Below are 57,671 nucleotides of genomic sequence, written 5' to 3'. Positions count from 1 at the left end.
ACACCCAAAATGGTGAGACCGTTTGCGATGACTTGGCGCACCGCCACGGAAAGCGTAATGCGTGCATTGCGCAGTGCTTCATCGTCAATCAGCATCTTATGGCCGTTATAGTAGGTGTGGTAATCCGAAGCGAGGTCTCGCAGGTAGTTAGCCAGTTGGTGTGGCTCGAAGTTGGCTGCCGCGAGTTTAACCGTCTCTGGGTATTTGCCCAGTGCGGTGACAAGGTCACGCTCCGCTTCGCTATCCAAACGCTCCAGTGATGCTAAGCCCATCGCTTGATCCCAAGCCATACCTTCACTCTCTAATTTGCGCAGTACCGAGCAGATTCGAGCGTGAGCGTACTGGATGTAGTAGACCGGGTTATCCTTAGATTCTGACTTGGCAAGGTCTAGGTCAAAGTCCATGTGCTGATCGGCTTTGCGAGTGACATAGAAGAATCGACATGCGTCATTGCCTACCTCGTCGCGAAGCTCACGCAGTGTGACGAATGAACCTGAACGAGTCGACATCTGAACGCGTTCGCTGCCACGGTAAAGTATGGCGAACTGAACCAGTTTCACCACCAGACGCTCTGGATCGTATCCAAGTGCCTGAATGGCCGCTTTGACTCGAGTAATGTAGCCGTGGTGATCGGCACCCCAGACGTTGATAACTGTTTGGAAACCGCGCTCAAATTTGTTCATGTGGTAGGCGATGTCAGAGGCAAAGTAGGTGGTCTGGCCGTTGGCACGTTTAACCACACGATCTTTATCATCTCCGAAATCGGTCGATTTGAACCAGATATTGCCATCCTCTTCGTAGAGATAGCCCTTATCATCAAGGCGTTTCAGTGCCTCATCAACATCACCGCTGGAAGTCAGTGAGCGCTCACTAAACCAGCACTGGTAGTTCACGCCGAACTCACCTAAGTCTTCGCGAATATCGCCTAGGATTGAGTCCAGGCCAGCATCGAATAGCGTTCTGTATTGTGCGCCAAGGATGTTTTGAGCGCGATCGATAAGCCCATCGATGTGAAGCTCTTTATCGCCGCCTGCCGGTTCATCAGCAGGGACATCGAGATAGAGATCATCGAGTGAACACTGCAGTGCATCACCCTGAGTGGCTTTTAAGCTAGCTGCGATGTCACGAATGTACTCACCCTGGTAGCCGTTGGCTGGGAAGGTGATGGTATCGCCAAGCAACTCGAGGTAGCGAAGAAAGACGCTGACCGCCAGAATGTTCATTTGGCGACCCGCATCGTTGACGTAGTACTCACGCTCAACGTTCATACCACCGGCTTCCAGTAGGTCGGCCAGTGTTGCACCGTAAGCGGCACCGCGGCCATGACCTACGTGCAATGGTCCTGTTGGGTTAGCAGAGACAAACTCTACCTGTACACGATCATCGCTGGTTGGTTTACTGCGGCCAAACTGGTCAGTCTGCTCCAGTACATCGGCAACTACTGAGTAGATTGCAGCATCGTTGACAAAGAAGTTGATGAAGCCAGGACCAGCGATCTCAGCTTTATCAACGACCGTTGAAGCTGGAAGAGCTTGCAAAATCATCTCTGCAATAGCGCGTGGGTTTTGGCGAGCCGGTTTGGCCAGTGTCATCGCAAGGTTGGTCGCAAGATCACCGTGCGCCTTGTCACGTGTGTTTTCAACTTGGATGTTTGGCTCAAGATCAGCAGGGAGTTTGCCCTCTGCTTTCAGTGCTTCAATGGCGCCGTTTAACAGGAGCGCTATCTGTTCTTTCATGTCTTTACTCAGTGAAATAGATCGATGGTGTAGTCTGTCACTACAAAGTTGGCTGCATTATATCGTTTTGCAGCCCTTAAAAGCTATCGACAGGGTCAATGTCTATGTTCCAGCGAACGCGACTCGACTCTTTGTCTTGCTCCAACCAATTTTGTGCCGCTTTCAGAGTGCCTTGGATCGACGTGCGAGAGTCTCCAGTGAACATCAATTGTGCTCTAAACATGCCAGCGCGCTTCTCCATGAAGGAGGGGAAGGGGCCGCTGATCATCGGAAGCTGCTCTCTTGGGTAGGTAGCCTCTAGGGATCTCCTTAAACGCATAAGGTGTGCTTCGGCCCAGCCCTGTTTTTTCGCTTCAGCACGGATAATCGCTTGGAAAGCAAAAGGGGGGAGTTGAGCCTGTTTGCGACTCATCAACTCCTGTTCTGCAAAGGTGAGATAGCCAGAGGTTACCAAGGTGTTTAGTAGAGGGTGATCAACCTGGTGGGTTTGTAACACCACTTCGCCCGGACGTTCCGCTCGCCCCGCTCGGCCGGCAACCTGCATAATAAGTTGCGCGGTACGCTCCATGCCACGAACATCGGCACTGAATAGGCCTGCGTCGGTATTGACGATGACGACCAGTGTGACGTTCGGAAAGTGATGGCCTTTGGCCAGCATTTGAGTACCGACCAAGATGCATGGATCGCCACTGTTAACTTCGTTCATCAAGGACTCAAAGGCTTGGCGAGAGTGGGTTGAATCACGATCCACACGTTTGATGCTGGTATGGGTGAATAGCTCTGACAATCTCTGTTCGATTCTCTCCGTACCGCTACCGGCCGGTCTTAGTTGATCACTGCCACAGTGCTGACAGTGGCGCGGGATAGGGGTTTGTCGATCACAGTGATGGCAGTGCAGCTTTGGTGGTTTGCGGTGCAGCGTCATGCGTGCATCACAGCGTGTACAGTCAACGGTTGATCCGCAATCCTGACAGGTCAGTGTTGGTGCAAAGCCGCGACGGTTGATAAATACCAGGACTTGGTTGCCAAGGGTAATGTGATCGTTAATGCGACTGATAATCTCTGGAGCGAGGCCAGTATCTAACTCAACACCTTTCGTATCAAACAGCTCAAAGGTTGGCGCCGCTGCTCGACCCGCACGCTGTGTTAGTTGCAACTCTTTATAGCGGCCCTGTTGAACGTTAAGTAGCGATTCCAGTGCCGGTGTCGCACTGCCCATGATGACCGGTATATCAAGCTGTTTTGCACGCACCAGAGCAAGGTCTCGTGCGTGATAGCGGAAGCCCTCTTGCTGTTTAAACGACGGATCGTGTTCTTCATCAATGACGATCATCCCAAGATTAGCAAAAGGAATGAAGATCGCTGAGCGTGTGCCAATAACAATGCGTGTCTCCCCGGACTGGATCGACTGCCAAGCATCAAAGCGCATTCGATCCGTAAGGCCAGAGTGCAGCGAAGCAATGTTCGTGTTGAAGCGAGCAGTAAAGCGCTCAACCAGTTGTGGGGTTAAGCCAATCTCGGGCACCAAAATTAGCACTTGCCTGCCGTCGGCCAGCGCTTGCTCGATTGATTGTAGATAGACTTCGGTTTTTCCCGAGCCGGTCACGCCGACTAATAGGATGGGGCTAAAACCCTCGCTCTGTTTGATCTGATCAACCGCTCGTTGTTGCTCAGCATTCAGTGCCAAGCCCGCAACGCTAGGTAGGACAGTATTGACCTGCTGTGCACCGATTAAAGGCGCTTCACAGGGTTCGATCTGCTCCGATTCAATCAGTGCCTTTTGCACTTGTGACGTGAATTCAGCCTCTCTAATTGCGGATGTGCTGATTGGCTGTCGGTTTTTAATGAGCGTAAACAGGGCGCGCTGTCTGACGGCCCGTTTGGGCAGCGATTCAATATCGGCGTGCTCGGTTAAACGCCAGTAATCGGGGGCTGAGAAGGGGTGCTGCTCTTTGCGTGCTAAGTTGGGTAGAAGGTGAATTAAGGCATCGCCCAGTGGGTACTTATAATAGCTTGCCGCCCACTCACCGAGTTGTATCTGCTCATCATCGACAAGGGGCTCCTGATCGAGTAACGCTTCGAAAGGTTTCAGCTTATTTAGTGGCACCTCGGTCTGCTCGCTAAGACTATGAATCATCCCTATCAAGCTGCGCTGCCCGAATTTGACCAGCACACGAGCTCCGACAGCGGGCGCCGTCACTCCTTGCGGAATGGCGTAGTCAAACAGACGGTTTAGGGGTACCGGTAGTGCAACACGTACGATCATGGTCAAAATTTCTAATAAGCGAAGGGCAAGTCTAGCACCCATCTGGTCTTTGGAAATAGCTGCTTCAAGGTATTGGGTGATCAGTGGTTGTTATTCGTACAGCGCCTGCGTATAATTGCGCGCCTTGACATTTCCCGGCGAATTTTTCGTCAGTCGTGCGGTGCTTAAGCAGCATAATATATGCATCAAGCGTTAAGTGGCGGCACATAAAACATAGAGGTTTAATACTATGAAAGCTGGTATCCACCCAGAGTACAACGAAGTTACCTTCAACTGTTCTTGCGGTAACGTAATGACAACTCGCTCTACTATGAAAGAGAGCACAATGGCTGTCGACGTTTGCAGTCAGTGTCACCCTTTCTACACTGGTAAGCAGAAAGAAGCTCAGACCGGTGGTCGAGTGGATCGCTTCAACAAGCGCTTCGGTGCTCGCAGCCTCAAGAAGTAACTTGGGTCTCTGCATGCAGAACATTAAAAAGGCACTCATCGCGAGTGCCTTTTTTATTGTCTGTCAGTCAGCGCAAGCGAGTAGTTGTACCCCACAAGGTGCATCTGAATCGGTACGGGTAGCCAAAGTGGTCGATGGCGATACCGTTCATCTAACCGATGGGCGAAAGGTGCGCTTGATAGGCGTTAATACCCCTGAGCTCTACTCAAAGCCAAGGGCTGAAGAGGGGGCCCTGCAGGCTAAACGCCAATTGCAATCTTGGGTAAACGAGTCAGAATCTTTGCAGCTCTATTTCGGACGTGAGCCTAAAGATCGTTACGGTCGTGTATTGGGCTACTTGTTCGATGGATCGAAAACGCTCTCGCAACGTTTGATCCACGAGGGTTTGGGTTGGGCGATCAGTGTTCCCCCTAATGATCGACTAGCGGATTGTCTCTTCTCATCCGAAAAGAGACCAAGAACTCTAGGAAAAGGAGTATGGTCAAAATCCATTGCTGCCGCTAAAGAGATTGAACAGGGTGGTTTCAATTTGGTGTCGGGACGCATTACCAAGATTGATCAGGCTAAAAAGTACCTCTACGTCGAACTGGATGATCGATTGGCGGTTCGCATACCGAAAGAGTGGAACAGGAGTCTCTCCTTTACATTGGGCAACTCACTGGAGGTGCGAGGCTGGATTTTGGATCGCCGTGACTCTTTAAAGCCGGGCTCGCGATTTAAACCCTTTTTGCTGCCGGTTTTAGATAAACGGCATATCAAAATGTGAAACGGTTATAAGCCCAATTGCTTAGACAGTTTCCAAGAATAGACCTTTCTACCGAGAGGTTATTTTTATATCATCCCACAACGACCTTTAACTAGAACATAACTTAGCCTATCTGCATTATGCCTATGGGCCTATAACCATTCAGGATTCTACAATGTCTCAAGACTTTAAACAGGCAGCACTGGATTACCATGAGTTTCCAATGCCAGGTAAAATCAGCGTAGAACTATCTACACCTGCTGAAACTTCACGCGACCTATCTCTTGCATACTCTCCAGGTGTTGCTGAGCCAGTGCGTGAGATCGCTAAAGATCCTGAAAATGCTTACCGTTACACAGCCAAAGGCAACCTGGTTGCCGTTATCTCAAACGGCTCTGCTATTTTGGGTCTTGGCGACCTAGGTCCATTGGCTTCTAAGCCAGTCATGGAAGGTAAAGCGCTTCTATTCAAACGTTTTGCAAACATCGACTCTATCGACATCGAAGTGGATGCTGAGAGCCCACAGGCGTTTATCGATACTGTCGCTCGCATCGCTGATACCTTCGGTGGTATCAACCTAGAAGACATCAAAGCACCAGAGTGTTTTGAAATCGAACGCACGTTGATCGAGCGTTGTAACATCCCAGTCTTCCACGATGACCAGCACGGTACTGCGATTGTTACCGCTGCCGGTATGATCAACGCACTTGAGCTTGCTGGTAAGAAGCTAGAAGAGGCATCGATTGTATGTCTTGGTGCTGGCGCTGCAGCAAGTGCTTGTATGAAGCTGTTGATCAACATGGGTGCTCGCAACGAGAACATCTACATGATCGACCGTAAGGGTGTTATCCACTCGGGTCGTGATGATCTAACTCCCGAGAAAGCGATCTTCGCAACTGAAACGGATAAACGTTCACTTGAAGATGCTATCGATGGCGCTGACGTATTCCTTGGTCTATCAGGTCCTGATCTGCTTTCAGCAGAGAACCTAGCTAAGATGGCAACTAATCCTGTTGTCTTCGCTTGTGCAAACCCTGATCCAGAGATCAAGCCAGAACTTGCTCGCGCGACTCGTGAAGATGTCATCATGGCAACAGGTCGTTCAGACTACCCTAACCAGGTAAACAACGTGCTAGGTTTCCCATTCATCTTCCGTGGCGCTCTAGATGTTCGTGCAACAGCGATCAACGAAGAGATGAAAGCCGCAGCCGTTATCGCACTAGCAGAACTTGCTAAGCAACCTGTTACACAAGAAGTACTGGATGCTTACGGCCTAGAGAGCCTAGAGTTCGGTCGTGAATACATTCTGCCGAAAGCGACAGATTCACGTCTTTTGGGCGCGGTATCTTACGCAGTGGCTAAAGCAGCGATCGATTCAGGTGTTGCCGTTAAAGGCATGCCAGAGAACTACCCACTGAGCTAATCACTCTGAGGTAAATAAGAAGGGAAGCCACTGGCTTCCCTTTTTTTGTGTTAAACACATTACAGAACTTAACGGATTATCGGAACAGCTCTTCAGAAGTAGGAGGAGCTACTTCACTGCCCGGTTTAGGAGCGACCTCAGTCGGTACCTGCTCCTCTTTGAAAATCTCGTTGTAAGCGTTTTTCTGTCCTTCGTAAGCTAGTAGTCCTGTCGCAGGATCAATCAGAGCCGTCGCAATACCTGCCGGTTCAGGCAGGTAACTTTCAGGGATGTTACGAAGAGCATCTCCCATGAAGTCGATCCACATAGGCAGTGCAGCCGTGCTACCCCATTCGCGCTTACCTAGATGAGACGGTTGGTCAAAGCCGACCCAAGCCGTTGCGCTCAATTTAGGGGTAAAACCGCTGAACCAAGAGTCTTTTTGATCATTGGTTGTTCCCGTTTTGCCAGCTAGGTCACCACGTTTCAGAGCCAGTGCTCGACGACCAGTACCCTTTTTAATGACGTCGCGCATCATGTCGTGAATGATGTAAGCGGTGCGTTCATCTAGCAGACGTTCAGCGAGAGGTTGTCCCGTTAACGTCACTAGTTGCGGGTCACTCTCGGTGCTGGCTTGCGCCTCAGAAGCTGTATCATTGGAAGCCATGTCGGCGAGCTCTTGAGCGATTAACTCTGCTTGCTGGCGTTCAGGACAACTACCGCAGGCAATACTCGGATTGGCAGCAAACAGAGGTAGTCCTTCACGGTCTAGCACCGACTCAATGATGTAAGGATTGATTTTGAATCCACCATTGGCAATCGAGGCATATCCTGTTGCAACCTGAAGCGGTGTGGCATCAGCACTGCCTAGCGAGAGTGATAAGTTTTTAGGAAGCTTATCCTCTTCAAAACCAAAACCGAGTATGAAGTTTCGCGTCTCTTCGATACCTAAAGCTCGCATCAGACGAATGGATATTAGGTTACGTGACCGGTATAGCGCCTCACGAAGTCGAGTCGGACCGCCAAACTTGCCATTATCGTTCTCAGGCCGCCAGTTACCCTCTAGGCTGACGTCATGGAAAACAACGGGAGCGTCATTGATTACTGACCCCGGAGTGTAGCCATTGCTCAGAGCGGCACTGTATAGAAAAGGTTTAATATTAGAACCCGGCTGACGGTACGCTTGAGTGGCTCGGTTGAACTTGTTTAGATAGAAACTAAATCCGCCGGTTAGGGATTGAATTGCGCCATTCTCAGGATTGATGGCAATGAACGCACCTTGCACTTCGGGCAGTTGCGAGAGACGCCAGCCTTCAGCGGTTTGGCGAATTCGAATCATATCGCCAACAGCCAGCACTTCGGATGCTTTTTTCGGTTCAGAGCCGGTTGAGTTAACCCCTTTATATGCTCGAGCCCAGCTGATACCTGACCAGCGCAGCGTCGTTTCGCTGCCATCACCAAGTAGTAGCGTCGCTTCAGAATCATCCACCGCTTTCACCAGAGCCGCCTCAAGTCCGCCATAGGCTGGTGTCGCTTTAAGTTTTTTCTGCAGTGCAGAGGGTTCAATCTCTGTTAGATCAAAATGCTGCTCTGGACCACGGTAGCCGTGGCGTTCCGTGTAAGCCAGCAGCGCCGTTCTGAGCGCTTGATTGGCGCTGCGCTGCATGGTGCTGTCAATGGTCGTGTAGGCTTTCATACCCTCGGTGTAGATCCTTTCACCGTAGGTTTCATAGAGCTCCGCACGAACCATCTCTGCAACGTAAGGCGCAGGGATTTCAATATCAGCACCGTGGTAGCTAGCCGTAACCGGTTGATTGACCGCGTCGGAGTAGTCAGTCGTTGTAATGAAGCCTAGCTCCTGCATTCGACCAAGAATCCAGTTACGACGTTCGAGGGCTCGTTGCGGGTTAGTAATGGGGTTATAGGCTGATGGCGCTTTAGGTAAACCTGCGATCATTGCCAGTTGAGCGATGTTGAGCTGATCAATGGTTTTGCCATAGTAGACCTGTGCGGCGGCTTGTATGCCATACGATCGGTGGCCTAGATAGATTTTGTTGATGTAGAGCTCAAGGATCTCTTGTTTAGAGAGTGATTGTTCAATGCTGAGTGCTAACAGAATCTCAACAAATTTACGCTCAAAGGTACGCTCGCGCGTTAGGAAGAAGTTCTTAGCCACCTGCATGGTGATGGTCGAGCCGCCACTCTGAATTTTGCCAGAAGTTGCTAGCTGAAAGGCTGCACGAAAAAGCCCGCGAAGATCGATCCCTTGGTGTTCAAAAAATCGTGCATCCTCTGCGGCTTGAAGAGCATGGATAAAGTGTTGCGGGATATCGGCATAGCTGATTGGCGTTCGGCGCATTTCTCCAAACTCAGCAATCAACTTTTCATCTGCACTGTATACGCGCAGAGGGGTTTGAAACTCAACCTCACGCAGGGTCTCAGCGTCAGGCAATTGTGGGCTAAAGTAGTAGTAGATTCCGCCGGCTGCCAAAACGGCTCCCAGCAATCCAATTGCAGCCAGTGCCATCAACCATTTAATAATTTTTTTAATTATGCGCATTAATCTGCAAATTTCTTAAATTGAGCTAGGATTATAACGAGAACTTGATTTAGGTCCATAATGTCACTTGTAACTTTTGTGACCTAGTCTAGAGTGAAGTTAGATAATATCCACTAATTATTAGGTATTTTTGTGTTCAAACTCTTTGGTGGTAACAAACAAAGTGTTTTGGGAGTTGATATCGGGAACTCCTCTCTTAAGCTTGTTGCTTTAAGCTTTCGTGGAAAGACGCCTGTGCTGGACGGCTTTGGCGTCATCTCTCTGCCAGAAAAATCCTTTGTAGATGGCAGTATTGAGAAACCTGAAGAGGTTGCCGATGCCATTGTCAAAGCACAACGTCTGGCGGGTGTGAAAGCCACGCGAGCCATCACATCCGTAGCCGCCTCTGACGTGATCACAAAAGAGATTCAAATTTCTGAACTGTTCTACGGCTTTGACCTTGAAGAGCAAGTTAAAATTGAAGCCGATCAATTTATCCCCTATCCAATAGAGGATGTTGCACTGGATTTCGAGGTGCTAGGGCCTGTGCAAGGTAATCCGGCATTTAATCGAATTGGGATTGTCGCTTGTCGTCGCGACGGCGTCTCTGCTCGAGAGGATTGCCTAGATTTGGCTGGGCTCCAATGCGATGTGGTTGATGTAGATACCTATGTCTATGAACGCGCACTCCCACCAGAAGAGTTGGTGCCTGGAAGAGCCTGTGCGATTGTCGATTTTGGCGCTCATAATCTTACCTTTTACGCTTTTAAGGATGGCTTGATTAGCTACCATCGTGAGCATACCTTTGGGGGCGAGGAACTACTGCAGCAACTGCAACTCTACACAGAGCTGCCGCATGATGAATTGGCTGCACAGCTGCGACACGGTGAACTAGATCCCTCGCTTATCAGTCTCATGGAGAGCTTTGCTGATTCAGCGGTTCAGCAGGTCTCTAGAGCTTTGCAGTTCTATTCAGCTTCGGGGTCCCAAGAGCAGTTATCGACACTGTATATCACGGGCGGTCTAGCCTCTCTACCTGGTATCAAAGATAAATTGAGCAGTGAGTTGGGTATTAAGGTTCATGGTTTAGATCCGTTTGAGAGAATAGAAATTTCGTCCCAGATCAATATAGATCGTTTGAATGCTGAAAAGAACGCTTTGACTAAAGCACTCTCTTTGGCCTTGCGTGGTGTCGGGGGGCAATATGAGAACCATTAACCTGAGACCTTGGCGTGAAGAGCGAAATGCTTTCCTGCAAAAACGTTTCTATACACAACTTATCGTCACCGCTCTGTTGGCCGCTTCGATTATCGGAGCGAGTTACTACTACCTAACGGTTATGTTGAATAGGCAGCAGGATCGAAACGCTTATCTAACCAGCGAAATTTCGCGCCTAGATGTTAAATTGAAAGAGATACAAGAGCTTAAAAACAAGCGTGAACGCCTGCTAGAGCGACTGACTGCAATACAAGAGCTGCAGGGTACACGTCCTATTATCGTTCGCACCTTTGATGAGTTGGTAGAAGTTATGCCTGATGGCATTCACTACCAGTCACTGAACCGCTCTGGCCAAGAGATGTCGATCAATGGCCTTGCGGTTGCTAACGAGGATGTCTCTTCGTTGATGCGCACATTAAATGACTCTATCTGGTTTGGTGAGCCCTCGTTGTCGAAAGTCGCGACACAGAATGGTTTGAAGAGTTTTAATTTGCGAGTGCCGCTTGAGCGCCCCAATGTTGAGGAGGCTGCACAATGAGCTCAGTTTCCCTAAAACAGAAGTTTGAACGCGCGTTTCGCGGTTTTGACATCAATAACTTAGATCTGTCCGAAGCTTGGAGCTGGCCTTATGGCGTAAAAGCGATCGCGTTTGCTCTTTTGTTCATCGTTATTAATGGTGTCGGCTTTAACTTCTTAGTGATGGATCAAAAAGAGTCGCTCGACAGAGAGATTGGTAAAGAGCAGACACTCAAAACTCAGTTTGAAGCGAAGTCCTACCAAGTGGCCTCACTGGATGCACTGAGACGTCAAATGGCGGACGTTGAGTTGCGCTTTGCTGAGATGCTGGCGCAACTGCCAACAGAGAAAGAGGTACCGGGTCTGCTCGAGGATATCAGTGCGACAGGTCGAAACGCGGGACTTGAAATAGACTCCATCGCGCTGCAGCCAGAACGCAAAGCCTCATTCTATGTCGAGCTACCGATCGCCATTCAGGTTAAAGGTACCTACCATCAGATGGGTCAGTTCGTGTCGGGTGTTGCCAGCGTTAAGCGCATCGTAACCCTACATGATTTCAACCTTAGCCCAGCCAATGGTGATCTTTTGACCATGAGCATCAGCGCTAAAACTTACCGCTATGATGATGAGGAGTGATGTGATGAATAGAACAATCAAACATCTCTCTCTCATCGCGCTATTGGCATCTCTTTTGCAGGGTTGTATCTGGGTAGATGATTCGTCGGACCTTAAACTCTTTGTTCGTGAGAAGCTGGCGGCGCCTGGAGGTGGCATTGAACCGCTGCCTGAGCTGATCGCCTACGAAGCCTTTGTTTATGAAGGACCTTGGCAGCGTGATCCCTTTGTACCGCTATTGCCACAACAGTTTCTCGATGACGATGAGGTCGTGGTTGCACCAACAATCATGCCTGATTTCAATCGTATTAAAGAGTACTTGGAAGAGTTTCCGGTTGAGCAGTTGCAGATGGTAGGAACAATTACCTCGCCAATGGATGGTCAATTGATCGCCCTAGTCAGAGACAGTAACTCTGAAGTGCATCAGATTAAAATGGGTGCTCGCATGGGCATCGATTATGGTGTTGTAGTGAATATTGATGAACGCGGTATTGAGTTGAAAGAGATTGTATCGAACGGCCGCGGCGGCTGGATGAGCAGACCCAGAGTCGTCAAACTGCCGGGATTGGAGTAAGCCATGAATATGAAGAGATGGAAATTAAATATGTCGGTTCAGCGTTTAGTTACTCTGGTCACTTTGATGCTTATGTCGACGATGGCGTCGGCGCAAACGTTAAATGCTGTGGTTGCGACTGCGCTGCCGGGCAATCAGACAGAGTTGAGGTTTGACTTCACGGATCAACCGGCCGAACCAAAAATTTACGCAGTGGATACACCTGCGAGGTTGGTGGTTGATTTGTGGGGTGTTGATAAATCTGAGCAGTTGGATCGTTCAATCAGTGTTGGCTCTGGTCCCGTATCAAAACTGCTTTTTGCAGAAACCAACGATCGCCTTCGTGTCGTTGTCGAGCTGACGGAATCGGTTGGCTACCAAACCTCAGTGCAGGGTAATCAATTGATCCTCTCAATGGGTAACTCAACTCAAGCTTCAGCCGCTACTGCAGCAACGGCATCTAAAGCAGCTCCTGCTCAAAAAACCACTGTAGATGACACAACACGAGTAGTGGGTGTCGATTTTGAGCGTCTAGAAGGCAATCAAGGTCGGGTGACGATCTCTCTGAGTGACGATCGTGCTGGATTGGATATTATCGAAGAGGGTAACGGCGTCATTGTTAATCTGGTCGGGGCAACCTTGGCACCCGGGCTGTCTCAAAAGCTTGATGTCAAAGCCTTTGCGACACCGATTAACTTTATCGACTCGATGAATGCTGATGGCAGTGCGGCAATTTTGATTCTGCCCTCTAGCGACCCTTACGATTACCTCGCGTACCAATCCAACAACCAACTAGTGCTGGATTTCAAACCGATCTCGTTGAGTGCTCAAGCGGATCTTCAGAAAGATCTGTTCCCGTTTACCGGTGAAGAGATCGATCTAAACTTCCAAAATGTAGAGGTGCGCTCTGTACTCCAAATCATTGCAGAAGTGGCAGAGAAGAACCTAGTGGTAGGCGATGAAGTGAGCGGTAATACCACGCTTCGTCTGAAGAATGTCCCTTGGGATCAGGCGCTGGATATTATTTTGAAGACCAACGGGCTGGATAAGCGTGTCGTGGGTAACGTCATGCTAGTGGGCGATGCAACACAAATCGCCGATCGTGAACGTCAAGAGCTTGAAAACCAGCAACAGGTTAAAGAGCTGGCGCCGCTGGTAACCGAATACATCCAGATCGACTACCGCCGTGCCTCTGAGATGAAAGAGTATCTTTCGGCGGCCAATCTGATCAGTGAGCGTGGTTTTGTATTGGCTGATGACCAAACCAACGTCCTAATGGTGCGTGAGACTAACGCAGCCATCGAAGATATCCGCCGTACTCTGAAGCGCTTTGATGTTGAAGTCGCTCAGATCATGGTGGAAGCAAGAATTGTGACAGCTAACACGTCATTTAGTGAGAATATCGGTGTTAAATGGGGAATGTTTAAAACCTTAGAGACAAATGGAAATACTATCCAGCTTGGAGGTAAAACAGATTTTGGTGATTCTGCATTAGCTATACCTGGTTCGTTGGGAGTTGACTTTGGAACAGCAACAGGCCCTGCTTTTGCGGTTGGGTTTTTGAGCAATTCTCTTTTGTTACAAGCTGAGTTAGCTGCCCTAGAAAGCTCAGGTGATGGTGAAGTGATTTCACAGCCGCGAGTTATAACTATGAACGGTAAAGTAGGTAAAATTTCATCTGGTACCGCGCGTGAAGTTATTACCCAAGATGAGAACGGAAATTCAATTTCTGACTTTGTCGATATTCTTCTTACTCTAGAAGTTACACCTCAGTTAAATCCTGGTGGAAGAATTGCGATGGATTTGAATATTAACCAAGAAACACCAATCCCAACTTCTACAGACGTTGAGAAAAATACACTGAATACTTCTGTAGTTGTTAGAGACGGTGATACTATTGTTCTTGGTGGAGTATTCAAGACGGATTCTCGAACAGGTAGAGAAAAAGTCCCATTTTTTGGGGACTTACCAGTTGTCGGAAATGCATTCAAATATAGGTCAACATCAGAGTTTAAAGATGAGTTGTTGATCTTCATTACCCCGAAACTGATTCGTGAGTCACTGAACGTGCGGTAGTGTAAGGCTGTTTTTTGAAAATATTTTTAATTGGCCCTATGGGATCTGGAAAGAGCACCATAGGGCGTTTGCTTTCTAACGAGCTGAAATTGGAGTTTATTGACTCCGATAAAGTGATTGTTGACCGTGCTGGCGCCGATATTCCTTGGATCTTCGATGTTGAGGGTGAAGAGGGCTTTCGCGATCGCGAGCAGACGGTTATCGATCTAATCACTCAGCAAGATGACATCGTCTTAGCGACGGGCGGTGGTGCTGTGATGCGCCCAGCCAACCGAGAATTCCTCCGCAGCCGTGGTTTCGTTATCTACCTAGAAACCAGTATTGATCAGCAGATTGAGCGCACCGCGCGTGATCGCAACCGTCCTCTGCTGCAAACCCAAGATCCTCGCAAGACACTAGAGACCCTTTTAGAAAAACGAGATCCACTCTACCGCGACACCGCCGATATGATACTGCGCACTGATCGCAGACATCCGCGTATGGTCATCAGTGAGATCGTCAAAGCCCTTAAAAAACATCGCGTTCTGAAAAGCGCGTAGTCAGGATTCATCGCATGCAAGAGTTAAAAGTCGACTTAGGTGACCGTAGCTACCCTATCTACGTAGGCGACCATCTTTTTCAGAAAGTAGATATTGCGGGTGCGGTTCGGGGTAAGCAGGTAATGATCGTCACCAATGAGACGATTGCTCCACTCTACTTGAGCGCGCTGCGTGACCAGCTTCCTGGCCTTCAAGTGGACGAAGTGATTCTGCCAGACGGTGAGTCATTCAAAACTTTAGATACTCTTAACCTTATTTTCGATGCCTTGTTGCAGATGCGCCACAACCGCACGACCACACTGATCGCTCTAGGTGGTGGAGTTATCGGAGATATGACTGGTTTCGCAGCGGCCTCCTATCAGCGTGGTGTCGATTTCATTCAGATACCGACAACCTTGCTCTCCCAGGTAGACTCATCGGTGGGGGGGAAAACGGGCGTTAACCATCCATTGGGTAAGAATATGATCGGTGCCTTTTATCAGCCCAAAGCGGTATTGGCCGATACCGATGTCTTGAAGACACTCCCAGAGCGTGAGTTGGCCGCGGGTCTTGCTGAAGTGATCAAGTACGGTTTGATCTACGATGTTGAATTTCTTGCTTGGCTGGAGAAGAACATCGATGGACTTAACGACTGTGATCCTGAGTTGATGGAATATGCCATTAAACGTTCTTGTGAAATCAAAGCAGAGGTCGTTGCACAAGATGAGCGTGAAGGCGGTATTCGTGCCATTTTGAATCTTGGTCACACCTTTGGCCATGCCATTGAGACCGATCAGGGCTACGGAAATTGGCTGCATGGTGAAGCGGTGGGAGCAGGTATGTGGATGGCTGCAGATCTTTCGATGCGTCTCGGTTGGTTAGAGCCTGCTGATTTAGCACGTGTTGAAACACTCTTGCGTCGAGCGAAGTTGCCGATAGCACCTCCAGCAGATATGACGCCGGATCGGTTTATTGAGTTGATGTCGGTTGATAAGAAGGTTTTAGACGGTCAGATTCGACTCGTCTTGCTGCAACAGCTAGGTCAGGCAGTCGTTACCAGCGAGGTCGACCCCGAAGCCCTAAAATCGACACTAAAGCAGCACTACAGCGGCGAATAAAAAAATTCCGACTTACAAAACGCGCCAACTTGGCGCGTTTTTTGTTTTTTCTTGGTCGATTTGTAGCCAGAGCCGTAGAAGTGTAGAATTACGGTCCCATTTTGCCTCTGTGTCATTTCTCTAGAGGTGTATTCAGGTTTTAAGTGCCTGATTTTATTTAAGTTTTTAGGTAGGAATAGCGTATGAGCAACGGTCTGTATCGCGCGGATGAATTTAAAGATAACTGCGGTTTTGGTCTAATGGCCCACATGCAGGGCGAAGCAAGTCATAAGGTACTTGATAACGCCATTGAAGCATTGGCCTGCATGACTCACCGTGGTGGTATTGCAGCGGATGGTAAGACGGGTGATGGCTGTGGTCTGTTGATGCAGATGCCACGCGATTTCATGCGTGCAGCCGCTAAGAATGAGTTGAATGTCGACCTAACTGACACCTTTGCTGTTGGCATGGTATTCCTATCTAAGGATGCCGCGGCGGCTGACAATGCTCGTACTGTCATGAATCGCGAACTTGAAGCGCAGGGCCTTACCGTTGCTGGCTGGCGTGTAGTTCCGACGGATGACAGCTGCCTTGGTCCTATCGCGAAAGAGACGCTTCCACAGATCGAACAAGTTCTGATCAATGTGTCAGACATGGATGCAAAAGCGCTTGAAGTTGCGCTGTTTGTGGCTCGCCGTAAAGTTGAGATCGCTCTGTCTGATGATGCAGATTTCTACATCTGTACCCTATCTGAGCGCGTGATCAGCTACAAAGGCTTGATGATGCCGGTCGATCTTCCTGTGTTCTATAAAGACCTTGCAGATCCTGAGTTGAAGACAGCGGTGTGTACCTACCACCAGCGCTTCTCAACGAACACAGCACCGCGCTGGCCTCTTGCACAGCCATTCCGTTTCCTTGCTCACAATGGCGAGATCAACACGGTAGAAGGTAACCGCAACTGGGCTCGTGCACGTGCCTCTAAATTTGCTACTCCATTGATTCCAAATCTTGATGAGCTGCAGCCAATCGTTAACACCACCGGCTCTGACTCGTCATCAATGGATAACATGATCGAATTCCTACTGGTCGGTGGTATCGATATCTACCGCGCGGTTCGTATGATCATTCCACCTGCGTGGCAGAACGTTGACACCATGGACACTGAGCTACGTGCATTCTACGAGTACAACTCAATGCACATGGAAGCTTGGGATGGTCCTGCTGGCATGGTTATGACTGATGGTCGTTACGCGGTCTGTCTTCTAGACCGTAACGGTCTTCGCCCATCTCGATGGGTAATGACCAAAGACGGCATGATCTGTACCGCTTCTGAGATCGGTGTATTCAGCTACGAACCAAGCGATATCGTGGCTCAAGGCCGTGTTGGACCGGGTCAGATTCTGGCAATCGATACAGAGACAGGTGATGTACTGCACACTGATGATGTCGATAATCGTCTTAAAAAGGCACAGCCATACAAGCAGTGGTTGAAAGAGAACACACTGCGTCTAGAGAACACGATGAATCTATCCGTTGAAGCGGAAGCTCTCAGTGATATGTCTCCAGAAGAGACCAAGACTTACATGAAAATGTTCAATGTAAGCTTTGAAGAGCGTGACCAGGTACTTCGTCCGTTGGGCGAAAGTGGCATGGAAGCGGTCGGCTCAATGGGTGATGACAAGCCAATGGCCGTGTTGTCAGAGAAGATTCGTTCGCCATACGACTACTTCCGTCAGCAGTTTGCACAGGTGACCAACCCACCAATCGACCCACTACGTGAAGCGATCGTGATGTCACTAGAGACCTGCCTAGGTCGTGAGCAAAATGTATTTGAAGAGACTGCGGATCACGCTCGTCGTGTTGTATTGACGATGCCAGTACTCTCTGCAAGCAAGTTCTACCGTATTCGTGACAACGACGAAAAAGGGTTTGAGGTTGCTGTTATCGATCTTAATTACAACCCAGAAGAGTTATCGCTTGATAAAGCGATCGTTGCTGTCTGTGATAAGGCTGAAGCTGAGGTTCGTGCTGGAAAATCGATCATCATCCTATCGGATGCCAACATTGAGAAAGGTAAGTTACCTATCCATGCAGCGATGGCGACGGGTGCCGTTCACCACCGTCTAATCGATACAGGTATCCGTACTGATGCCAACATCATTGTAGAGACTGGTACGGCTCGTGACCCACACCATTTCGCAGTTCTATTCGGTTTTGGTGCTACCGCGGTCTACCCATACTTGGCTTACCGTGTGCTGACTGATCTTTGTCGTACTGGCGAGATGCTACAAGATGCTCTACAAAGCCACGAGAACTACCGTAAAGGTATTGATAAAGGCCTGTTCAAGATCCTATCTAAGATGGGTATCTCAACCATCGCGTCGTACCGTGGTGCTCAGTTGTTTGAAGCGATCGGCCTTAGCGATGAAGTGGTTGATCTCTGTTTCAAAGGGGTTACTAGCCGTATTCAGGGCTCTAAATTTGCTCACTTTGAAGAGGACCAAGCGGCGTTGGCTAAAACTGCCTTCATCGCGCGTAAGCCAATCACTGATGGCGGTCTACTGAAGTACAAGTTTGGTGGTGAGTACCATGCTTACAACCCAGACGTGGTACAAGCAATCCACGAAGCGGTTAAGTCGGGTGATCAGAAGCACTACGACCGTTACGCTAAACTGGTTAACGAACGTGGCATCGCGACGATTCGTGACATGCTTAAGCTTAAAGATGTCACTCCGATTAGTATTGATGAAGTAGAACCCGCTGAAGCGATTTACCCACGTTTTGATACAGCGGCAATGTCGCTCGGTGCACTCTCTCCAGAGGCGCATGAAGCTCTAGCTGTTGCTATGAACGAACTGGGCGGTCGCTCTAACTCAGGTGAGGGTGGTGAAGACCCTGTCCGTCACGGCACCATTAAGCGCTCTAAGATCAAGCAGATCGCATCGGGCCGTTTTGGTGTGACACCGGAATACCTGGTGAATGCTGATGTTATGCAGATTAAAGTGGCTCAGGGCGCGAAACCAGGTGAAGGTGGTCAGCTACCAGGTGGTAAGGTTAACAGCCTAATCGCGCGCCTACGTTACTCGGTGCCAGGTGTGACATTGATCTCGCCTCCACCGCATCACGATATCTACTCGATCGAGGATTTGGCGCAGCTTATTTTCGACCTTAAGCAGGTGAACCCTGAAGGTCTGGTCTCTGTGAAGCTCGTCTCTCGTCCAGGTGTCGGTACCATTGCCTGTGGTGTTGCTAAAGCCTACGCAGATTTGATCACAATTTCTGGTTACGACGGTGGTACTGCGGCATCACCTCTAACATCGATTCACTACGCAGGTTCGCCTTGGGAACTTGGTCTAGCCGATACTCACCAGTCACTGCGCGGTAACCATCTGCGTGGTGCGATTCGTCTGCAGACAGACGGTGGTTTGAAAACGGGTCTAGACGTTGTTAAAGGCGCGCTACTGGGTGCAGAGAGCTTCGGTTTCGGTACCATGCCAATGGTTGCATTGGGTTGTAAGTACCTACGTATCTGTCACTTGAACAACTGTGCGACCGGTGTTGCGACGCAGAATGATCGTCTACGTAGCGATCACTTCCGCGGTACTGTAGAGATGGTTAAGAACTACTTCCGCTTTGTGGCAGAAGAGGTTCGTCAGATCATGGCTCAGCTGGGTCTGCGCACTGTCGAAGAGATGGTTGGCCGTGTTGATCTACTAGAGATCATCGAAGGCAAAACTGATCGTCAGAAATCACTGGATCTTTCGCCGCTCATCAGTGATGCCGGTGTACCAGCAGATCGTCCACAGACGGTTCAGCAAGAGCGCAACGTTCCGTTTGATGAAGGCCGTCTAAACACTGACATGTTAGCGATGGCGCAAGCTGCAATCGATTCAGCAGCCGGCGGTGAGTTTGAACTGACAATCACTAACTGTGACCGTTCAGTGGGCGCACGCACCTCGGGTGCTATCGCTAAGAAACACGGCAACTTGGGCATGGAAAACAACCCAATTACCTTTAAGTTCCGTGGCCACGCAGGTCAATCATTCGGTGTCTGGAACGCCGGTGGTCAGAACCTTCTTCTAGAGGGTGATGCGAACGACTACGTTGGTAAAGGCATGGCGGGCGGTAAGATCGTCATCAAACCATTCTCAGAAGTGACTTACGCCTCACAAGAGACTGCGATTATCGGTAACACCTGTCTATACGGTGCAACAGGCGGTAAGTTGTTCGCAGCGGGCTGTGCAGGTGAACGTTTCGGTGTTCGTAACTCAGGTGTACACGCCGTGGTTGAAGGCGCCGGTGATCACTGTTGTGAGTACATGACAGGCGGTTTGGTAACGGTTCTGGGTGATACAGGTTACAACTTTGGTGCAGGTATGACGGGCGGTTTCGCTTATGTACTGGATAAAGATCGTAGCTTCGTGGATAAGTACAACCACGAATTGGTTGATATTCACCGTATCCACACCGAGCACATGGAGCAGTACAAAAACCACCTACGCTCAGTGATCATCGAATTCGTTCGTGAAACGGGCAGTGCGTGGGGTCAGGAAATTCTTGATAACTACGAAGATTTCCTCGGCAGTTTCTGGCTGGTTAAGCCAAAAGCGGCGAGCCTAGATGTTCTGCTAAACAGCATGACACACGCTCCAGAGTAAGATTTAGGTTTATTAGATTATCGCCCAGATGCGTCTGGGCTTAGACAAGAGGTGGGACTATGACTACCCGTCTTCACAACAATTTTCAGTTTGTTGAAGTAGGCCGTAAGGGCCCAGAAAAGATCGAAGCAGAAGTACGCCGTGGCGAGTTTGCTGAGATCTATCAGCCGTTTGAACAAGAGGACGTTAATGCACAGGCACACCGTTGTCTTGAGTGTGGTAACCCATACTGTTCATGGAAGTGTCCGGTACACAACCACATCCCTAACTGGTTGAAACTGGTATCAGAGGGTAACTTGTTTGAAGCGGCTACTCTGTCGCACCAGACAAACTCACTGCCAGAAGTGTGTGGCCGTGTCTGCCCACAAGATCGCCTCTGTGAAGGTGCTTGTACACTCAACGAAGAGTTTGGTGCAGTGACCATCGGTTCGGTAGAAAAGTACATCACGGATACCGCTTTTGCTATGGGCTGGCGTCCAGACATGTCCAATGTAACCTGGACTGATAAGAAGGTTGCTGTCATCGGTGCAGGCCCTGCAGGTCTTGGTTGTGCCGACATCCTTGCGCGTAACGGCGTTAAGCCAGTGGTATTCGATCGTAACCCAGAGATCGGCGGTCTACTGACCTTCGGTATTCCTGAGTTTAAGCTTGAGAAAGATGTCATGGTTCAGCGTCGTGAGATCTTCGAAGCGATGGGTGTTGAGTTCAAACTGAACACTGAAGTGGGTAAAGACATCACGATGCAGGAACTGGTTGATCAGTTCGATGCAGTTTTCCTTGGCATGGGTACTTACACCTACATGAAGGGTGGTTTCCCAGGTGAAGACCTTGACGGTGTTTACGATGCACTGCCTTTCTTGATCTCTAACGTAAACCACTGCCGTGGCTACGAGAAAGATGCTTCTGAATACATCAGCATGGAAGGTAAGAGAGTTGTTGTGCTTGGTGGTGGTGACACTGCGATGGACTGTAACCGTACCTCGATCCGTCAAAAAGCGGCGAGCGTAACCTGTGCTTACCGCCGTGACGAAGAGAATATGCCAGGCTCTAAGCGCGAAGTCGAAAACGCGCGTGAAGAGGGCGTCAACTTCATGTTTAACCGTCAGCCCGTTGAAGTGGTTGGTGAGAACGGCAAAGTAACCGGTATCAAAGTGGTTACCACTCAGATGGGTGAGCCCGATGAGAACGGTCGTCGTCGCGCAGAAGTGGTCGAAGGTTCAGAAGAGATCCTACCTGCTGATGCGGTATTGGTTGCATTCGGTTTCCGTCCTAGCCCAGCGCCTTGGATGGCTGATTTCGGTATCAACCTTCACCAAGACGGTCGTGTCGATGCTGCACTAGAGGGTGATCGCCTGCCGTTCCAGACGTCAAACCCTAAAGTGTTTGCCGGTGGTGATATGGTGCGTGGCTCTGACCTGGTCGTTACCGCGATTTACGAAGGCCGTAACGCAGCTGAAGGTATTCTTGATTACCTAGAGGTTTAATCCTCGCTGATCTACATCAAAAGCCGCTGACCCCAGCGGCTTTTTATTAACTGCTTAACAGGCTCAAAGCAGGTACAATCTGCGCAGTTATTTTTAGGAATTTGCGAACATGTCTGAATTGAAAAATGATCGTTTTCTTCGTGCTCTATTGAAAGAGCCAGTCGATTACACGCCAGTATGGATGATGCGCCAGGCGGGTCGTTACCTTCCTGAGTACAAAGCAACACGCGCCCAGGCGGGTGACTTCATGTCACTCTGCATGAACAAAGATCTAGCCTGTGAGGTGACCATTCAACCTCTAGAGCGTTTCGATCTGGATGCGGCAATTCTATTCTCTGACATTCTGACTATTCCAGATGCGATGGGTCTTGGTCTCTACTTTGAAGCGGGTGAAGGCCCACGCTTTAAGAAAGAGGTACGCACAGAGGCAGACGTTGACGCGATTCCGGTTCCAGACCCAGTCAAAGATCTTGGCTACGTGATGGATGCGGTGAAGACCATTCGTTCCGAGTTGAACGGCCGTGTTCCTCTAATCGGCTTCTCTGGTAGCCCATGGACACTGGCGACTTACATGATCGAAGGGGGCTCTTCTAAAGACTTCCGCCACATCAAAGCGATGATGTATTCACAACCAGAAGTGCTCCACAAATTGATGGATAAGCTTGCTGAGTCAGTTACGCTCTACCTAAATGAGCAGATTCGCAGCGGTGCTCAAGCGGTTCAGATCTTTGATACTTGGGGTGGCGCTCTGAGCGGACCTATGTACCAAGCCTTCTCACTCGACTACATGAAGAAGATCGCCGATGGCCTGATTCGTGAATACGATGGTCGCAAAGTACCTGTGATCATGTTCACTAAGAACGGCGGTCAGTGGCTTGAGTCGATGGCTGATGCGGGTGCGGATGCACTGGGTCTTGATTGGACAACAGACATTGCAGATGCGCGTCGTCGTGTCGGTGATAAAGTGGCCCTGCAGGGCAACATGGATCCATCGGTACTTTATGCGCCGGCTGATACTATTCGCGCTGAAGTGAGCCGTATTCTTGAAGGTTACGGGTCTGGTACGGGTCACGTATTCAACCTTGGCCACGGTATTCACCAGTTTGTGAACCCAGATCATGCCAAAATCTTTGTTGATGCGGTGCATGAGCTGAGTGCCCCTTACCATAAATAAGAAGCGCTACAAATAAGAAGCACCACGATTAAACTGAGACTGCGGTAGACGAGAGACGATGAAAAAACTGAGCGGGCTGTTTGAAAAAAACCGAGGCTGGTCGGAAAAGATTCACCAGGCTAATCCCGAGTTTTTCGCAACCTTGGCAGCACAGCAAGCACCGGAGTACCTCTGGATAGGCTGTGCTGACAGTCGCGTCCCTGCCAATGAGATCGTGGATCTCATGCCGGGCGAGCTGTTCGTTCACCGCAATGTCTCGAATCTTGTCGTGCACTCAGACATGAACTGTCTGTCGGTGATTCAATACGCAGTCGATGTATTGAAAGTCAAAGACATTATGGTCGTGGGTCACTACGGATGCGGTGGTGTCGTTGCCTCTATGGAAGATGAGCGTCACGGCCTAATCGATAACTGGCTAAGCCACATTCGTGATGTCTACTACAACCATCGCAAGTTCCTCGGTCAGTGGGAAGCGAAACCCTACCAGGTTGATCGTCTTTGTGAGTTAAACGTCGTCGAGCAGGCGCTCAATGTTTGTAACACCACTACCGTTACCGATGCTTGGGCGCGGGGGCAAGAGCTTAATGTGCACGGTTGGATCTACGGTCTCGGTGATGGCCTATTGCGTGATCTTGGCTTCACAGTCAGCAGTAAAGAGTCAATCCGACCTACCTTTATCGACGCGGTCAATCTGATCGAAGCGAAAGGCAAGCAGGTTGAAGGTCATACTTGCAGTACCTTCTGCGATCACGATTAGATCGAGCCCGAACAGTTAATAAATATTAAAAAGCCCGCATCAGCGGGCTTTTTGTTGGCTCTTCTTCGTATTAGACGCTTGCTAATGCCTGATCCAGATCGGCAATCAGGTCGTCAACGTGCTCAATACCGATCGATAGGCGCACCATATCCTCAGTAACACCGGCAGAGGCTAACTCTTCGGCATTCAACTGACGGTGAGTCGTTTCGGCGGGGATAGAGGCGAGTGACTTACAGTCACCGATGTTCACTAGGCGCAGGAAGATCTGCAGAGCATCGTAGAATTTACGCGTTGCTTCACGTCCACCTTTGACACCAAAGCTCATGACACCAGACGCATTACCGTCCATGTACTTCTTAGCCAGTGCGTTATCTTGGTGCGAGGCAAGGCCTGCGTATTTCACCCAAGTTACCTGATCGTGATTCTCAAGGAACTCAGCGATTTTCTGTGCGTTTGAGCAGATGCGCTCCATACGCAGTGGCAAGGTCTCAATGCCCTGTAGCAACAAGAAGACGTTCATTGGAGAGATCGCTGCGCCGGTATTACGCAGAGGCACTACGCGACAGCGACCGATGAATGCAGCCGGACCAAAGGCTTCTGTGTAGACAACACCGTGGTAAGAGATGTCTGGTGTGTTAAGTAGTGGGAAGCGGTCCGCGTGCTCAGCCCATGGGAAGTTGCCGGAATCGACAATCACACCACCAATGGAGTTGCCGTGGCCGCCGATGTATTTAGTGGCAGCAGTCACAATGATATCTGCACCCTGTTCAATTGGACGCCAAAGCGCAGGGCTTGGAACCGTGTTGTCACAGATCAGCGGGATGCCGTGACGGTGTGCAACCTCTGCCAGTGCTTCGATGTCCGCAACACGACCCGATGGGTTGCCAACCGATTCGCAGTAGAGTGCTTTGGTACGCGCATCAATCTTAGATTCGATAGCGGCAATGTCATTGCTGGCAACAAAACGCACCTCAATGCCTTGGCGAGGCAGTGTGTGTGCAAATAGGTTGTAAGTTCCGCCGTATAGATCGCTTGCAGAGATGATGTTGTCACCGACTTCAGCAATGGTCTGAATCGCATAAGTGATCGCTGCCATACCTGAAGCGACGGCAAGACCGGCAATGCCACCTTCTAGCGCTGCGACACGCTGCTCTAAAACGTCAGTCGTTGGGTTCATGATGCGCGTATAGATGTTGCCGACTACTTTAAGGTCGAATAGGTCAGCGCCATGCTGTGCGTCGTCAAAAGCGTAAGAGGTTGTCTGGTAGATAGGTACCGCAACCGACTTGGTGGTTGGATCGATTTGGTAGCCCGCGTGTACCGCTTGTGTTTCCAATTTCATTTATCTTTCCTTCTCTTCTTATTGATCTACGCTTAATGCAAAATAGATAGACATTTTGTACGCGTAATCCAAACCTTACGCAACTTCTATGGAGTAATAACCTTATATGGCAAAGGCAAAGTTAGCCTACGTCTGCGACGAGTGCGGAGCTGATTACAGTAAATGGCAAGGGCAATGTACTGCCTGTAAAGCTTGGAACTCATTGAAAGAGGTGCGTCTTGGCTCGGCACCGGCAGGTGGTGCTCAGGCCGCGGTGCGTCGTCAGGGTTATGCTGGTGAAGCGGGTCAGTCGAAAGTGGTGAATCTCTCTGAGGTGGAGCTGAAAGCGACCGATCGTATCAGCAGTAAGATCGGTGAATTGGACCGAGTCTTAGGGGGCGGCTTAGTACCTGGATCTGCCGTGTTGATCGGCGGGCATCCCGGCGCCGGTAAATCGACTCTGTTGTTACAAACCATGGCCGCACTGGTGGCCGATATGCCAGCGCTCTATGTGACCGGTGAGGAGTCACTGCAACAGGTCGCCATGCGTGCTAAACGCTTAGGCCTAGCGGTTGGGGATCTGAAGATGCTCTCTGAGACCTCTGTCGAGACCATCTGTGATGTGGCGGATCAGCTCAAGCCTAGGGTGTTAGTCATCGACTCAATTCAGGTGATGCACGTATCCGATGTGCAATCGGCGCCGGGCTCAGTATCTCAGGTTCGTGAAAGTGCGGCCTATTTAACGCGTTACGCCAAACAGACGGGTACGGTGATCTTTCTGGTAGGCCACGTGACCAAAGATGGCTCATTGGCTGGCCCCAAAGTACTTGAGCATATGATCGACTGTTCACTGCAACTAGAAGGCGAGAGCGACAGCCGATTCCGCACACTGCGCAGCCATAAAAACCGTTTTGGCGCTGTCAACGAGCTGGGTGTGTTTGCCATGCTGGAGACAGGGTTAAAAGAGGTTAAGAACCCCAGTTCTATCTTTCTAAGTCGTGATGATAATGCAAGGCCAGGCAGCGTCGTGATGGTGGTCTGGGAGGGCACCCGTCCGATGCTGGTTGAGCTTCAAGCCCTAGTCGATACATCGCACCACTCCAACCCCAAACGTGTGGCTGTCGGAATGGATCAAAATCGACTTGCGATGCTGCTAGCGGTATTGAACCGTCATGGTGGATTAATGACCGGCGATCAAGATGTCTTTATCAACGTGGTTGGCGGTATACGAGTCATGGAGACCAGCGCGGATTTGGCGCTACTAACGGCGATTGTCTCCAGTTTTCGTGATAAGTCACTGCCAACCGACTTGATCGTCTTTGGTGAGGTTGGCTTGTCCGGTGAGATTCGCCCTGTGCCAAACGGGCAGGAGCGAATCAAAGAGGCGGCTAAACACGGCTTTACTCGTGCGATTGTGCCCAAAGGGAACAGGCCAAAAGAGAGCGTTCCGGGTATGAAGATCATCGCCGTTGATCGCCTCTCAGAAGCGCTGGACTCTATCTAATCTGAGTAAGCAGTAATGATTTCACAACAGGTACAACATCTACTCTCATGGTTAACCAATTATCATCAGCTTGGCACACGGGTTGTCATCGCTGTGGTTGGCCCGCCCGGTGCCGGTAAGTCGACGCTCTCTGAGGAGCTGGTCGACACTATCAATGACACTAAAGGGGATGGACAGGCCGCTGTTATCCCAATGGATGGATTTCATCTAACCAATGAGGTCCTGGTCGAACGAGGTCGTTTAGATCGAAAGGGTGCTCCAGACACCTTCGATGTAGAGGGATTGATCAGCCTGGTACGACGTATTAAACAAGCGGATGCTGATGTACGTTACCCAATTTTTGATCGCTCAATTGAGGCGAGTCATATCGATGCGGGTCTTCTGCCTAAAGGGTGTGAAGTGGTCGTAGTAGAGGGTAACTACCTTTTACTAGACGAAGCGCCTTGGTCAGAGTTGGCCCCCTATTTTGATCTGACAGTGTTTACATCACCCACATTTGAAGAGCTGGAACGTCGGCTGATTCAGCGTTGGTTAGATCATGGCTACACACAACAGCAGGCTGAGCAAAAAGCTTGGAACAACGACCTTCCGAACGCTAAAACGGTGGTAGAACGAAGCCGAAAGGCAGATTTGGTTTTTGATCAGGATTGAGAGATAAAAAAAGCCGCTGAGAAGCGGCTTTTTTGATGGTGATAGGAGCTTAGCTCATGCGGCGATACTTGATGCGCTCTGGCTGGTGATCCTTGCCGAAGCGTTTCTTGTAGTCTTCCGCGTACTCAGTGTAGTTACCTTCAAAGAAGGTCACCTGTGAGTCACCTTCGTAGGCGATCATGTGAGTACAGATACGGTCAAGGAACCAACGGTCGTGGGAAATCACTACCGCAGAACCTGGGAAGGCTAGAATTGCCTCCTCAAGTGCACGTAGCGTTTCGATATCCAGGTCGTTGGTTGGCTCATCGAGAAGCAGTACGTTGCCACCCTCTTTAAGCAATTTCGCCATATGCAGGCGGTTACGCTCACCACCTGACAGATCTTTGACAAACTTCTGCTGATCGGAGCCGCGGAAATTGAAACGACCACAGTAGGCGCGTGAAGGGGTGGTGTAGTTGCCTACCGTGATCATATCAGAACCGTCAGAGATCTCTTCGAAGACCGTCTTGTTGCCATCTAATTCACGAGACTGGTTGACGTAGGCAAGCTGTACCGTTGAACCAAGCTCGACAGAGCCTGAATCTGGCTGCTCTTCACCGGCAATCATGCGGAACAGAGTCGATTTACCGGCCCCGTTAGGGCCGATGATGCCGACGATTGCACCCGGTGGGATGGAGAAGTTTAGGTTCTCGAATAGCAACTTGTCGCCGTAGCTCTTAGTCACGTTATTCAGTTCGATCACCTTGTCACCTAGGCGTGGGCCAGGTGGAATGTAGATCTCTTGTGTCTCGTTACGAGTCTGAAACTCTTTAGAGTTCATCTCTTCGAACTGCTTCAAACGCGCTTTCGATTTCGATTGACGACCTTTAGCGCCTTGGCGAACCCACTCAAGTTCCGCTTTGATCGCTTTCTGGTGAGCCGCTTCTTGTTTCGCTTCTTGCTCTAGACGTGCATCTTTCTGCTCTAGCCAAGAGCTGTAGTTGCCTTCCCATGGAATACCATGGCCACGGTCCAGTTCCAGAATCCAACCAGCCGCGTTATCAAGGAAGTAACGGTCGTGGGTAATCGCAACCACGGTACCTGGGTACTCCTGAAGGAAGCGTTCGATCCAAGCGATCGACTCAGCATCCAAGTGGTTGGTCGGCTCGTCGAGTAGCAGCATGTCTGGGTGATCAAGCAGCAAACGACACAGAGCAACACGACGGCGCTCACCACCAGATAGGTGTTTTACCTCAGCATCCCAAGGCGGTAGACGCATCGCATCGGCCGCACGCTCTAATGCTGTATCAAGGTTGTGACCATCTTTGGCGGTGATCAGGTTCTCTAATTCGCCTTGGCGTTTAGCTAGGGCATCAAAATCAGCATCTGGGTCAGCGTATGCTGCGTAGACTTCGTCCAGCTCAGCCATAGCGCCTTTAACATCGGCCACCGCCTCTTCGATCACTTCACGAACGGTTTTTGTCTCATCCAGCTCAGGCTCCTGCGGTAGGTAACCGACGTTAATGCCGGGCATTGGGCGCGCTTCACCGATGTAATCCTGATCAACGCCTGCCATGATTTTTAGCAGCGTTGATTTACCTGCACCGTTAAGACCGAGGACACCGATCTTCGCGCCAGGGAAAAAGGATAGAGAGATATCTTTAAGAATTTCGCGTTTAGGTGGGACCACCTTACCAACGCGGTTCATTGAGTAGACAAACTGTGCCATGTGTTGATTCCTAGCAAAATATCTGGGCTACAACGCCGTTGCATGACCCATTTAAAAAGGTTGCGCAGAGTATACCAGATAGGGGGCGGTCAAATCACAGGGCGGCACACTTAAACTTGAGAACAATTGCAGGTTGACCTGATCGCTTTTCAAGTGATTTTTCTACCCGTTTTGCCTTATAATGCGCGCCATCAAAATCTTTCGAGCTGACCAGGCTTCTCGATTGCAGCCAAAGTCGTCAGATCGTTGAACCAATACAGGGGATCTCCATGTTTAGTAAGGATATGAACATCGCTAGCTACGATGCAGAACTTTGGGCAGCAATGCAGTCTGAAGAGACGCGTCAAGAAGAGCACATCGAGCTCATTGCGTCAGAGAACTACACCAGTCCACGTGTTATGGAAGCGCAGGGTTCAGTTCTTACTAACAAGTACGCGGAAGGTTACCCAGGCAAACGTTACTACGGCGGTTGTGAGTACGTTGATAAAGCAGAAACGCTTGCGATTGAGCGTGCTAAAGAGCTTTTCGGTGCAACGTTTGCAAACGTTCAGCCACACTCAGGTTCACAAGCTAACGCGGCTGTATTTATGGCGCTTTGTAAAGCCGGCGATACTATTTTGGGTATGAGCCTTGCACACGGTGGTCACTTGACTCACGGTGCTGCAGTCTCTTTCTCAGGCCGTATCTACAATGCCTTCCAGTACGGTCTTGATGAGAACGGTGACCTAGACTACGCGGAAGTTGAGCGTCTTGCTCTAGAAAATAAACCGAAAATGATCATTGCCGGTTTCTCTGCTTACTCGCGTGTCGTTGATTGGGCTAAGTTCCGTGAAATCGCTGACAAAGTGGGTGCATACCTATTTGTCGATATGGCACACATTGCAGGCCTAGTGGCTGCTGGCGTTTACCCAAGCCCACTGCCATACGCTGACGTCGTGACAACAACGACTCACAAAACACTGGGCGGACCACGTGGTGGTTTGATTCTATCTGCGCGCGCTGATGAAGAGCTGCAGAAGAAACTGAACTTTGCGGTATTCCCAGAGTCTCAGGGCGGTCCATTGATGCACGTTATCGCGGCTAAGGCTGTCTGCTTCAAAGAGGCGATGGAGCCAGAGTGGAAAGCGTACCAAGCACAGGTTGTTAAGAATGCACAGGCGATGGCTGAAGTATTCCAGCAGCGTGGCTTTGATGTCGTTTCTGGCGGTACTGATGACCACCTATTCCTACTGAGCCTAATTGGCAAAGAGTACAGCGGTAAAGATGCTGATGCGGCACTAGGTCGTGCTAACATCACTGTGAACAAGAACTCGGTTCCAAACGACCCACGTTCACCGTTCGTCACTTCAGGTCTACGTATCGGTACTCCAGCCGTTACTCGTCGTGGCTTCAAAGAGGCTGAAGTGGCTGAGCTAACTAACTGGATCTGTGACGTGCTTGAGAACATCGACAATGATGATGTGATCAACCGCGTGAAAGAGCAGGTTAAAGCGATCTGCGCGAAGTACCCAGTTTACGCTTAATTGTGGATTTGAGAGTTCGCTCTCAACCACATAGAATACCGAGGGCAGCATTGAGCTGCCCTTTTTCGCTCTTTTAACAGCACTGAGAGGCCAATATGCATTGTCCCTACTGTGGCGCATCGGACACCAAAGTGAACGACTCAAGACTGATCTCAGAAGGTCAGCAGGTTCGTCGTCGTCGCGAATGCGTGAGCTGTCATGAGCGATTCACCACCTTTGAAGCGGCTGAACTGTTAATGCCGCGTCTGATTAAGAATGATGGCAGTCGCCAGCCGTTCGACGAAGAGAAACTCCGTTCAGGTATTACACGTTCCCTAGAGAAGCGCCCGGTCAGTATTGAACAGATTGAAGCCTGTTTGAACCGTGTAAAGCAGCGTTTGCGTGCACCGGGAGAGCGTGAAATTGAGTCAAAACTGGTCGGCGAAGCGGTCATGGCTGAACTGCGTAAGCTTGATCAGGTCGCTTACGTTCGTTTTGCTTCGGTCTACCGTGACTTCCAAGACATCAATGAGTTTAAACTTGAAATTGAGCGTCTAGCTGAGCCCGAAGTAGTTGAGACTAAAAGTGCCTCGAAATCGGCACTGACGGCTAACGCCCAACCAGAACCTAAATCGAAACCGAGTCGTAAATCTCGTCAGAAAAAACCGGAGCCACAGGTTCCAGATAGTCCAGATCTGTTTGGAGACGAGCTACTTTGAGTTTTACGATCGAAGATCGCCAGTACATGGCAAGAGCCATACAGCTGGCGGCTAAAGGCACCTACACCACAGACCCTAACCCCAGAGTCGGCTGTGTATTGGTGCGCGATGGTGTGATTATCGGCGAGGGTTACCACCAGCGCGCCGGTGAGGGCCATGCAGAAGTCAACGCGTTAAAAGCGGCCGGTGATGCAACCGGTGCGACTGCCTATGTCACTCTGGAACCCTGCAGCCACTTTGGTCGGACGCCACCCTGCTCTCAAGGACTCATCGACGCCGGAGTGACGCGTGTCGTTGCGGCCATGGTTGATCCAAACCCTGAAGTCGCCGGAAAAGGCATTGCAATGTTGAAAGCGGCGGGAATCGATGCGGCTGCCGGGTTACTTGAGAGTGAAGCGCGGGCACTGAATCCTGGGTTTCTTTCCAGAATGGAGCGCGGCCGTCCTTTTGTTAGATTGAAGCTTGCCACCAGTATTGATGGCCGAACGGCCATGGCATCGGGTGAGTCGCAGTGGATTACTGGGCCTGAAGCGCGTGCCGATGTGCAACGATTGCGTGCCCGCAGTAGTGCAGTGATTACCGGGGTCGGATCGGTACTACAAGATGACTCTGCTTTGACGGTTCGAGAAGCTCAGTTGCCTGCATCCGTTGTGCCTCTGACTGAAGGTCGTCAGCCGTTGCGCGTGGTACTGGATTCTCAGGGAAGACTGCCAGCCTCAGCCCAGATGCTGGCGCTGCCTGGCAGAACCTTGCAGGTTGTCGCTGCAAACGACTGCAACCTACTTGAGGGTGCTGAACAGGTTCAACTAGCGAACGAGGCAGGGCGTATCGATCTGCCGCAGTTGCTTAGCTATTTGGCGGAAAAAGAGTCCTGTAATGAAGTGTTGGTTGAGTGTGGCGCCCAGTTAGCCGGTGCCATGCTAGCAGCAGGGCTAGTGGATGAGTTGGTTCACTATATGGCACCTAAATTGATGGGGTCTGATGCACGCCCGCTAGCTGAGCTTCCATTAACTGAGATGTCTGAAGCGATCGAGATGAAACTGAAAGATGTCCGACAGTTTGGTCATGATCTTCGTATGACCTGGACGGTTTAGGAGCAGAAGGTGTTTACCGGAATTATAGAAGCGATCGGTACCGTCGCTGCCAAACAAGAGGTTGGTGGCGACCTTCGATTGACCTTAGCAACGGGTCAATTGGATATGTCTGATGTGGCATTAGGTGACAGTATTGCCACCAACGGGGTCTGTCTCACCGTCATTGAGTATGATCAGCAACATTTCACGGCCGATGTTTCGCAAGAGAGTCTGGCACATACTCGATTGATGGATCTGCAACCCGGTGAAGCGGTCAATCTTGAAAAAGCACTGCTGCCAACAACCCGTCTAGGCGGGCACTTAGTCTCTGGACATGTCGATGGTGTGGGTAGCATCGCTTCCATTGAGCGCGATGCCCGCTCAGTGCGCATCGCCGTCGACATGCCAAGCTCGTTAGCTCGCTATATCGCGCCGAAGGGATCGGTTACAATAGACGGCGTAAGTTTGACGGTGAACAGTGTTGATGCAGACAGTTTTCACCTCAACATTGTGCCTCATACGGCAGATACGACGATCATTAGTCAGTATGAAGTGGGGCATGGTGTTCATATCGAAGTGGATATGATCGCTCGCTACTTAGAGCGTTTGCTTCAAACGAAGCAGGAATCTGAATCGTCCAGTGAAGGGATTTCATTGGAGATGTTGGCCTCTGCAGGCTTTATGCACAGGCGTTAATTTAGGAGTGGATATGCAATTAAACAGCGTCGAAGAGCTACTCGACGACATTCGCCAAGGTAAGATGGTTATCTTGATGGATGATGAAGATCGTGAGAATGAAGGTGATCTAGTGATTGCGGCCGAAATGGTGCGTCCAGATGACATCAACTTCATGGCGAAGAATGCCCGCGGTCTAATCTGTCTTACCCTGACGCGTGAACACTGTGAACGTCTGAACCTACCGCTGATGGTGCAGAGCAACGGTGCAGCCTACTCCACCAACTTCACGGTCTCTATTGAAGCTGCTGAAGGTGTGACCACGGGTATATCAGCCGCTGATCGTGCCCATACTGTGCGTACAGCCGTGCGGGGTGATGCTAAACCTGAGGACATCGTTCAGCCGGGTCACATCTTCCCATTGATGGCGCAACCAGGTGGTGTTCTAAGCCGTGCCGGTCATACAGAAGCGGGTTGTGATCTAGCTCGTATGGCAGGCATGAGCGCAGCGTCTGTGATCGTCGAAGTGATGAACGAAGATGGCACCATGGCGCGTCGTCCCGATCTTGAGATCTTTGCTAAAGAGCACGGTTTGAAGATCGGTACCATTGCGGATCTAATCCACTACCGTACGACTAATGAACAGACAGTGACGGTGGCAGACACCGGTTCACTGGAGACAGATTACGGTCAATTTAATTACACGACCTATAACGATGAGATCCTCGGTTGTACCCACCTTGCACTTCACAAAGGTGATATCAGTGCTGATGAGCCGACTATGGTTCGTGTACACAACCGCTCTGAAGTTCTGCGTGACGTGGTTGGCGTAGCTGAGGAGAGTGAAGCTAAGTGGACACTGCGTCGCGCACTAGAGCGTATCGCTGCAGAAGGTAAGGGTGTTGCCCTGCTTCTGGATAGTGGTAATCGCATCGATCTTGGCGACTCTATCAGCCAGATCACCAGTGGTTCTAAACCGTCTAAAGTGAATGTCAGCGCGTCCGGCGCTTACCTGACAGTAGGTACAGGTTCACAGATTCTACGTGATCTTGGGGTAGGTAAAATGCGCCTGCTCAGTTCACCAATGAAATTTAATGCAATCTCAGGCTTTGATCTTGAGATTGATGAATACATCCCTTTTGCAGAGTAAAAGATCATGAGTGTAAAAGTAGTTGAAGGCGATTTTGTCGCTGCAAATGGTCGCTACACAATCGTTGTTGGCCGTTTCAATTCATTTGTCGTAGAGAGCCTATTAGAAGGTGCTATCGACGTTCTTAAACGCCACGGCGTTTCTGAAGATAATATCCGCATCGTTCGTGTACCGGGTGCGTTTGAGATTCCATTGGCGGTTAAGCGCGTCGCTCAACAGAAACAAGATGATGCAATCATCGCACTGGGTGCGGTAATTCGTGGTGGTACGCCACACTTTGAGTACGTCTCTAACGAAGCGTCTAAAGGTGTAGCCCAGGTATCTCTCGACTTTGATATCCCAGTTGCAAACGGCGTTCTGACAGTGAACTCTATCGAGCAGGCAATCGAGCGCTCTGGCACGAAAGCAGGTAACAAAGGCGCTGAAGCCGCGCTATCAGCTGTTGAGATGGTGAGTCTTCTTCGCCAACTTGAGGTTTAAGATGAGCGAAGAACAGGCTCCTAAGCGCAAAAAAGTCTCTAATACAGAGAAGCGTCGCAACGCTCGCAGCTTTGTGCTGCAGGCACTCTACTCTCAAGAGCTGACAAAAAACCCAACGAATGAGGTAGAGGCTCATTTTCGTGTCGACAACGACATGAGTGAAACCGATGTACCGCTCTTCTCTGAACTGTTGCAAGGCGTGAATGCGCAAAAAGCAGAGCTTGATCAAGCGTTTAACATCTATCTGGATCGTAACGTCGAAGAGTTAGATCCGGTGGAAGTGAGCGTACTTCGTATCGGTGCTTATGAGCTGATCAATCGTATCGAAGTCCCTTATAAAGTCGCTATCAACGAGAGCGTTGAGTTGGCGAAAATTTTTGGGGCAACCGAGAGCCACAAGTACGTTAATGGCGTCCTCGATAAGCTGGCGCAAAAAGTCCGCGCTGTCGAGATCAAAGCCAACCGCGGTAAGTAATGCCAGGCGAATTCGATCTGATTCGCCGCTATTTTGACTCCATCAGTGGCGATCATCCCAGTGTTCAACTCGGCATTGGTGATGATTGCGCTCTGTTAACGTCCAGTCCCCATACCGAACTCGCTATCTCTGTCGATACGCTGGTTGAAGGTGTTCATTTTCTACCGGACATCGATCCAGAAGATTTGGCGTGGCGATTAGTTGCCAGTAGTGTCAGCGACTTGGCGGCAATGGGGGCATTCCCCAAATGGCTGACACTTGCCTGTACACTGAATGGGCCTACGCGAGAGTGGTTAGCAGCCTTCTCAAAAGGTTTAGCAGAGGCCTGTCATCACTACTCACTGATATTGGTCGGCGGGGATACCACCTCAGGGCAACAACAAGTGTTTACGGCTCAGGTGCATGGAGAGGTTCCGTTAGGCATGGCGCTTAAACGTAGCGGTGCTAAAGCTGGCGATGCCATTGTGGTCAGCGGCACTCTAGGCGATTCCCGAGCCGGATTAGCGCTATTAACTGCTGAGTGTGAAAGTGGGTCTGATTACCTACTTGAACGCTACTATCGCCCAACCGCGCGACTTGCGCTGGGTGAGGCGCTGCGTGGAATTGCGAATTCAGCCGTGGATGTGTCGGATGGTCTATTAGCGGATCTTGGGCATCTATTAACCGCTTCGGGTGTTGGGGCAGAGATCCATACTGAGTCACTACCTCTATCAGCCGACATTAAAGATCTTGCCCCAGATTTGGCAGAGAGATGGGCGCTTTCAGGCGGTGAGGATTTTGAACTCTGCTTTACACTTCCACAGGATAGAGTGCCTGAACTTCAACAAATCAGTGAACGTCTAGCACTACCCCTGACTCTAGTAGGCAAGATCACACAACAAACAGGGATCACACTGTTGAAATCGGGCGAACCTGTGCCTCTGCCTGCCTCATTGGGTTTCAACCATTTTGGAAACGAACATGAATAGAGCGCCTGCCAGTATCTGGCGAAACCCCATTCACTTTTTAGCCTTTGGTTTGGGCAGTGGTGCCGCGCCAAAAGCACCCGGCACCGTCGGTACGCTTGCGGCCATTCCTATTTGGTACCTATTCAACGATTGGGCACTGATACCCTATCTTTTATTAATGTTGGTGACCTTTTTATTGGGTTGCTGGTTGTGTGGCAAAACCTCAGACGATCTGGGTGTTCATGATCATGGCGGCATTGTCTGGGATGAGTTTGTTGGCCTATGGATTACCTTTATTGCGCTTCCGACGGGCTGGGAGTGGGTCGTGTTCGGGTTTGTGATGTTCCGTCTATTCGATATCTGGAAGCCCTGGCCGATAGGCTGGGCAGACCGACGCGTCTCGGGTGGCCTAGGCATTATGTTGGATGATCTATTGGCTGGATTGATGGCGCTAGGGGTCGTGCAAGCGGTAAACTATGCTGTATAGCAATCTGCTTTAGTGATCTGGTCGTAATACCTTTCACTAATTCAGAGGTAAAGATGCAAGGATGCATCGAATTGAGGATAAGATTTTGGATATTAAACTGATAGCGGAATGTAAATTGCCAATGCCTATGGGTGTATTCCGTATGGTTGGTTTCGAAGAGGTCGAGAGCGGTAAAGAGCACATCGCGCTGGTATACGGTGATGTTGCAGGTGACGAACCCGTTCTAGCCCGCATGCACTCAGAGTGTCTAACAGGTGATGCCTTGTTCAGCTTGCGCTGTGACTGTGGCTTTCAACTGCAAGAGGCCCTAAAGCGCATTACCGAAGAGGGCAAAGGCGTTCTGCTCTACCTACGCCAAGAGGGCCGTGGTATCGGTCTTTTGAATAAGGTCAAAGCCTACAACCTGCAAGACTCTGGCTGTGACACGGTAGAGGCCAATGAGCGCTTAGGCTTTGCCGCTGATATGCGTAACTACTCAATGTGTCAGCCAATGTTGGATGCGATCGGTGTTAAGAGCGTTAACTTAATGACCAACAACCCGCGTAAAGTCGCTGCACTCGAAGAGTATGGTGTGAATGTCTCGTCGCGTGTGCCACTGCAAGTCGGTAAGAACCGCTACAACGAGCACTACCTAGAGACGAAAATGGGTAAACTCGGTCATATGATGAGCGAAGTGCATTTCAAACCGGATGCTTAATGGCATAGGTTGGTACTGATTTGGTGCATTGATAAACCTCAGCAGCAGTGCTGGGGTTTTTTTAGGTCTGTAGAAAGTGCTCTATCTGCTCTCGAATTGAGTCAGCATCTAAGCCGGCATCTTGTAACTGTTCATCCCGAGTCGCATGCTCAATCCAACGATCGGGAATGCCAAGGTTAAGACAACGTAAGTTCTGGCCATTATGAGTCAGCCACTCATTCACAGCACTGCCCGCTCCGCCCGCAATAGCCCCATCTTCCAGGGTGATAAAGTGAGAGTAAGTATTCACTAGCTCTTCAAGCATAGCTTCATCGAGTGGTTTGACGAAGCGCATATCGATTAAGCCAAGATCCAACTGATCAGCGACCTGCTCGGCTGCTGGTAAAAGAGGGCCAAAGTTGAGTATGACGCCACCTTTACCAACTCTTACCAACCGGCTTTGACCCATGGCTAAGGACGCTAATGGAGTTCTGCTCTTAACGCCTTCGCCTCGAGGGTAGCGGACCACAGCACAGCCATTGTATTGGTAGCCTAGAGTCAGCATCTGCTGCTGCTCATCCAGTGTGGAGGGCGTCATAATGACAACCTCGGGTAGCGAGCGAAGCATTGGGATATCGAAGATACCTGAGTGGGTTGGACCATCTTCCCCAACCAATCCTGCACGATCTACAGCGATCAAACAGTCGAGATTTTGCAGGGCGATATCGTGGATGACCTGATCCAAAGCGCGCTGCAAAAAAGTTGAGTAGATTGCCAGAACCGGTTTCATCCCACCTACCGCAAGGCCGGCTGCAAAGGTGGCTGCGTGCTGTTCTGCAATGGCAACATCAAAGTAACGTGTTGGGTATTGGTCAGCGAATTGCACAAGGCCAGAACCCTCCCTCATGGCCGGGGTAATCGCGACTACTCGAGGGTCACTTGAAGCAGTTTCACAGATCCATTGGCCAAACTGATCGCTGTATTTCAGATTAGGAGCACTGATCTCTGATGGTTTTTCCAGTTTAGTGATGGCGTGATAGCCGACCGGATCCTCTTCAGCTGGCTTAAACCCAAACCCCTTACGAGTTCTAATATGCAGGAATTGAGGCCCTGTTTGGCTCAATGACTGCTTAAGGGCAGGGATTAATTGGCTCAGGTCATTACCATCAATAGGGCCAGAGTATTCAAAGTTCAGTGCTTCAAATAGAGGCATCACAGGGTTAGTGGGTGCTTGCTCACGTAGATTCTTGGCTAGATAGGTGGCCAATCCCCCTTGGTTGGGCGAGATCGACATGTCGTTATCGTTCAGAATGACGAGTAGATTCGCATCAGTATGTGCTGCGTGGTTGAGTGCTTCAAAGGCCTGACCAGCCGTCAGAGCCCCATCACCTATAACAGCCACCGATTTACGATCATTGCCTTGCAGTGTGTCGGCAATCGCCATGCCGAGAACGGCGCTGATAGAGGTGCTGGAGTGCCCAGTGCCAAAGCAGTCGTAAATACTCTCAGCTCGATCGGGAAAGGGAGTAAGCCCCTCTCGTTGCCGTATGTTAAGCATCGCCTCACGACGACCCGTCAGAATTTTGTGCGGATAGGCTTGGTGACCTACATCCCAAACCAGATGATCGTCTGGTGTGTCTAATAGCTGGTGAAGCGCTAGTGTCAGTTCGACAACCCCTAGTCCGCCACCAAGATGTCCCCCAGTCTGACCGACACAGAAGAGCAGATAGAGACGTAACTCATCCGCTAGCTGCTGTAATTGGCCCAGATTCAACCCTTTTAAATCTGAAGGGGAGTCAATCTGGTCCAACAGTGGAGTCGCAGGACGTTGTGTGGGGATATCAGTAATCATTAATGGTTACGGGCAATGACAAAATCAGCAAGGGCTATTAATGACTGGTTACGTTCACCGAAGGTTTCTAGAGCTTCAATCGCCTGTTGGTGCAATTCATTCAACCACTGCTTGCTTTGAGTAAGCCCAATAAGTGCAGGGTAGGTGGCTTTGTCTCTCTCTTCATCAGAACCTTGGGGTTTGCCCAGTTGTTCTGTGGTGCTTTCGATATCTAAGATGTCATCTTGAATCTGAAATGCTAGTCCAATCTTTTGCGCGTAACGATCGAGTGCCTCTAGATCCGTATCGGTAGCATTACCACTGGCTAAAGCGCCTAAACGCAGAGCTGCACGAATGAGTTCGCCCGTTTTAGCTGCGTGCATGCTTTTCAGCTGCTCTAGACTCAGTCTTTTACCCTCTGAGCCTAGGTCAAAGGCTTGTCCATCAACCATACCCAGATCACCACTGCATCTAGCTAGGGTATGAACCATCTGTAACTGAGTGGACGCTGGTAGTGCATCAATAGGCTGGCTGAGCAGTTCAAATGCCCAGGTTAGCAGTGCATCACCGGCTAATATGGCGGTCGCTTCATTGAACTGGATATGGCAGGTTGGTTTGCCGCGGCGCAGCTCATCATTATCCATAGCCGGTAGATCGTCATGCACCAGTGAATAGCTGTGAACGCACTCCAAAGCACACGCGGCCGTATCCGCTTGCTCAATTTGTCCACCTAGTAACTCAGTGGCCAGGTAGACCAGCGTGGGACGAAGGCGCTTGCCTCCATTCATCAGGCTGTAGTGCATCGCCTGATGAAGGCTAGGGTCAATCCCGTTACGTTCAGCTAAACGTCGACTGAGCTCAGCTTCAACTCTCTGTCGGTACAGGGCTAACATCGGTTGCGGCATTAGGCTTGTTCAGATTCGTTAAACGGTTGTTCAACCAGCTCGCCGGATTGCTCTGTTAGCATCACGACTTTCTGTTCGGCCGATTGCAGAATGTTTTGGCATTCGCGGGTCAGGCTGATCCCCTCTTCAAAGGATTTTAGTGCCTCTTCGATAGAGAGATCCCCCTTCTCCATCTCTGAAACCAGGGCTTCTAACCGTTTTAGGGAGCCTTCGAAGTCCGTTGTCTGTTTGCTTTCTGCCATGATTACTCAGTCCTTAAATTTAGGGAACCTGCGAACAAGTTTTGTAGTATACCCTGTCCTTAAGCAAAGGTCCGTGCAATACCTATGGTGCTGGTAATGATCAGTACTGTGCCAATAATTTTGAAGAAACGGGCGGAATCGGTCTTGACCAGATAGCGGTGCAGCTTTTGCCCAAGAAGGTGGCCGATGAATGCGCAGGGCAGCAACCAGAGGTGGTGGATTAACTGCAGATCGACGCCTACGACAAAGAAGGATCCCATCTTGATAACCACCAGAATGAACCAGAGAACAAACAGAGTATCGCGCAGTTGCTCTTTAGCGACATGGCTAGCGTAGACGGCCATGACCAGTGGCGCTGCAATCAAAGAAGTACCACTGACATAGCCTCCCAGCATTAAGAAGAGGTTATCGATCCAAGCGGAGTTGCTTTTAAAGGGTTTATTAAGAATGTAACCAATTGAATAGACGATGACGATGACAAAAATTAGCCCAGACATGATCTCGTTGGGCAGTGTTAAGAGCCCGAATACCCCAATCAGCTTCGGGATAATCATCACTTTTAGGGTTTTCTTCAGATAGGGCCAATCGACATTCTCTTTGAGCCCACTGGTTCCCAAACGCTTCGCTTTGAAATGATTCCCCAGCGTAATAGCCCCTGAAAAGATGAGCAGGTGCACGGCGATTATGGGCAGAAAGATGAGGGGATCATCAACGATTAACAGCAGAAACGGTAGGGCGAGTACGGCACCACCAAAGCCAAGGCCGGTTCGAACAAAGCCGCTCCAGACAAAGATGAGTGCAATGAGAAGGTATTGCCACCAGATTAGATCAGACAAGCTGTACCCCGAGAGTTTTTAAGAGCCGCTATTGTATGCCAGAAAACAAAAAACCGGCACTAGGCCGGTTATTTGTAGAGACGTCTAAAACTTATTTAGAGGAATCTAGCATGTGTTGGATAGCGCCCTGAAGTTCAGCATCAGAACAATCCATGCAAGTACCCATTGGAGGCATTGCGTTGATACCCGTCTTAGCAGTCGCTAGAAGCGCATCGATACCTTTAGCGGCACGTGGAGCCCATGCTGCAGCGTCACCCATTTTAGGAGCGCCAGCAACGCCAACCATGTGACAAGCTAGACAGTATGTGTTGTATACAGTTGCGCCATCACGCTCAGCCATTGCAGTTGCAGGAACCATAAGAGCAGCGGCTGTTAGGCCAAGTAGAGTCTTTTTCATTATATCCACCTCAATTCATGAACTTTCGTTTGCTCTTATGGAGCTAAATTTAGCTTAGAGCGCCCGATCGAATAAGTTTATAACCAAAGGTTCGTGTAAGTCCAATTAATCTACGAAGATGAGGGGCTATTGGAGCAATTAGCGTCTAAAGTCGCATCGCAAAGCTGGCTTGCGAGTGTTGAGCTAGACCTCTTTTAGAGGTTTCATGCTCGCGTTCGATCTTTTTCAACGCAGCATCAAGATCGGTGCGGTCAATATTAGGTTGGTTTTTAAGCTCAGAAACGTTAAAGCCACGATGGTGCATTCTTACTAGCGCATCACTATGATTCATTGTGCAGCTACCTTTTTATCGTTTATCAATTTAGTAGCGTGATTAAACGCCTTAAACATGACAGTTTGGTGACGTTTGCGTTAACAATTTATAACGTTGGGCCTATCTCCTTTGTGGATTAATATCGAGATGACAAAATGATAAAACTGATCAACGACTCAGATGTGATGGTTTCTGAACAGGCCCAACACTCTTGTTATAAAGAGACTACAGCGGGTCTGCTTAAAATAGTTTGGTGCGAACAGGGAATTTTAGAGAGCTCCTTCGTCGATGCAGAGGCCATCCCACCCAATGAGGATTACTGTCAATTTAAGCAATTCATCCTCACTAACGGTGGTCAGTTACCTTTGATCGTCTCTGGTACAGATTTTCAAAAGGCGGTCTGGCAGCGGATTGCTGTTAGCAAAGTAGGTGAAGTGTTGACTTATAAACAGCTAGCGGAAGAGGTTGGTAAGCCAGCAGCGGTTCGAGCTGTGGGTAGTGCTCTAGGTAAAAACCGACATGCCTATTTAATACCTTGTCACCGTGCGGTGCGTTCTGACGGGGGATTAGGGGGCTTTCGTTGGGGGGTGGAACGAAAAAGCCACCTGCTTACATTAGAAGCCGGTGGCCTTGATTTGGTTAAGCAGATTCTTGCTTAGGCTTTAAGCGCATCCGCTGCTGCGGTAATACCCAACTTGTAGCTGGTCAAACCAAAGCCTGATATCTGACCAATAACGACCTGTGAGAAGACCGATTTATGTCGGAACTCCTCGCGCGCGTGAACGTTGGACATGTGCACCTCAACGATAGGGCCTTTGTCTTTGAATATCGCCAACGCATCGGTGAGACCGTAGCTGTAGTGAGTCCAAGCACCTGCGTTGATAACGATCGCATCAACATCTTCCAAAAAGGCTTGATGAATTTTGCGTGCCAGCTCACCTTCGATGTCTGTCTGGTAGCACTCAAGCTCACACCCCTGCTCAGCAGCCCAATTAGCTGCGGCCGATTCGATATCTTGCAGCGTAAAGGTGCCGTAATGTTTCGGATCACGCTTGCCGAACATTGCGTGGTTGATGCCGTGAAGCAGAAGTATTTTTGCCATGGTTCTATCCTTAACTGTTTGCCAGACAACTGGTCGCTTTGGAAGCCTGCGAACAAGTCCATGGCATCTCAGGCTTACAGTCAAATTCATTATCAAGGCGTGTTTTCGAAGGCCTAGCGGGCTAAGTCGAGAAAGCACAACGCTGAAGATGGATTTGACTGTAAGCCCCGCAGGGCGTGACCTGTAATGTGCATCTACTGTGTTGCTCTTCTTGCTAAGGACTACGGCCATTAGCGGCAAAAAGCGCCTTGTATCTACACATTTCAGATCTCGCTGAGATGCTATGGACTTATTCGCAGGCTTCCTAGTCTAAGATCCTGCCGCATGAGTGCAACATCTTTTGTACATAGATTGAAAAAGAGCCGTATACTTTGAAGCTCTTTATGTTCAGTGCAGGTTTCCCTAATTGATTGAATTTGGAAGTACAGCCTTTGTCATTGCGTTGATTGCCGCCTGGTTTGTTGGCCTATCAAAAGGTGGATTGCCCATCATTGCTATGTTGTCGGTGCCGATCCTCTCCCTAGTGATGTCACCTATGACGGGTGCCATTCTGTTGCTACCCATCTATATCATCAGTGACATGGTGGCGGTGTGGCTCTATCGAAAACACTTCTCAATGATCAATCTGAAAAATCTTATCCCCGCGGGTCTGCTAGGGGTGTTTATTGGTTGGGCAACGGCATCCATTGTCTCTGATCAGTTTGTCGCCCTGCTGATCGGTATTATGGGCCTCACGTTTGTCTCCTATATCTGGTTTGGAAAGCGCCAAGTAAAAGAGGCGAAAAAACCGACCAAAGTGGGCGGTTGGATCTGGGGCACCATTGCCGGTTTTACCTCGTTTATCTCCCATACTGGTGGCCCACCCTTTCAGGTCTATGTTCTGCCACAAAAACTGGAGAAACTGGTGTTTGCCGGGACAGCAACGCTCTTCTTTGCTGTGATCAACCTCTCAAAACTGCCACCCTACCTAGCGCTTCGTGGCTACTCCACAGAGGATTTAACGCTGGCGCTTTGGATGGTGCCCAGTGCACTGTTGGGTACCTTTATGGGGGCTAAGCTGACTAAGATTTTGAAGGATCGATGGTTCTTTGGCTTAGTAGAAGTCGGACTGCTGCTGGTCTCTATAAAGCTGATCCACGGAGTAGTAATCGACTCATTATGAGTAACATTGGTGACAGGCTTCAGCCTGTCATCCGCATTCTTGTTACGCTCAGAATTAGCAGGTGCTGATAAAGCGGATGACTGGTTAAAACCAGTCACCGGAGCGATGGCAAACTATTTTAATTTAATAAACGTGCTCTGAATGTCAAACTCTTCAATAAAGCGTCCCAAAGCTTCATGACCATCGGCTTTGATGCCAGCAAAGGTATCAAAGGCATCAATGCCCTGGTGGAAGAAGAGGTCAAAGCCACTGACGATATCTAAACCCGCTTCGTGTGCAGCAGTCAAAAACTCAGTCTCTAATGGGACATAGACCGCATCAAACGCCCACTCTTGGCCACCAAATAGTTCTGGATCAAGTGGGATACCTGGTGTAGCGTAATGTCCTACGGGCGTACAGTTGACCAAACCGTTTGCGGCTTTAGCTGTTTCGGCTAGCTGCTCTTTAGAGATAACCTCAGCGTTGTACCCTTTAGCCCGTACTGCAGCCGCTAACGCTTCAGCCCCTTCAATGTTCAGGTCAAAGATGTTCAGCTTAGTTGCGCCACAATGGAAGAGTCCAAAGGCAACCGCTCGACCGACACCGCCGGCGCCTAGCATCAGTACTTCACCTGCTGGCTTGTCACCACGTTGAGCTTTGTAGCCGTGAATAAAACCGGTGTAATCCGTGTTTGTTGCCTTTACAGCACCATTGGCTAGGTAGAGTGTATTGGTTGCACCTACTTCACGTACCGCTTCATCGGGCTCATCAACGAACTCAACGGCAATGGATTTGAAGGGGAAGGTGACGTTGCAACCGGTAAATCCATCATTACGAAGTGATTGAAGCATGGTTTTAAATGCCTCTTTGTCACTTTGACCCGGATCCTTCAAGTCGTAAGAGACATCAAAGCCATAGATATCGCCCAACATCTTGTGCAGGAAAGGGGCACGCGATTGTGAGATTGAGTTACCGATTAAACCCAGTTTAAGTTGCTTCATAGCTGTCATCCTTTACAGCAAGCCCAGTGCTGTTGGTAATCCAATCACCAAATCTGGAACGAACGTGATAATAATAAGAACTAAAAGCTCCACTAAGAATAGCGGCAAAATCACCTTGCTCAGCTTCGCCATACCGACCTTAGCGATGGAGTCCGCGACAAACAGGCAGAGTCCCATTGGTGGTGTGATCAAGCCAATCATTAGGTTGAAGATAATTATGATGCCAAGGTGAGTTGGGTCGACGCCTAGACTCACAGCAATTGGGTGCAGAATCGGCACCAGTACCAACATTGCCGCGATGCCCTCTAGGAACAGACCGACCACTAAGAAGAGAATGATGACGCCGACTAAGAACATCCACTGAACCGTCATGTACTCCAAGGCGAAGTCAGTGATCATGTTGGGAACGCGGTTGTAGTTCATCAACCAGTTAGCAGCAGCAACCGCACCGATAACGACCATGATGATCGAGCTGTCGCGCATCGCTCGGGCGAAAAGACCGGCCAGTTTAGAGACTTTCAGCTCTTTGAAGACAAAGATTCCGACAAACAGGGCGTAGGCCACGGCAAAGCTGGCCGCTTCCGTTGGCGTCACGACCCCCATCAGTATTGAGCCAACCACGAAGACAGGCATCAATAGAGGAATAATCCCTTGGATCAGGGCGCGAGAGTTGCTCTGCTTTTCGCCAAGTTCGTGCTCTGTGCCCTGCTTCTCGTAGTGGCCTTTGAAGAAGTAGACGTAGACCGAAAGGAAGATCGCAAGCATTACACCGGGAACCACACCGGCCATGAATAGCGCGGGTACCGAGACACCCGTCACAGTCAGGGCATAGATGATGACAGGAATCGATGGTGGAATAATCGGACCAATGACGGAAGAGGCCGCCGTAATGGCAGCAGCAAACTCACGTGGGTAGCCTTTCTTCTCCATCTCTGGAATAAAGACACGACCAATCGCCGATGTATCCGCAACCGCAGAGCCAGAGAGACCGGCAAATATGACCGAAGCCCAGATATTCACCATGGCTAAGCCGGCACGCATTTTGCCGACCAAAACGTTCGCAAATGCGATGATACGACTGGTGATACCCGACTCATTCATCAGCTCGCCGGCAAGAATAAATAGAGGGATCGCCAATAGTGGGTAAGAGGCCATGCCACCAAACATCTGTGTTGCCACGATGCGAAGGTGGTATGGGAATTCGCCCACAGCCATGAAGTAGAGCAGTGCAGCGATGATGGCAAAAGCGATGGGTAGGCCAATAAAGATACCGCCTAGAAGAATGGCATAAGTCATTAGAATGCGCCCTCCGCTTCATGTTGATCGGTATTCGCAGCTCGATTTAGCAGGCGCAGTAGTGCTGCTACTGCAAGCATGGCGCCACCCAGCACCATAGCGAAGTAGTAGGGGTACATCTGCCCAAGAACCGCAAGCTGTTCGATACCGAATAGATCTCGAAGTTCACGCGCACTTGAAAGGATGCTGGATGCATCGACTTTGCCGCGCTTCATCATGAAGAGGTAGCCGGAGTAGCTCAACAGCGCACCTATAACGACCATGCAGAGGTCCACAAAGAAATTGATCGGTTTGTGGGCTGCTTTAGGCAGCAGACCCGCGACAAGATCAAAAGAGACATGGCGATCGAGCAGGTAAGCCCAAGCCATGCCAAACATAATTCCGTAGACTGCCAGGTAGACGGGTAACTCCTCGCCCCATGGGATCGACTCTCCGATGGTGTAACGGCGTACTGAGTTTATGAAGATGATCAGGAACACTGAAGCCATAGAGATGGCTGAACCTGCTGCAAAAAAGGTACCGACGAAGCGGGTCACCTTACGCAATAGAGTGTGCATAAGTCATACCGACAGTTATAAGTTTTTTGAGAAATAGGCTCCGACCGGATGGTCGGAGCCGTGCAAACCTGAAGAGGTTTGGAGTATTACTTAGAAGCAGCTTCTACAGCAGCGTCTAGTTTAGCGATCCACTCATCGCTACCTAGCTCTTTAGCAAGCCACTCTTTAACCGCTGGCTGTGCAAGCTTCTTGAACTGAGCCATTTCGTCAGCTGTTGGTGAGTGTACTTTCATACCTTCAGCAACCACTTTCGTTACGCCTTCAGCCGTGTTGAACTGCTGAATTGCGCGACCCATTAGGCCTGCAGTACGAGCGGCTTTAGCAATGATGTCCTGCTCAGCAGCGCTTAGAGACTGGAAGAATTCGTCGTTGATTACGATGAAGTCAGCAGCGTAAACGTGGCCATCAAGAACCATGTACTTCTGTAGCTTGTGAAGGTTGTTGTTGTAGATAGTGCCGACAGGGTTTTCCTGACCGTCAACAACACCAGTTGTAAGTGCGTTTGGAAGTTCAGACCAAGCGATAGGCGTTGGTTCACCGCCAAGACCTTCAACCATCTCTACGTATAGAGGGATTGGCTGAACGCGGAACTTAAGACCTTTCATGTCTGCTGGAGATTTGATCTCACGAACGTTGTTAGTGAAGTTACGGAAACCTGTCTCACCGTATGCAAGTGTGCGTAGGCCAGTCTCTTCTAGACAGTGTGCAGCAAGATCTTGACCAAACTGACCGTCAAGTACGTCCCAGGCGATCGTTGCGTTTGAGAATGTGTAAGGAATGTTTAGAACGTCAGCTTCTTTACAGATTTTAGCCATAGCGCCAGAAACGATCGCCATGTGCGTAGTGCCTTCCTGTGCTTGCTGAACTAGATCGCCTTCGTTACCTAGAGCTTTTGCTGGGAAAAGTTCTACTTTGATATCTGTCTCACCTTCAACAATGTTTTTGAAGATGACACCAGCAGCACCTTTTTTAGATGTCTGCCAGTCAGCGCCGTCAACGTGACCTAGTTTGATAGTGGGTGCTGCAAAAGTTGAAACAGAAGCAGCGGCTACAGCAGTAGCAACAAGAGTTTTTAGCATCGCCTTTTTCATTGGGCTCTCCAATTTATTATCGTTTCACGCCTAGAGATGACGTTTCCAAGATTTTTTGTAGCAAGATGTCTAAAACCACCTACCCCAAGCAAGCTGGTTTTATTGTCTTGCTCTTAGCTTTTGTACTACTTGGTTAAAACTAAGTAGTGCAAATTTGCCATAGCCCTATACAGGCATTCAAGCTTTTTGTACTATTTGGTTAAAACAATTTGTTAGAACCTTTATAACCGTTTTTTAAACGTTTGGTTAAAAGTAAAATGAGTATCCCTTCTACATCGAACCGTTCAGCCGCAAAAAAACGTAATCCTGAAGCAGTTAAAGCCAATATCCTGCGTGTCGCCACCGAAGAGTTTGCCACCTCAGGCTATGCCGGTGCGCGGGTCAATGTGATCGCTGAAAAAACCGATACATCCAAGCGGATGATCTACTACTACTTTGGCGATAAAAAAGAGCTCTACCGTACCGTTCTTGAGGCTGCCTACCGAGATATCCGTTTGGGCGAGCAACAGCTGCATTTGAATGATCTCAATCCCGAGCAGGCGCTTCGCTCACTGGTGGCGTTCACTTTTGAACATCAGCGCAACAATCCGCAGTTTATTCGCCTGGTTATGATTGAGAACATTCACGAGGGACGCAATCTGATCGCAAAAGAGGCGTTTGAGGAGGTTAACAACCCTGCCATCGATCGGCTTGGCGAGATCTACCAACGAGGTGTTGAGGAGGGTGTTTTTCGATCGGGCATCAGTGTCATTGAGCTTCACTGGTTGATCAGTTCAGCCTGTTTCTTCAATAACTCAAACCGCTCAACCTTCAGTGCAGCCTTTGGCAACGATCTATTTACGGAAGAGGGGCAAAGTCATCTTAATCAGCAGGTACAAGAGATGATCCTGCGCTTTGTCGCCAACTGATATTTAAGAATATTTTGGATTGGTAACTTCATTACAGCTTCGCTAGATTGAAGCTCTTTTTAGTGAGTTTTACATGCATCCTAGCCGCCTTCTTTTAATTCTCTGTTTTATCGCGTTCATCTCCTTAGGCCTGCCTGATGCGCTGCTCGGTGTGGCTTGGCCCACTATGGCCGATGAGTTCTCAACCACTCTGGATCGTCTCGGAATCATTATGACCGGCGGAACCGTTGGTTATGCTCTAAGTAGTTTCATGATCGGTGCGATTGTTAATCGTATTGGGCTGGCTGGCCTGCTGATTCAAAGTGCTTCGCTTACCGTCATCGCATTGGTGCTGTTTATGGTTGTGCCTGACTGGTATTGGATGCCCTTTGTCGCACTGATTGCCGGTCTGGGCGGTGGTGGTATCGATGCGGGCCTCAATGCCTATGTAGAGAAACACTACTCAAGCCGTATCATGCAGTGGTTGCATGCCAGTTTTGGTGTCGGAGTCACCCTAGGTCCTGCCATCATGACCTTGTCGCTGGCCATGACAGGTCTGTGGCGGCCTGGCTATTTGTTGGTCGCGTTTTTGATGTTATTGATGCTTTCTGCTTTTATCCACTATCGCGGTTTATGGAGTGATCAGCCTGACGCTGGCGAAACGGAAGAGCAGGGCAATGCCAGCATGCTCGCCACGCTAAAATTACCGGCGGCATGGCTAAGTATGTTGGCCTTTTTTCTCTATACCTCGGCAGAGATTGGATTGGGCTTTTGGGCATTTACCCTGTTGACCGAATCCCGCGGTGTAGTGCTTGCAACAGCGGGGCTTTGGGTAACGATCTACTGGGGATCTTTTACCCTTGGTCGAATCGTTGCGGGCCTACTTGCGCCCAAGTTAGGTGAGATGAACCTGACGCTCTACGGTCTGTTACTTTCACTGATTGGCTTGGTTCTGTTCACCCTTCAAATAGGTGGACCAGGTGGGGTCTATGGGCTTGCTCTGGTCGGCCTTGGCTTTGCACCAACCTTCCCAGCACTGCTTTCAACCACCTCAAAGCGAGTCCCAAAATCGCATGTGACCAACCTGATCGGCATGCAGATCTCTGCTGCCGGAGTTGGTTTAGTGGTTATGCCACTCTCCTTGGGGCTTATAGTCTCTAGTGTCGGATTGGAAGCGCTGGCGCAGGTTTTCTTGGGCATGACCGCCAGCGTCTTTTTGCTGCTTACCTTGATTCGTAAAAGATAAATTTCCTTTAAGTTATATCTAATCAATTAAATACTATTTATTAATTTAAATGGTATTTGCTAATATGCACTCATAGTTTTGAACCGTTTGGTTCAAAGTAACCCAATGTGAGTCCTCATTATGAAAACATCCATTGCTACCGTTACTCTCTCTGGCAGTTTGCCAAACAAGCTTGAAGCCGCTGCGGATGCGGGTTTTGATGCGGTTGAGATTTTTGATAATGACCTGATTCAGTTTGCCGGTTCACCGCGTGAGGTGAAGTCGATTGCCGATGACTTAGGTTTGGAGATTCTAGCGCTGCAGCCGTTTCGTGATCTGGAAGGTCTGCCTGCTGAGTTAAAGCGTCAGAAGTTTTACCACATGCAGAGTCGATTCGAGATGATGCATGAACTAGGCACTCAGCGTATTTTGTGCTGTTCCAGTGTCTCTCCCCATGCCAGTGATGATCGAGCACGTTGTGCTGCAGACCTCAATGAAGCGGCTGATCTGGCAGCAAAAGAGGGCTTTATTATGGGCTACGAGGCTCTCTCTTGGGGGCGCTTTATTGCTGATTATGAGGATGCTTGGGATCTGGTTAAGCGTGCCGATCACTCTGCGCTGGGCATAAACCTTGATACCTTCCATATGTTCTCTCGGGGCAACACACTCGACTGTCTGCGAGATGAGATTCCGGTTGATAAGATCGCCTTGGTTCAGGTGGCCGATGCGCCTGTGATGCATTTGAGCGACTTAATGAGCTGGAGCCGTCACTACCGCAGCTTCCCAGGTCAGGGTGACCTACCGGTCGTCGATTTCATGAAAGTCTTGTGTGACAAAGGTTTTGATGACTACGTTTCGCACGAGATCTTCAATGATGAGTTCCGTGCTTCTCCTGCCAAAGAGCGTGCAGTAGATGGTATGCGTTCATTGATCTGGTTGGATAAGCAGTGCAAGGATGAAACGCCTAAAGCTGAGATTACTGACGTTGAGTTCATTGAGTTTGCGATTGCTGGTGAAGAGGGTGAATCGATTGTCTCTATGTTGAATTCATTAGGCTTTCAAGAGACGCACAAGCACCTCTCTAAAGATGTCGGTCTGATGCAGATGGGTGATGTAAACCTAGTGCTTAACCGCGAGCCTGCCAGCCAAGCTCACCAGCACTTCCAGCTGCACGGCGCATCAGTTTGTGCTTTGGCACTGACGACGTCGAGTGTCAAAGAGTCGTTGAAACAGGCAGACCAGTATCAAATCAAACGCTTTAATAACACGGCAGGCCCAGGTGAGTTGAATATTCCAGCGCTGCGCGGTGTTGGAGACAGTTTGGTCTATCTAGTTGAACGTCATAAGAAGTTCCGTTTCTTTGATGTCGATTTTGAATCGGTCGAGGGAGTAGAACTACCCAAAGTCGGCGTTAAACGCGTCGATCATATGGCGCAGTCGGTGACTAATACCGATTTCCTATCGGCGGCGTTCTTCTATAAATCAGTGTTCAACTTTGACATTACACCGGTACAGGATCTGCCTGACATTTATGGCCTAGTGACCAGTCGAGTGGCCTCTAGTCAGAACGGGCAGGTGAAGATTCCAATCAACATGACTGAGGCTCGTCAGGCGTCACCGCAGCGCTTTATTCAGCGAACCCATGGTGCCGGTATGCAGCAGATCGCATTTGAGTGTGAGGATATTTTGGCTTTTGCAGCGCAGGTCAATCCGGAATCGGTGTTGCCGGTACCCAACAACTACTACCGTGAAATAAAGGGTAAGTTTGGTCTCTCTGCTGAGCGAATTGAGACCTTACAGCGCTTTAATATTCTTTACGATGCGAATGATGACGGTGAGTTTTTGCACTTCTACACGCGCGAAGTACAGGGTGCATTCTTCGAAGTTGTGCAGCGTATCGGTGGGTATCAGGCCTACGGTGAAGCGAATGCACATATCCGCTTTGCAGCGCAGGCGGCGTTGCGTGAGTATGAAACGAATTTGGTGCTTTGATCTTCGCTGAGTATTTGTTGGAGCTTTCTCGAAGAGGAAGCGATGCAGGTTTTGCACATCGCGGCCTTTTTAAGACCGCTCCAACAGGGGGCTAGAGGATCGCTCCAACTGCATAGCAACTACTGTGCGGCTTTAAGGAAGGCTTGGTTATCTAAGCCAAAGTTAGAGTAGATCGGCAGTAGTGCACCGCCTAACGCGCGGGCTTCAAACCCAAGGTTGCCTGCGATTACCGGGGGTTTGTTTAGACCTTCCCAGTTCACATCGCTTGAAGCGCGGTTGATAGCCAGTACTAAGTACTGTGTCGCGACCGCCGGTAGGCGTCCATCAATGATGACTCCGTCTGGGTCAACAAAGGCAGCACCTGCCGCAATGGTCTGGGCAATATAGGGCGCTGCGTTGTCAGCCCACTCTGTAAACAGAGCCCAGGCATCCTGTTCTAGGGTTTCCGATAGATTGGCAAAATCCGCCACGATCGATTCTGACTTCAAACGTTTATCAAGTTGGTGCAGTGACGCATAGTGAATCAGTTGCTTCCCGTTAGCGCTTGGTACTGAACCCAGTGCACCGGCATTGGCATGGCTGCCTGGAAGTATCTGTCCGTTAAGAACGACGCCACCACCGATGAACGTACCCACGTAGAAGTAGAGTAGGTTCTCCCAGCTTTGCGGATTACCGAAGGTTAGCTCGGCTAGGCAGGCCGCTGTTGCATCGTTCAGCATGGCCGCATCAAGGTCGGTGACTTTTTCTAGCTCTTCTAGTAGATCAATCTTTGCCCACTCGGCTAAAGCCTCTTTCGCTTCAATTAGCTCATCACCCCAGCCCTCAAGCGCAAACGGCGCTGCCAGGCCAACACCGGTAACGCGATCGCGTTGCATCTCGTCAAGAGGTTCAAGAAGCGTGTTGATGCTCTGCTCGATCTTGGCATAGACCTCTTTAGGCGTCGGGAAGGGGTATTCGTGCGATATGCGGGTACGAATATTCCCTGTCATATCCATAAACAGCACCTCCAACGAGGCGCGGCCAATTTTGACACCGATACTGTACGCCCCTTCAGGATTGAGTGCGTAGGGGGTAGAAGGCTGTCCCAAACCGCCGCGGCGTTTAGTGCCTGCGATTAACAGGTCCTGTTCCATCAATCGATTAATGATCGTTGATGCGGTTTGTGGAGTAAGGTTGGTTGCTTTGGCAATTTCGGCTTTCGTCAACGCATCATGCTCACGAATTAACGAGAGGATGAGTCGTTCATTGTATTGGCGAACACCGACCTGGTTTGAACCAGAGGCGCGTTGAGAAGCCGAAGCGCTGCGCATAATTAGATGTAACTCGCGTTTTCGTGGACACCCTGATCCGCTGCACCGGTGATCAACGAGACGATCTCGTTGCCGGTCGTTTCAGCCGCTACAACGTTGCCAACGATACGACCTTGGCGGAAGACAATAATGCGATCCACAAGGTTAAAGACTTGGCGAAGGTTGTGACTGATCAAAATTAGGGGAATGCCTTGGTCTTTTAAGCCACGAATAATGTTTTCAACACGCGTGGTCTCTTGGATACCCAAAGCTGCGGTTGGCTCATCCATGATGATCAACTTCTCACCCCAGCCCGCTGCACGGCTGATCGCTACACACTGGCGTTGACCACCCGACATGCCACGTAAGGACTGGCTTAGGTCAGGAATCTTAACGCCGGTCTTTTCAAGCAGTGCTTCTGACTCTTGGCGCATCCCTTTCTTGTCCATCCAGCTGAATGGGCCAAGATTGAATTTGGTCTTTTCACGTCCCAAAAAGATATTGGCTGGCACGTCTAGTTCATCTGCCAGTGCCAAGTTTTGATACACGGTCTCAATACCAGCATCGCGAGCCTCAAGAGGAGAGTCGAAGTTGACCTCTTCACCATAGAATTTGATCGAACCGCGAGTGCGTTGCTCTACACCGGTTAGGTTACGAACGAAGGTCGATTTACCCGCACCGTTATCTCCAACAATCGCTACGTGCTCACCCGGAGCAAGATCAAAGTCCGCATCATTCAGCGCGTGTACACCGCCGTAGTGCTTGGTTAACCCTCTGATCTCTAAGACTTTTTGAGACACTTTAAGACTCCTGAACGAAAATTCTCTTTATTTGAATGTGACTAAATATGACTAACAATTAAGAGCGAGTCAATAATTAAATCAATTCAATTTAATTATTGACAGGGCGCTATAAAGTATTAGAAGATCGCTGTTAGGCATCGAAATAGACCGCCGAAAACAAAAACAAACAAATGTGGAGATCTACACATGAAATTGAAAAAAATGCTTAGCGTAATGGCTGCTGGCGCACTTATGTCTGGCTCTGTATACGCAGGTTCTATCGGCTACATCACTAAATCAGCAACAAACTCAGGTTGGATGATGATCAACCAGGGTGCAGCAGACGCAGCTCAAGAAGCGGGCGTTGACCTAGTAACTGTAGGTCCAGCATTCCAAGGCGACCTATCAAGCCAGCTAGAAGTGTTCGAAAACCTAGTAGCACAGGGTGTGGATGCAATCGGTATCGCGCCAGTTGACTCTTCAGGTGTTGCTCCAGCAGTAAACGATGCAATGGATGCAGGTATCCCTGTTGTTGCAATCGATACTGGCGTATCAGGCGCTGCAGTGACGTCATTCGTTGCTACAGACAACTACGCAGTGGCTAAAGTACAGGGTGCTGTTGCAGCAACTCTGATCAACGATGGCGATGCGATCATCTACGTGACGGGTAACCAAGCTCAGTCTACTGGCCAAGAGCGTCGTAACGGCTTCGTTGAAGCGTTCAAAACAGCTCGCCCAAACTCTGAAATCTTAGAAGTACCAACTGAGTGGGACTCTAACCAAGCTCAGGAAGGTGTTGAAGCGATCCTAAACTCACGCAGCGACATCAAAATGGTTGCTAACGCATGGGACGGCGGCACTATGGGTGCTAAAGCAGCGATGGAAAACCTTGGCCTAGGCGCAGGTGACATCAAACTGGTTGGTTTCGACGGCGCAACTGACGCAATCGAAGCGATGGATAAAGGTTGGGTACACGCTGACACAGCTCAGATGCTTTACCAGATGGGTTACCAAGGCATCAAAGCTGCGGTTGCTGCATCACAGGGTAAAGATGTATCACCACGCATCGACACTGGTTTCTTCCTAGTGACTCCATCTACTTCAGGTGCTTACAAAGACCTAGTAGGTATCAAGTAAGTTTTACTTACACTCCGTCGAGATCGGGCATTAGCCCGATCTCTTCTTTAACTGTTTAAAACAAACGGTCCTGAATAATGACTTCTAAAAGCCTTCAAGATAAAGCGATCGGCGTTACGGTTTCTTTCTTCCGTAAAGAGTGGTCTGGCGCACTGCTGGCGATTCTGATTCTTGCCCTAGCCATTGAGCTAGTAACGGATGGTAAACCCTTCTTCCATCCTACTAACTTGATGACCATTCTGAACAACTCAGCCGCTATCGGTATTGTTGCAGGTGGTATGACGTTGGTGATTCTAGCGGCGGGTATCGATCTTTCGGTCGGATCGGTAATGGGCTTAATCGCAGCCGTCACCGGTTACATTGTCAGCTACTGGGGTTTCCCACCTTGGTTAGCGATCATGTCTGGCCTAGCGATGGGTGCATTAGTGGGTATTATTCATGGCACGTTGGTCGCCTATCTCGGGATGCCGGCCTTTATCGTTACCCTGGCGGGTCTTTCGATCTGGCGTGGTACGGCACACCTTTCAACGGATGCGCGTGCAACACCTAAGCTACCTGAAACCTTCGATCTATTTGGTCGCTACAACCCCTTTGCGGAGCTTCGTGCTGATTACAAAGCGGGTGAACTGAGCGGCTTTATGGAGTCGATTGGCGCCTTCGTGAACGAGCACTGGATGGACTTCTTCCGTACCTTCCAGATGTCTATGATCATCTTCATCGTCTTCTTCATTCTGTTGGCGGTCGTTGTATCCAACATGCGTTTGGGTCGATACATCTATGCGATTGGTAGTAACGAACAGGGCTCTCGCCAAGCGGGTATCAATACGCGTCTCTACACTCTCTACACCTACGTAATCTGTTCGATGGGCGCTGCATTGGGTGCGATGCTCTTCCTAGGTCGCGCGCCTTATGCAAAATCTGACTACGGCCAGATGTGGGAGCTGGATGCCATTGCTGCGGTTGTTATTGGTGGTACCTCTCTGTTTGGTGGCCGCGGTACGATCATCGGTACCTTCATGGGTGTCATCCTTCTGAAACTGATCAATAACGGTCTGACCCTGGCTCAGCTAGAGACTTTCTGGCAGATGGTGGTACTGGGTCTGATCATTTTGGTTGCCGTTGGATTGGATATTGTTCGCCAATCTAAATCAGCGGTTAAAGTTCAGCGTATGCTGGGTGTTGTGGCTCTGGTTCTTGCTCTGTTTGCCTGCTTAACACCGGGTTCTGCACTGATCAGCTCGGCGATTTCACTGCATGAGCACAACAGCATGGTGGCAATGCAAGCAGCTGGACTTGATCTTGCGGCTAACCAAACGGCTCGCCTACTGGATGCGCCGGCTGTGGCTGAACTACAAGCCATTGTGTCTGGCAACTGGCAATCCTTCGCGTCGCTTCTCGTGCTTGTGTTGGGTGCCGTGGCTGTAGCTGTGACCTTGAAACGTTCACTGGCGCTTATCCTTGCAGCCGTCTACGTGGCAGCAGCGGTTCTGCTAGTATCAATGGGCATGGCAGCTGTTGCGCCTCTATTGATCTTGGGTGCGGTAGTACTGGCTGGTATGACGACGGTGCCTTACATGTTTGAAAGAGCTCGTACGCTAGAAGGCTAATCACCCAATGATTAAAAAACCCCATCGCCTAGGCTATGGGGTTTTTTGTTGAAAGCAAATAGCATCGCGGCCTTTTTAAGACCGCTCCAACAGTACGTGCAGTACCCCTTCAATGCTCTTAGTTGGAGCCTTATCGAAGATGAGGCGAATGGGGATTGAAAGAATCGCGACCTTTGCAAGATCGCTCCAACGGTAATTTGGTGGTGAACTTAGTAAGGCTAGCTCTCGTAAGTGTTTATCGTTAGAGTAAAAAGATAACAATTAGGAAGTTACCCTACATGCCTGTCATTGCACTCGTTGATGATGATCACGAGATACGCTCACTGCTCTCGGATTACTTAGAGAAAAACAGTTTCACGGTACTTGCGTTTGAGTCGGCTGAAGCGCTGCTTGAGGGCGACTACAGTGCTGCCGAGCTGTTGATTCTTGATGTCGGTTTGCCGGGCATGGATGGACTGGCTCTCTGTCGTACTCTGCGTCAGGACTCCAACTTGCCGATCATTATGCTCACCGCTGCCAGTGACGATGTGGATCGTATCCTGGGTCTTGAGTTGGGTGCAGATGATTACATGGGTAAACCCTTTAACCCTCGCGAATTGTTGGCTCGCATTAAAGCGCTGCTGCGTCGATCCGCCCCCGTCGAATCACCAACTGCTAGCTCTAATCTACTGTTAGACAGGGCGAAACGAACCGTGTCAGTCAATGGTGAAGCGCTTAGTTTGACTGGGGCTGAGTTTGATCTGTTGGCGCTACTGCATGGCCATGACGGTGTCATCAGCCGTGATCAGCTCAGCATGGAGCTTAAGGGGCATGCGGCGCTTCCGCAAGATCGTTCGATTGATACCTTAGTCAGTCGACTCCGCACCAAAT

The 57,671-nt window shown here is 49.8% G+C and carries 51 protein-coding genes and 1 pseudogene (2 of these 52 cut by a window edge); 34 read left to right on the top strand and 18 right to left on the bottom strand.

Going from position 1 to position 57,671, the window contains the following annotated elements:
- A protein-coding gene (gene argS / locus XMA152_RS03910) for an arginine--tRNA ligase (protein WP_173482768.1) crosses the window boundary here: on the bottom strand, positions 1–1,736 show its 5' portion. 22 nt of this gene lie to the left of the window's left edge; 1,736 of the gene's 1,758 nt are visible here — the first part of the coding sequence; it begins with the start codon at positions 1,734–1,736; its stop codon lies beyond the left edge, outside the window.
- A 76-nt stretch (positions 1,737–1,812) separates the two neighbouring features.
- On the bottom strand, positions 1,813–4,002 hold the full coding sequence (locus XMA152_RS03905) for a primosomal protein N' (protein WP_217363894.1): 2,190 nt from the start codon (positions 4,000–4,002) through the stop codon (positions 1,813–1,815).
- Between the two features lie 229 nt (positions 4,003–4,231).
- On the opposite strand from XMA152_RS03905, the gene rpmE reads away from it, so the two are divergent.
- The 3 genes from rpmE (at position 4,232) to XMA152_RS03890 (ending at position 6,618) form a co-directional block, all read left to right on the top strand.
- On the top strand, positions 4,232–4,450 hold the full coding sequence (rpmE, locus tag XMA152_RS03900) for a 50S ribosomal protein L31 (RefSeq protein ID WP_173480103.1): 219 nt from the start codon (positions 4,232–4,234) through the stop codon (positions 4,448–4,450).
- 13 nt (positions 4,451–4,463) lie between these two features.
- A complete protein-coding gene (locus XMA152_RS03895; protein ID WP_173482766.1) occupies positions 4,464–5,216 on the top strand; it encodes a thermonuclease family protein in 753 nt (250 codons plus the stop codon).
- A 154-nt stretch (positions 5,217–5,370) separates the two neighbouring features.
- On the top strand, positions 5,371–6,618 hold the full coding sequence (locus XMA152_RS03890) for a malic enzyme-like NAD(P)-binding protein (protein WP_173480105.1): 1,248 nt from the start codon (positions 5,371–5,373) through the stop codon (positions 6,616–6,618).
- 76 nt (positions 6,619–6,694) lie between these two features.
- Here the strand turns inward: XMA152_RS03890 and XMA152_RS03885 are convergent, their stop codons facing one another.
- Positions 6,695–9,157 carry a penicillin-binding protein 1A gene (locus XMA152_RS03885; RefSeq protein ID WP_173482765.1) on the bottom strand — a complete coding sequence of 821 codons (2,463 nt, stop codon included), beginning with the start codon at positions 9,155–9,157 and terminating at the stop codon, positions 6,695–6,697.
- Between the two features lie 132 nt (positions 9,158–9,289).
- Between XMA152_RS03885 and pilM the strand changes: the two genes are divergently transcribed.
- From pilM to can, 11 genes are all read left to right on the top strand, one after another.
- Complete coding sequence (gene pilM / locus XMA152_RS03880; RefSeq protein ID WP_173482764.1) at positions 9,290–10,354, top strand: type IV pilus assembly protein PilM; 1,065 nt, start codon at positions 9,290–9,292, stop codon at positions 10,352–10,354.
- Positions 10,341–10,892, top strand: coding sequence for a PilN domain-containing protein (locus XMA152_RS03875; RefSeq protein ID WP_173482763.1), 552 nt, complete (start codon positions 10,341–10,343; stop codon positions 10,890–10,892). The genes pilM and XMA152_RS03875 overlap by 14 nt, the downstream gene beginning before the upstream one ends.
- Positions 10,889–11,506 carry a type 4a pilus biogenesis protein PilO gene (locus tag XMA152_RS03870; RefSeq protein ID WP_173480109.1) on the top strand — a complete coding sequence of 206 codons (618 nt, stop codon included), beginning with the start codon at positions 10,889–10,891 and terminating at the stop codon, positions 11,504–11,506. Before XMA152_RS03875 ends, XMA152_RS03870 begins: the two co-directional genes overlap by 4 nt.
- A gap of 4 nt (positions 11,507–11,510) precedes the next feature.
- Positions 11,511–12,059, top strand: a complete 549-nt coding sequence (locus XMA152_RS03865) for a pilus assembly protein PilP (protein ID WP_173480110.1) — start codon at positions 11,511–11,513, stop codon at positions 12,057–12,059.
- 3 nt (positions 12,060–12,062) lie between these two features.
- On the top strand, positions 12,063–14,114 hold the full coding sequence (gene pilQ, locus XMA152_RS03860; protein WP_254448269.1) for a type IV pilus secretin family protein: 2,052 nt from the start codon (positions 12,063–12,065) through the stop codon (positions 14,112–14,114).
- A gap of 14 nt (positions 14,115–14,128) precedes the next feature.
- Positions 14,129–14,653 carry a shikimate kinase AroK gene (gene aroK, locus XMA152_RS03855; RefSeq protein WP_305792067.1) on the top strand — a complete coding sequence of 175 codons (525 nt, stop codon included), beginning with the start codon at positions 14,129–14,131 and terminating at the stop codon, positions 14,651–14,653.
- Between the two features lie 14 nt (positions 14,654–14,667).
- Complete coding sequence (gene aroB, locus XMA152_RS03850) at positions 14,668–15,750, top strand: 3-dehydroquinate synthase (RefSeq protein WP_173482762.1); 1,083 nt, start codon at positions 14,668–14,670, stop codon at positions 15,748–15,750.
- A gap of 182 nt (positions 15,751–15,932) precedes the next feature.
- Positions 15,933–20,387 (top strand): glutamate synthase large subunit, encoded by a 4,455-nt coding sequence (gene gltB / locus XMA152_RS03845; protein WP_173480112.1) that lies wholly within the window; start codon positions 15,933–15,935, stop codon positions 20,385–20,387.
- Positions 20,388–20,446: 59 nt separating this feature from the next.
- On the top strand, positions 20,447–21,871 hold the full coding sequence (locus XMA152_RS03840; protein ID WP_173480113.1) for an FAD-dependent oxidoreductase: 1,425 nt from the start codon (positions 20,447–20,449) through the stop codon (positions 21,869–21,871).
- 109 nt (positions 21,872–21,980) lie between these two features.
- On the top strand, positions 21,981–23,045 hold the full coding sequence (gene hemE / locus XMA152_RS03835) for a uroporphyrinogen decarboxylase (RefSeq protein ID WP_173480114.1): 1,065 nt from the start codon (positions 21,981–21,983) through the stop codon (positions 23,043–23,045).
- Between the two features lie 58 nt (positions 23,046–23,103).
- Positions 23,104–23,802, top strand: coding sequence for a carbonate dehydratase (gene can, locus XMA152_RS03830; RefSeq protein WP_173480115.1), 699 nt, complete (start codon positions 23,104–23,106; stop codon positions 23,800–23,802).
- A gap of 70 nt (positions 23,803–23,872) precedes the next feature.
- Here can and XMA152_RS03825 read toward each other — a convergent pair whose 3' ends face one another.
- Positions 23,873–25,144, bottom strand: coding sequence for an O-acetylhomoserine aminocarboxypropyltransferase/cysteine synthase family protein (locus XMA152_RS03825; RefSeq protein ID WP_173482761.1), 1,272 nt, complete (start codon positions 25,142–25,144; stop codon positions 23,873–23,875).
- 106 nt (positions 25,145–25,250) lie between these two features.
- On the opposite strand from XMA152_RS03825, the gene radA reads away from it, so the two are divergent.
- Together radA and XMA152_RS03815 are read left to right on the top strand one after the other, a co-directional pair.
- A complete protein-coding gene (gene radA / locus XMA152_RS03820) occupies positions 25,251–26,627 on the top strand; it encodes a DNA repair protein RadA (protein WP_173480125.1) in 1,377 nt (458 codons plus the stop codon).
- A gap of 15 nt (positions 26,628–26,642) precedes the next feature.
- Positions 26,643–27,278 (top strand): nucleoside triphosphate hydrolase, encoded by a 636-nt coding sequence (locus XMA152_RS03815; protein WP_173480126.1) that lies wholly within the window; start codon positions 26,643–26,645, stop codon positions 27,276–27,278.
- A 49-nt stretch (positions 27,279–27,327) separates the two neighbouring features.
- Here the strand turns inward: XMA152_RS03815 and ettA are convergent, their stop codons facing one another.
- Positions 27,328–28,986 carry an energy-dependent translational throttle protein EttA gene (ettA, locus tag XMA152_RS03810; protein WP_173482760.1) on the bottom strand — a complete coding sequence of 553 codons (1,659 nt, stop codon included), beginning with the start codon at positions 28,984–28,986 and terminating at the stop codon, positions 27,328–27,330.
- 269 nt (positions 28,987–29,255) lie between these two features.
- Here ettA and glyA point away from each other — a divergent pair, with 269 nt between their 5' ends.
- The 10 genes and pseudogenes from glyA (at position 29,256) to ribA (ending at position 37,191) form a co-directional block, all read left to right on the top strand.
- Positions 29,256–30,509: a serine hydroxymethyltransferase gene (gene glyA, locus XMA152_RS03805; protein ID WP_173480128.1), complete on the top strand. Its 1,254-nt coding sequence runs from the start codon at positions 29,256–29,258 to the stop codon at positions 30,507–30,509.
- Between the two features lie 95 nt (positions 30,510–30,604).
- Positions 30,605–31,066 (top strand): annotated as a pseudogene (gene nrdR / locus XMA152_RS03800) (transcriptional regulator NrdR); the annotation flags it as partial.
- A 137-nt stretch (positions 31,067–31,203) separates the two neighbouring features.
- A complete protein-coding gene (gene ribD, locus XMA152_RS03795) occupies positions 31,204–32,301 on the top strand; it encodes a bifunctional diaminohydroxyphosphoribosylaminopyrimidine deaminase/5-amino-6-(5-phosphoribosylamino)uracil reductase RibD (RefSeq protein WP_254443532.1) in 1,098 nt (365 codons plus the stop codon).
- Between the two features lie 9 nt (positions 32,302–32,310).
- Entirely contained in the window at positions 32,311–32,976 is a 666-nt protein-coding gene (locus XMA152_RS03790) for a riboflavin synthase (RefSeq protein WP_173480130.1), read from the top strand.
- A 13-nt stretch (positions 32,977–32,989) separates the two neighbouring features.
- Complete coding sequence (gene ribBA, locus XMA152_RS03785) at positions 32,990–34,105, top strand: bifunctional 3,4-dihydroxy-2-butanone-4-phosphate synthase/GTP cyclohydrolase II (RefSeq protein ID WP_173480131.1); 1,116 nt, start codon at positions 32,990–32,992, stop codon at positions 34,103–34,105.
- Between the two features lie 6 nt (positions 34,106–34,111).
- Complete coding sequence (gene ribE / locus XMA152_RS03780; protein ID WP_173480132.1) at positions 34,112–34,585, top strand: 6,7-dimethyl-8-ribityllumazine synthase; 474 nt, start codon at positions 34,112–34,114, stop codon at positions 34,583–34,585.
- 1 nt (position 34,586) lies between these two features.
- The gene (nusB, locus tag XMA152_RS03775; RefSeq protein WP_173480133.1) at positions 34,587–35,060 is read left to right on the top strand and encodes a transcription antitermination factor NusB; all 474 of its coding nucleotides are present in this window, start codon (positions 34,587–34,589) and stop codon (positions 35,058–35,060) included.
- The gene (thiL, locus tag XMA152_RS03770; protein WP_173480134.1) at positions 35,060–36,028 is read left to right on the top strand and encodes a thiamine-phosphate kinase; all 969 of its coding nucleotides are present in this window, start codon (positions 35,060–35,062) and stop codon (positions 36,026–36,028) included. Before nusB ends, thiL begins: the two co-directional genes overlap by 1 nt.
- Positions 36,021–36,494: a phosphatidylglycerophosphatase A gene (locus XMA152_RS03765; RefSeq protein WP_173480135.1), complete on the top strand. Its 474-nt coding sequence runs from the start codon at positions 36,021–36,023 to the stop codon at positions 36,492–36,494. The genes thiL and XMA152_RS03765 overlap by 8 nt, the downstream gene beginning before the upstream one ends.
- 85 nt (positions 36,495–36,579) lie before the next feature.
- On the top strand, positions 36,580–37,191 hold the full coding sequence (ribA, locus tag XMA152_RS03760) for a GTP cyclohydrolase II (protein ID WP_173480732.1): 612 nt from the start codon (positions 36,580–36,582) through the stop codon (positions 37,189–37,191).
- A 61-nt stretch (positions 37,192–37,252) separates the two neighbouring features.
- Here the strand turns inward: ribA and XMA152_RS03755 are convergent, their stop codons facing one another.
- The 6 genes from XMA152_RS03755 to XMA152_RS03730 form a co-directional block, all read right to left on the bottom strand.
- The gene (locus tag XMA152_RS03755) at positions 37,253–39,022 is read right to left on the bottom strand and encodes a 1-deoxy-D-xylulose-5-phosphate synthase (RefSeq protein ID WP_173482759.1); all 1,770 of its coding nucleotides are present in this window, start codon (positions 39,020–39,022) and stop codon (positions 37,253–37,255) included.
- Positions 39,022–39,894 (bottom strand): polyprenyl synthetase family protein, encoded by an 873-nt coding sequence (locus XMA152_RS03750; RefSeq protein ID WP_254443533.1) that lies wholly within the window; start codon positions 39,892–39,894, stop codon positions 39,022–39,024. The genes XMA152_RS03755 and XMA152_RS03750 overlap by 1 nt, the downstream gene beginning before the upstream one ends.
- Positions 39,895–39,905: 11 nt before the next feature.
- Positions 39,906–40,148 (bottom strand): exodeoxyribonuclease VII small subunit, encoded by a 243-nt coding sequence (locus tag XMA152_RS03745; protein WP_173480138.1) that lies wholly within the window; start codon positions 40,146–40,148, stop codon positions 39,906–39,908.
- A gap of 59 nt (positions 40,149–40,207) precedes the next feature.
- Entirely contained in the window at positions 40,208–40,984 is a 777-nt protein-coding gene (locus XMA152_RS03740; protein WP_173480139.1) for a sulfite exporter TauE/SafE family protein, read from the bottom strand.
- Positions 40,985–41,075: 91 nt separating this feature from the next.
- Positions 41,076–41,381 (bottom strand): cytochrome c5 family protein, encoded by a 306-nt coding sequence (locus XMA152_RS03735; protein ID WP_173480140.1) that lies wholly within the window; start codon positions 41,379–41,381, stop codon positions 41,076–41,078.
- A 145-nt stretch (positions 41,382–41,526) separates the two neighbouring features.
- Positions 41,527–41,712, bottom strand: coding sequence for a hypothetical protein (locus tag XMA152_RS03730; RefSeq protein ID WP_173480141.1), 186 nt, complete (start codon positions 41,710–41,712; stop codon positions 41,527–41,529).
- Between the two features lie 137 nt (positions 41,713–41,849).
- Here XMA152_RS03730 and XMA152_RS03725 point away from each other — a divergent pair, with 137 nt between their 5' ends.
- Positions 41,850–42,353: a methylated-DNA--[protein]-cysteine S-methyltransferase gene (locus XMA152_RS03725; protein WP_173480142.1), complete on the top strand. Its 504-nt coding sequence runs from the start codon at positions 41,850–41,852 to the stop codon at positions 42,351–42,353.
- Here XMA152_RS03725 and XMA152_RS03720 read toward each other — a convergent pair.
- Positions 42,350–42,796, bottom strand: coding sequence for a type II 3-dehydroquinate dehydratase (locus tag XMA152_RS03720; RefSeq protein WP_173480143.1), 447 nt, complete (start codon positions 42,794–42,796; stop codon positions 42,350–42,352). The genes XMA152_RS03725 and XMA152_RS03720 overlap by 4 nt on opposite strands.
- Before the next feature lie 406 nt (positions 42,797–43,202).
- Between XMA152_RS03720 and XMA152_RS03715 the strand changes: the two genes are divergently transcribed.
- Positions 43,203–43,958: a sulfite exporter TauE/SafE family protein gene (locus XMA152_RS03715; RefSeq protein ID WP_173480144.1), complete on the top strand. Its 756-nt coding sequence runs from the start codon at positions 43,203–43,205 to the stop codon at positions 43,956–43,958.
- Between the two features lie 113 nt (positions 43,959–44,071).
- Here the strand turns inward: XMA152_RS03715 and XMA152_RS03710 are convergent, their stop codons facing one another.
- From XMA152_RS03710 to dctP, 4 genes are all read right to left on the bottom strand, one after another.
- Positions 44,072–44,938, bottom strand: a complete 867-nt coding sequence (locus XMA152_RS03710; protein WP_173480145.1) for a shikimate dehydrogenase — start codon at positions 44,936–44,938, stop codon at positions 44,072–44,074.
- 12 nt (positions 44,939–44,950) lie between these two features.
- Positions 44,951–46,234, bottom strand: coding sequence for a TRAP transporter large permease (locus XMA152_RS03705; protein WP_173480146.1), 1,284 nt, complete (start codon positions 46,232–46,234; stop codon positions 44,951–44,953).
- Positions 46,234–46,791, bottom strand: a complete 558-nt coding sequence (locus XMA152_RS03700) for a TRAP transporter small permease (protein ID WP_173480147.1) — start codon at positions 46,789–46,791, stop codon at positions 46,234–46,236. Before XMA152_RS03700 ends, XMA152_RS03705 begins: the two co-directional genes overlap by 1 nt.
- An 86-nt stretch (positions 46,792–46,877) precedes the next feature.
- A complete protein-coding gene (dctP, locus tag XMA152_RS03695) occupies positions 46,878–47,882 on the bottom strand; it encodes a DctP family TRAP transporter solute-binding subunit (RefSeq protein ID WP_173480148.1) in 1,005 nt (334 codons plus the stop codon).
- 257 nt (positions 47,883–48,139) lie between these two features.
- On the opposite strand from dctP, the gene XMA152_RS03690 reads away from it, so the two are divergent.
- The 3 genes from XMA152_RS03690 to XMA152_RS03680 all read left to right on the top strand — a co-directional run bounded on the left by XMA152_RS03690 (position 48,140) and on the right by XMA152_RS03680 (position 51,986).
- Positions 48,140–48,790 carry a TetR family transcriptional regulator gene (locus XMA152_RS03690; RefSeq protein WP_173480149.1) on the top strand — a complete coding sequence of 217 codons (651 nt, stop codon included), beginning with the start codon at positions 48,140–48,142 and terminating at the stop codon, positions 48,788–48,790.
- 73 nt (positions 48,791–48,863) lie between these two features.
- The gene (locus XMA152_RS03685) at positions 48,864–50,015 is read left to right on the top strand and encodes a sugar MFS transporter (protein WP_173480150.1); all 1,152 of its coding nucleotides are present in this window, start codon (positions 48,864–48,866) and stop codon (positions 50,013–50,015) included.
- 120 nt (positions 50,016–50,135) lie between these two features.
- Complete coding sequence (locus tag XMA152_RS03680) at positions 50,136–51,986, top strand: bifunctional sugar phosphate isomerase/epimerase/4-hydroxyphenylpyruvate dioxygenase family protein (RefSeq protein ID WP_173482758.1); 1,851 nt, start codon at positions 50,136–50,138, stop codon at positions 51,984–51,986.
- 119 nt (positions 51,987–52,105) lie between these two features.
- Here the strand turns inward: XMA152_RS03680 and XMA152_RS03675 are convergent, their stop codons facing one another.
- Positions 52,106–53,296, bottom strand: coding sequence for an ROK family transcriptional regulator (locus XMA152_RS03675; RefSeq protein ID WP_173482757.1), 1,191 nt, complete (start codon positions 53,294–53,296; stop codon positions 52,106–52,108).
- Positions 53,297–53,298: 2 nt separating this feature from the next.
- Positions 53,299–54,075: an ATP-binding cassette domain-containing protein gene (locus XMA152_RS03670; protein ID WP_173480153.1), complete on the bottom strand. Its 777-nt coding sequence runs from the start codon at positions 54,073–54,075 to the stop codon at positions 53,299–53,301.
- Between the two features lie 189 nt (positions 54,076–54,264).
- On the opposite strand from XMA152_RS03670, the gene XMA152_RS03665 reads away from it, so the two are divergent.
- The 3 genes from XMA152_RS03665 to XMA152_RS03655 all read left to right on the top strand — a co-directional run.
- Positions 54,265–55,194: a sugar ABC transporter substrate-binding protein gene (locus XMA152_RS03665; protein ID WP_173480154.1), complete on the top strand. Its 930-nt coding sequence runs from the start codon at positions 54,265–54,267 to the stop codon at positions 55,192–55,194.
- 77 nt (positions 55,195–55,271) lie between these two features.
- Positions 55,272–56,801, top strand: coding sequence for an ABC transporter permease (locus XMA152_RS03660; RefSeq protein ID WP_173480155.1), 1,530 nt, complete (start codon positions 55,272–55,274; stop codon positions 56,799–56,801).
- 278 nt (positions 56,802–57,079) lie between these two features.
- A protein-coding gene (locus XMA152_RS03655; protein ID WP_173482756.1) for a response regulator transcription factor crosses the window boundary here: on the top strand, positions 57,080–57,671 show its 5' portion. It continues 71 nt past the right edge of the window; the window shows 592 of its 663 coding nt (coding positions 1–592); the start codon lies at positions 57,080–57,082; the stop codon falls past the right edge of the window.

It is taken from the genome of Marinobacterium sp. xm-a-152 (assembly GCF_013282965.1).
In the GTDB taxonomy this organism is placed as follows: domain Bacteria; phylum Pseudomonadota; class Gammaproteobacteria; order Pseudomonadales; family Balneatricaceae; genus Marinobacterium_E.
The sequence above is the reverse complement of the archived record's forward strand: the minus strand, read 5'-3'. Positions and strand labels throughout refer to the sequence as shown.

Bases quoted from the DNA above. Each gene is read 5' to 3' on its own strand.
- XMA152_RS03705 (WP_173480146.1), bottom strand. From the start codon at position 46,234: ATGACTTATGCCATTCTTCTAGGCGGTATCTTTATTGGCCTACCCATC.
- thiL (WP_173480134.1), top strand. From the start codon at position 35,060: ATGCCAGGCGAATTCGATCTGATTCGCCGCTATTTTGACTCCATCAGT.
- XMA152_RS03905 (WP_217363894.1), bottom strand. From the start codon at position 4,002: ATGATCGTACGTGTTGCACTACCGGTACCCCTAAACCGTCTGTTTGAC.
- XMA152_RS03675 (WP_173482757.1), bottom strand. From the start codon at position 53,296: ATGCGCAGCGCTTCGGCTTCTCAACGCGCCTCTGGTTCAAACCAGGTC.
- XMA152_RS03665 (WP_173480154.1), top strand. From the start codon at position 54,265: ATGAAATTGAAAAAAATGCTTAGCGTAATGGCTGCTGGCGCACTTATG.
- XMA152_RS03840 (WP_173480113.1), top strand. From the start codon at position 20,447: ATGACTACCCGTCTTCACAACAATTTTCAGTTTGTTGAAGTAGGCCGT.
- XMA152_RS03815 (WP_173480126.1), top strand. From the start codon at position 26,643: ATGATTTCACAACAGGTACAACATCTACTCTCATGGTTAACCAATTAT.
- XMA152_RS03755 (WP_173482759.1), bottom strand. From the start codon at position 39,022: ATGATTACTGATATCCCCACACAACGTCCTGCGACTCCACTGTTGGAC.
- XMA152_RS03730 (WP_173480141.1), bottom strand. From the start codon at position 41,712: ATGAATCATAGTGATGCGCTAGTAAGAATGCACCATCGTGGCTTTAAC.
- XMA152_RS03690 (WP_173480149.1), top strand. From the start codon at position 48,140: ATGAGTATCCCTTCTACATCGAACCGTTCAGCCGCAAAAAAACGTAAT.
- XMA152_RS03890 (WP_173480105.1), top strand. From the start codon at position 5,371: ATGTCTCAAGACTTTAAACAGGCAGCACTGGATTACCATGAGTTTCCA.
- XMA152_RS03875 (WP_173482763.1), top strand. From the start codon at position 10,341: ATGAGAACCATTAACCTGAGACCTTGGCGTGAAGAGCGAAATGCTTTC.
- XMA152_RS03725 (WP_173480142.1), top strand. From the start codon at position 41,850: ATGATAAAACTGATCAACGACTCAGATGTGATGGTTTCTGAACAGGCC.
- XMA152_RS03870 (WP_173480109.1), top strand. From the start codon at position 10,889: ATGAGCTCAGTTTCCCTAAAACAGAAGTTTGAACGCGCGTTTCGCGGT.
- nusB (WP_173480133.1), top strand. From the start codon at position 34,587: ATGAGCGAAGAACAGGCTCCTAAGCGCAAAAAAGTCTCTAATACAGAG.
- ribE (WP_173480132.1), top strand. From the start codon at position 34,112: ATGAGTGTAAAAGTAGTTGAAGGCGATTTTGTCGCTGCAAATGGTCGC.
- can (WP_173480115.1), top strand. From the start codon at position 23,104: ATGAAAAAACTGAGCGGGCTGTTTGAAAAAAACCGAGGCTGGTCGGAA.
- XMA152_RS03710 (WP_173480145.1), bottom strand. From the start codon at position 44,938: ATGAAGCAACTTAAACTGGGTTTAATCGGTAACTCAATCTCACAATCG.
- XMA152_RS03895 (WP_173482766.1), top strand. From the start codon at position 4,464: ATGCAGAACATTAAAAAGGCACTCATCGCGAGTGCCTTTTTTATTGTC.
- XMA152_RS03765 (WP_173480135.1), top strand. From the start codon at position 36,021: ATGAATAGAGCGCCTGCCAGTATCTGGCGAAACCCCATTCACTTTTTA.
- hemE (WP_173480114.1), top strand. From the start codon at position 21,981: ATGTCTGAATTGAAAAATGATCGTTTTCTTCGTGCTCTATTGAAAGAG.
- XMA152_RS03680 (WP_173482758.1), top strand. From the start codon at position 50,136: ATGAAAACATCCATTGCTACCGTTACTCTCTCTGGCAGTTTGCCAAAC.
- glyA (WP_173480128.1), top strand. From the start codon at position 29,256: ATGTTTAGTAAGGATATGAACATCGCTAGCTACGATGCAGAACTTTGG.
- dctP (WP_173480148.1), bottom strand. From the start codon at position 47,882: ATGAAAAAGGCGATGCTAAAAACTCTTGTTGCTACTGCTGTAGCCGCT.
- XMA152_RS03825 (WP_173482761.1), bottom strand. From the start codon at position 25,144: ATGAAATTGGAAACACAAGCGGTACACGCGGGCTACCAAATCGATCCA.
- ettA (WP_173482760.1), bottom strand. From the start codon at position 28,986: ATGGCACAGTTTGTCTACTCAATGAACCGCGTTGGTAAGGTGGTCCCA.
- rpmE (WP_173480103.1), top strand. From the start codon at position 4,232: ATGAAAGCTGGTATCCACCCAGAGTACAACGAAGTTACCTTCAACTGT.
- XMA152_RS03685 (WP_173480150.1), top strand. From the start codon at position 48,864: ATGCATCCTAGCCGCCTTCTTTTAATTCTCTGTTTTATCGCGTTCATC.
- XMA152_RS03750 (WP_254443533.1), bottom strand. From the start codon at position 39,894: ATGTTAGCCCTGTACCGACAGAGAGTTGAAGCTGAGCTCAGTCGACGT.
- pilQ (WP_254448269.1), top strand. From the start codon at position 12,063: ATGAATATGAAGAGATGGAAATTAAATATGTCGGTTCAGCGTTTAGTT.
- aroB (WP_173482762.1), top strand. From the start codon at position 14,668: ATGCAAGAGTTAAAAGTCGACTTAGGTGACCGTAGCTACCCTATCTAC.
- XMA152_RS03720 (WP_173480143.1), bottom strand. From the start codon at position 42,796: ATGGCAAAAATACTTCTGCTTCACGGCATCAACCACGCAATGTTCGGC.
- XMA152_RS03700 (WP_173480147.1), bottom strand. From the start codon at position 46,791: ATGCACACTCTATTGCGTAAGGTGACCCGCTTCGTCGGTACCTTTTTT.
- XMA152_RS03735 (WP_173480140.1), bottom strand. From the start codon at position 41,381: ATGAAAAAGACTCTACTTGGCCTAACAGCCGCTGCTCTTATGGTTCCT.
- XMA152_RS03745 (WP_173480138.1), bottom strand. From the start codon at position 40,148: ATGGCAGAAAGCAAACAGACAACGGACTTCGAAGGCTCCCTAAAACGG.
- XMA152_RS03865 (WP_173480110.1), top strand. From the start codon at position 11,511: ATGAATAGAACAATCAAACATCTCTCTCTCATCGCGCTATTGGCATCT.
- gltB (WP_173480112.1), top strand. From the start codon at position 15,933: ATGAGCAACGGTCTGTATCGCGCGGATGAATTTAAAGATAACTGCGGT.
- ribBA (WP_173480131.1), top strand. From the start codon at position 32,990: ATGCAATTAAACAGCGTCGAAGAGCTACTCGACGACATTCGCCAAGGT.
- XMA152_RS03885 (WP_173482765.1), bottom strand. From the start codon at position 9,157: ATGCGCATAATTAAAAAAATTATTAAATGGTTGATGGCACTGGCTGCA.
- XMA152_RS03660 (WP_173480155.1), top strand. From the start codon at position 55,272: ATGACTTCTAAAAGCCTTCAAGATAAAGCGATCGGCGTTACGGTTTCT.
- radA (WP_173480125.1), top strand. From the start codon at position 25,251: ATGGCAAAGGCAAAGTTAGCCTACGTCTGCGACGAGTGCGGAGCTGAT.